A 54806-nucleotide genomic window follows, 5' to 3' on the forward strand; every position below is an offset into this window, starting at 1 on the left:
TCTTTGGCGCACTGCATCTGCACGCCCGCGTGGGTGTGGACGATTCCCTTGGGCTTGCCCGTGGTGCCCGACGAGTACAGCAGCATCGACTCCTGGTTCGAGGGGAGCGATTTGGTGTCGTACGCGTCGTCTTGCGTCTCGACGGCGTCGGCGAACCACTCGTCTCGGTCGCGCATCGAAATGTCGGCGTCGTCGCCGAGGCGGTCGTAGACGACCGTGTGTTCGACGTAGCCCGCTTCCTCAATGGCGTCGTCCGCACTCTCTTTGAGGGTGAGGGGCTTACCGCGGCGGTAGAAGCCATCTCCCGTAAAGAGGACCGAACACTCCGAATCCTCGATTCTCGTCGCCGTGGCGTCGACGCCGAAGCCCGAGAAGATGGGGACGGCGATGGCACCGACTTTGAAACAGCCGTAGAGGATGGAGATGACCTCGGGGACCATCGGCATGTAGAGGCCGACGGTGTCGCCGGTGTCGATGCCGACTGATTCGAGATAGTTGGCGACCTTGTTGGACTGGCGGGCGAGTTCGTGGTAGGTTATCTCTCTGATGTCGCCGGGTTCACCCTCCCAGATGCAGGCGACGGTGTTTCTCTTCTCGGCGTCGGCGGCGGCGTGGCGGTCGACGACGTTGTGTGCGAGGTTGAGTTCGCCACCAGGGTACCACTCGGAGAACTGCGGGCCGTCAGAGTCGTCGCGGACTCGGTCGTACTCGGTGTAAAAGTCGATGTCGAGGTAGTCGGGGAGGGTGTCCCAGAACCACTCGACGCCGGAGTCGTCGACGCCTTCGAGATTGGTGGTCGTGCGTTCGATGAGTTCGTCGTAGTCGGCGATTCCATACTCGCGCATGAACTCGGAGACGTTGGTGGAGTCGACGAACTCCGCGCTCGGTTCGTGGACGATGGTCTCTTGCTGTTGCTGGCCGGACATGGCGTATGCGGGAAGATGACGCGCAACTCACTAAGAGCTACCGAAAACCCGGCATGTCACCGAGTCACTCGAACCGCCCGGTCTCTTTGTACCCCCGACTGAGTTCGACGTAGTGTTCGTGGACGCGGTCGATTTCGTCGCGCTGGTCGTCGCTGAGGGGCTTCGTCTGTGCGGGTGCGCCGTAGGCGAGGTGGCCTTCGGGGACGGTCTGCCCCTGGAGGACGACCGCGCCGGCGGCGACGATACAGTTCGACTCGACGATTGCGTCGCGGAGGACACAGCTGTTCATACCGACGAGCGAGTGGTCCTCGACGGTGGCGTAGTCGACGACGACACTGTGGCCGACGGTGACGTCGTTCCCGATGTCCGCGCCGTGTAGCATCGAGAACTCCTGAACGTTCGTCTCGTCGCCGACGATGACGCCCCCGCTCCCGCCGTCACCACGGAGACAGGTAAACGGCCAGAGGCTCGCGCGCTCGCCGACGGCGACCTCACCGACGAGATACGAGAGTCGCGAGACGAACGCCGAGTCGGCGACCACAGGAGTGTGTCCGAACAGCGATTCGCGCAGGGCGTCCTCGGAGTGAGACATACGCGTCCTGCTCACTGAAGGGCGATAAAACCGAAGGTCAGCTCAGGCCGGCCGGGCGAGTCGCCAGCGCGTCGTCGCGACCACGACGACCAGTCCGACCATCGCGGGGACGAGTAGCCGCATCCCGGTCACGATGTCGACGCGTTCGGCGACGACGCCGACGACGAGCGGTGCGGCGGTGATGCCCACGTAGTTCGCTCCGGTCGCGATGGCGTTGACCGGGCCGCTGTACTCCGCGGCGCTGTCGATGCCGAACGCCGACAGCGTGGGGAAGAAGCCGGCGACGACGAATCCGAGCGCGAGCGCCCCGGCCGCGAGGACGACCCACGAGCGAGCGGTGAACGCGAGGGCGGTGACGGGGACGCCGACGACGGCGAGGCCGAGGACGAGTGTCAGCGGTGCGAGGCGGTCACACAGGTGGCTGTAGAGCAGTCGGGCGGGGATGTACGTGACGAGGAACGCCGAGAGCAGGACGTTCGCCCGTGTCCGCGGGACGAACTCCCCGGCGTAGTAGGCGAACCACGCGAACATCGTCCCCTCGATGGAGCCACTGAGGACGAGCGCGGTGGCCATTCCCAGGACGGCGGGCCGCGAGAGGAGCTCGCGCACGGCAGCGAGCGAGATGTTCTGCTCGTTGCGCATCTCGCGCGGTGGTGTCGCCCGCCAGAGCAGGACCACGACGGGCAGCAACGGCAAAAGGAGGAACACGAACGTCATCCGCCAGTCGGTCACGGAGAGGACCCAGTTGACGAACAGGGGGCCGACGGTCGCGCCGACGGCCCACGTGAGCGCGTAGAGGTTGAACAGTCGACCGCGCGCGTCGGGGTAGAGGTGCCCGAGCAGCGGGCGGTCGAGCGCCCGGACGGCACCGATGCCGAGTCCCTGCAGGAGGAACGAACCGACGAGCACCCAGTACGACTGGACGAGTGCGAGCGACGCGAGCGAGCAGACCGTGAGACCGACCCCGACGAGGAGCGCGCGCCTGACCCTCACGCGTCCGGCGTTCATCCCGAGGAGGAGTACTGCGAGGAGTAATCCGACAGTCGCGGCGGGAGCGACCGCGCCGAGCAAGCTCTGTGAGACCCCGAACGACCGCTCGAAGCTCGCGAGGAGCGGCCCGCGCGTCTGCGAGACGACGCCGTGGCAAGCGACGAAGGAGAAGATGGCGACGGTCCACCGCGTGCGGGTCTTCATCGTCTGTCGCTCGTCCGGTGGGTGCTAAAATCGTTTGTTCGCTCCGCGACGGCGTGATTTATGTGCACACCTCCCCAAACGTGAGGCGTGTACCGAGTACTCCTTGCGGTCAGTGACGATGACGACCAAGCACGCGAACAGGCGGACTTCGTCGCCTCCCTGCCTGGAACTGACGAACTCGACGTCACGGTGACGCACGCGTACGACGAGTCGGGCGAACGCGACCCCCACGGGGACCCACTGCCTCCAGAGGAGAGCACGGGTGTCCAGGCCGCTCGAGCCCGGCTGGCAGAGGCAGGACTCACCGTCGAGACGCGCGAGACGTACCAGCCCGTCGCCGAGGGAATCGTCGACCTCGCGGCGGACATCGATGCCGACCTCGTGGTCGTCGGGGCACGGAAACGGACACCGATCGGCAAGGCGGTGTTCGGCAGCGTCACGCAGTCGGTTGTCTTAGACTCCCCAGTCCCGGTGACCGTGGTCGGTGTCGAGTGAGGCGTCGCCCCGCCAGCGGGCCCGGGAACCGCGGTAGCATGGGAGGAACTCCCTGACGCCGAGACGACACGGAACGTCCAGTCGAGGCGGTCGCCGACGCTTCGACTCACCCGCCGAACCCGATCCGACTCCCCGACGATTGGGGCTGGTCGTCCGCCTCGCCGAGGTGCGCAACGGTGTAGCCGTCCTCGGCGACGAACACCTCCCCGTCGTCGACCGCGACGTCGACGGTCGCGAGGTAGGCCCCTTCACACGGACCGAAGTTACAGTAGCCAGAGTCGGACTCGAACGTCGCAGCGTGTTTCTGACAGACGATTTCGTCGTTCCGCACGAGCGCACCCGACCCGTTGTCGAGCCGGACGTCGGTCCAATGTTGACAATAGTTCTTGTACGCAGCCACCTCGCCATCGAGCCGGGTGAGGATGACCTCTTCGAGGTCGTCGCCGCTCTCGTTCGCGTTCCGCACGGTGACCAGGAGCGTCCCGTCCGCGGGGACGTCCTCGAGCGACGCGACGTGCCGGTCGTCGTCCATACGCGGCCTTGGGAGGGGACGTAATCAATCGTTGCGGTCTCGCCGCGACGACTCAGTCGAGGAGGGCGTTCGTGTACAGCGCGTCGACGTCGATTTCGTCCGCAGAGAGCCGGTCACCGTCGAGCGTCTGGACGAGCGACTCGTCCGCCAGCCACTCGACGAACGCGGCCCACCGCTCGCGGCGCATCCGCCCCCACGTCCCGTCTTCGAGGTAGGCGTCGGCGATACGCCGCTGGCTCTCTCTGAGGAACGTCTCGTCGTCCAGTCCGGGACCCTCGGCGGTGTCACCGAGTATCGCCGCAGCCCCGTCTGGGTCGGCCGCCGCGAACTCGTACCCTCGACGGGTCGCGTCGAGGAACCGTTCGAGGTCGTCGCCCCTGTCGTCGATGCGGTCGGGGTGGGCGAGCATCACGGGGGTGTAGCCGTAGGGGACGCCGTAGTCGTCGAGCGCGAACGCGTTCAGGTCGACGCCGTCGCGCTCGGCTTGAACGCCCTCCCACGGCATGAACACCCAGGTGGCGTCCGCGTCGCCCTCGACGAGGGTGTTCGGGATACCCAGCTTCGGCGGGGTGAGTATCTCCAACTCGCCCCGTCCCCCGTCGTTGCGAATCAGCTGCCGTACGATGTCGTCCTCGAAGCGTGCGTCGTACGATGCGTAGGTCGAATTATCCAACTTTTTCGGTCGGTCGATTCCGCTCGATGCGAGTGTGACGATGGCGCTGGTGTCGCGCTGACAGACCGCGGCGATGGCTGTCAGCGAGGGGTAGTCGGGGTGAGTGTGGTAGCTGATAGCACTCTCGGAGGGCGCGATGGCGACAGTCGCATCGCCCCGCGCGACGCGCTTTGCGGGGGTCGTCTCGTAGTCGTCGTCGGCCGGCGAGTGAATCGCGAGGTCGACGCTGACCTCGTCGTAGTACCCCTTCGCCTGGGCGACGTAGATTCCCGTGTGGTTCGTGTTCGGCGTCCAGTCGAGCGCGAGTTTCATCGGTGGTACTACTCGGTGTAGCCGCGGTAAAAAGTGCTGGTGCGTCGGCCGGGTTCGCGTCCGGGCCTCAGTTCCCCCGCCCGACGTCCCAGCGACTGTCGACGCCGTCGGCGTGTTCGTCCCGTTCGTCGCGTCCCTCCGTCTCGGGACTCGTCCCGTAACACTCGCGTTCGACGCGCTCGTCGAACAGCCGCGAGAGCAGCGTCGTCACCGGGCCGCCGCCGCACTCGATACCGTCGACGGTTGCGACGGGTCGTAGTTCCCACGTCGTGTTCGTCACGAACACCTCGGCGGCGTTGCGGACGTCGTCGGGGGTGAACTGTCCCTCGCGGACGGGGATGTCCTCCTCGCGGGCGAGGTCGACGACGACGTCGCGGGTGACCCCGGGGAGGACCGGGCCGTCGAGCGACGGCGTACACAGCGCCTGGTCGGAGACGAAGAAGACGTTGCTCGTCGCGCCCTCGGCGACGTAGCCGTCGGTGTCGAGCACGAGCGCCTCGTCCGCTCCAGTCACGCGGAGTTCCAGCCGCGCGAGGATGCCGTTGAGGTAGTTGTGTGTCTTCGCCTTCGCGGGGATGGCGCGGTCCGGCACGCGACGCGTCTTCACCGTCTGGACCGTCGCGGGGTAGTCCCAGACCGGCGTGTGCTCGCGGCCGCCACGCGGGAGTTCCTTCACGATGACTACGACGGTCGGGTCCACGTCGGGCTTCGGGGTGAGCGTTCCGGGCTGGACGCCTCTGGTAATCGAGAGCCGGACGTACGCGTCCGCGAGGTCGTTGGCCGCCAGCGTCTCCTCGACGCGGCCGTAGAGGTCGTCGTCCGAGAGGCCGTGGTCGAGCTGGAGCACCTCGCAGGTCCCCTCGAGCCGACGGGCGTGTGCGTCCCACGCGAACACGTCACCGCCGTACGCCCGGAGCGTCTCGAACGCCGCGTCGCCGTACATGAACCCCCTGTCGCGGACCGAGACGGTCGCCTCGCTGGCCGGCACGAGGTCGCCGCCGACGTGATACAGGTATTCGTCGTCCGTCTCCGTCGCGGGCTCGGGGTCCTCCCTCATCGACACGAGTCGACGAACGCCGCCACCATCGTCTTTCCGGCGTCGGTGAGGATGCTCTCGGGGTGGAACTGGACGCCGACGTGCGGCCGCTCGGTGTGACTGACCGCCATCACGATTCGCCGTTCGTCGTCGGTCCACGCCGTCTCCACCACCGAGTCGGGCAGGTCGGCGCGCTCGACCGCGAGCGAGTGATACCGGCCCACCTCGACCGGTGAGGGGACGTCCGCGAAGAGTCCTGTCCCGTCGTGGCGCACGCGCGAGGGCTTCCCGTGGACCACCTCCGGAGCGTGACCCACTGGCGACCCGTTGGCCGCACAGAGCGCCTGGTGGCCCAGACACACCCCGAGCGTCGGGTACGAGAGGTCCCGAAAGACCGGGACCGAGACGCCCGCTTCCGCCGGCGTGCCGGGTCCCGGCGAGACGACGATACCGTCGGGGTCGAGGTCGCCGATGTCCGCGACGTCGACCGCGTCGTTTCGCCGCACGACGACGTCGGCGAACTCGCCCACGTACTGGACGAGGTTGTACGCGAAGGAGTCGTAGTTGTCGATGACGAGGACCGTGGTCATCGCGTTCCCTCCGGGCGACCGCCGTCGGCTGACACGCGCATCGTCGTCTCCGAGAGCGCCTCGTCGAGCGCGTCCACCAGCGCCTTGCCCTTCGCGAGCGTCTCCTCCCACTCCCGGTCGGGGACCGAGTCGTGGACGATGCCCGCGCCGACCCGGAGGTGATACCGCTCGCCCGTCCGGACGAGCGTGCGGATGACGATGTTCAGCGTCGCCCGGTCGTCGAAGCCGAACACGGCCATCGACCCGGTGTAGGGTCCTCGGCGCGTCGCCTCGACCTCGTCGATGATCTCCATCGTCCGCGGCTTGGGCGCGCCGGTGATGGTCCCGCCCGGGAACGTCGCGGCGACGGCGTCGACGAGCGACGTCTCCGCTCTCCGCGTCCCTTCGACGAGCGAGACGAGGTGCATCACCTCGGCGTAGCGGTCCACTCGCCGGTACTCCGACACCTCGACCGAGCCGTACTCGCACACCTTTCCGAGGTCGTTGCGTTCGAGGTCGACGAGCATCGCGTGCTCGGCGCGTTCTTTCTCGTCGGCCGTGAGGTCGCGCGCCAGCGCCGCGTCCGCCTCGGGAGTGCCCCCACGCGTCCGCGTGCCTGCGATGGGTTCCGTCTCGAGGTGAGAGCCCTCCACGCGGAGCAGGAGTTCGGGGCTCGCCGAGACGAGGTCGACGCCCGGGAACTCCAGCAGCCCCGAGTACGGCGCGGGGTTCACCCGGCGGAGCGCCGCGTACGCCGCGACGGGGTGGACGGCCGCCGGGGCGGACAGCCGCTGGGAGACGTTCGCCTGGAACGTGTCGCCGTCGCGGACGTACTCCTTGACCCGCCGGACCCGCGCTTCGAACGCCGTCTGCCCGCAGTCGCTCTCGAACTGCACCGCGTCGGCTCGCGCCGGTGCCCGCTCGTCGCCGCCGGCTCCCTCGCGTGCGCGTTCGGCGAGGTCACGGGCGCGTGCGGACGCCCGGTCGTACACCGCGTCGAGGTCGGCGGCCGATTCGACGCGCGGACACGCCGTGATGCGGAGCGTCGTCTCCCCGTCCCGGGGTTCCTCCCAGGCAGCGACGCAGTCGTACAGCCCCGCCTGCAACTGCGGCAGGTCCCTGTCGTCGTCGGTCGTCTCGGGCAGCGACTCCAGTTCGCGAGCCACGTCGTACGACAGCCAGCCGAACCACCCACAGGGGAAGGGGACGTCACAGTCCCCTCGGGCGAGCGTCTCCTGGGACAAGAGGCCCGCGAGCGTCGAGAGCGTCGGCGAGCGGGCCGCCGCGGTGGCGACGTCGTCGCGACCGCCGTCCTCGGCAGCGCCGGTCGTGCGTTCTTTGACCACCGCGTCGGCCCCGACGCGCAGTCGCTGTTCGGGTTCGGTCGCGAAGTAGCCCCAGCCCGCCTGCCCACCGGTCGTCTCGAGGAAGACGCCGCCCGGTCCGGTCCGCGCCCGGCGGTACGCCTCGAAGGGGTCGTCGACCGCGACGCGAACCTCGACGGGGACGCGCGCGCCAGACGGCGCGGCCTCGGCCGTCTCGCGGAACGCCTCCCGTCCGGTCACCGATTCCATATCAGTGTGGAACTGGCCGACCTAAGTAACGGTTTCGTGACGCGGTCCGACGCAGACGTCCGCGCCGCCGCGGGCGGGTTAGTACTCTTTGGCCCGGTCGATCCACCGCGAGACGCGCTTCGGGGAGACGTCTATCTCCTCGGCCACCTCGTCGGCGTCCGCGGCGGCCAGCGCCGCGACGGTGTCGATTCCGACGTCGTCGAGTCGGCGGGCATACGCCGGGCCGATTCCTTTCAGCACCTCGGGCGACTCCTGTGCCTCCGCCGTCGGGGCGTCGGACGCGTCGTCCGCCGCCTCCTCGACGGTCTCCCCCTCGTCGGTCGCGACCGCTTCCGCGGGCTCGGCTGCGGTGTCGACGTCGTCGGTCGCGTCGACCGCACCCGTCTCGTCTTCGTCGTCGGCTTCGTCGGCTTCGCCGTCGTCCGCTTCCGGCTCCGCCTCCGCGTCTGCATCTCCCTCGTCGTGCGTCGCTTCCGCGTCCTCGATCTCGTCCATCGCCTCGACGGCGGCGTCGACGGCCTCGGCGGGTTCGGTCGCCTCGTCGGCGGTGTGTTCGTCGACCATCGACCCGGTCGAAGCGCTCGCGTCCGTCCCGGCGGCGACGGCCTCCTCGGTCTCGGGAGGCTCGGTGTCGACGTCGCTGTCGCCGTCCGAGTCGCCGCCGACGGCGACGGCTTCGGCGGGCTCTGCGGCACCCTCGTCGGCGTCGGTGTCGACCATCGACCCGGTCGAGGCACTTGCGTCCGTCCCGGCGGCGACGGCGTCGTCTTCGGCCGTCTCGTCCGCGTCGACGGCTTCGTCCGCGGGCGCTTTCACCGCCTCTTCTGACGCTGTCTCCGGTTCCGGTTCCGGTTCCGGTTCCGCTGCGTCGCGCGTGTCGCGCTCGACGGTCACGCCGACGTCGTCGTCGCCGCGGTGGTTGCCGTCGCCCAGCCCGAGGAGCGACTTGATGCTGTCGAGCAGGCCCATTACCGACCCGCCCCCGTCGTGTCACGTTCCGCGTGTTCCTTCCAGGCCCGTGTCATGCTTCGCCCTACGCCCGCCCGTATTTAAAACCCTTCGTCGGATTCGTACCTTCCGTCGCGCGGTTCGGCGCGCCGTCGCTCACGAGAGTCGCGCGCGCAGCGCTCCGTTCATCGCGTCGACTGGTGCGTCCTCTCCGGTCCACCGCTCGAAGGCCTCAACCCCCTGGAACAACAGCATCCACGCCCCGTCGATGGTGGTCGCGCCGGCCTCGGCCGCCTCGCGCAGGAGCCGCGTTTCGACGGGGCTGTACACCGCGTCCAGGACGGCGAGGGCCGGATGGAGCACCTCGCGCGGGACGGGCGACTCGTCGGACTCCATGCCGACGCTCGTCGCGTTGACGAGCACGTCCGCGTCCCGCACGCGGTCGAGCGTGTCGAGCCCACCCGCCGAGACCCCACCCACGGCGTCGGCGAGTTCTGCGGCCGTTTCGGCGGTCCGGTTGGCGATGTGGACGTCACACCCCGAGTCCGCGAGGGCGAACGCGACCGCTCGCCCCGCGCCGCCAGCGCCGACCACGACGGCGTCGCGTCCGTCGAGGGGAACGTCGTGGTGGGCGAACGAGCGGGTCACCCCCGCCGCGTCCGTGTTGTACCCCCGCGGCCGCTCGCCGGTGAAGTCGACAGTGTTGACCGCGCCGATACGCGCCGCGAGGGGGTCGGGGTCGACGAGGTCGAGGACGCGCTGTTTGAACGGGATGGTGACGTTCAGCCCGGTGACACCGAGCGCGTCGGCACCGTCGATGGCCCGACCGATGTCGTCGACGGCCGGTTCGAACGTGACGTACCGTGCGTCGATGCCGAGCGCGTCGTACGCGGCCTCGTGCATCGGCGGCGACAGCGAGTGACCGACGGGGTTGCCGACGAGTCCGAACACCTGCATACTCATGCGTCGGCGGTGTCGGCCCCGGGATAAAAACGGTGTGTTCCCCGCTGTCAGGCGAGGTTTTCTACACCGACGTGATAGAGAGGGTATGCTCTCTGACCAGGTGGGCCACGCCGTGCTCGTTCTCGCCGGCGTCGCCGGCCTCTATCTCGGCGCCGAGGCGCTCGTTCGCGGGGCCGTCCGACTCGCGCTCGGTATCGGCCTCCGTGCGGCCGTCGTCGGCGTCACCGTCGTCGCCTTCGCCACGACCACTCCCGAACTGTTCGTCGCGGTGCTCGCGGGTGCGGGCTACTCTCCCGCCCTCGGCCTCGGGGCCGTCGTCGGCTCGAACATCGCCAACGTCGGCCTCGTCCTCGGCGTCGCCGCGCTCGTCCGTCCCTTCGCGGTCGACGCCGAGGTACTCCGCCGGCACGTCCCGTTCATGCTCGGTGCGACCGCCCTCCTGGTGGTGCTCGCGGCCGACGGTCGCATCACTGCCGTCGACGGCGCGGTTCTCGTCGCGGCGCTCGCGGCGTTCACCCTCTCGCTCCTGCTCCGGTCGCACGGCCGCGGGCTCTCCGCCCGCTCGGCAGCCCCGCGGGACGTCCTCCTCGTGGTGGTCGGCCTCGTCTTCCTCTTGCTGGGCGCACGCGCGCTCATCGAGGGCGGGACGGGCCTCCTCGCCGGCTTCGGCATCGCCCCGCGAATCGTCGGCCTGACCGTCCTCGCGCTCGGCACCTCCCTGCCCGAACTGGCCACGTCGGTGGTGAGCGCCCGCCGCGACGAGGGGACCGTCAGTGTCGCGAACGTCGTCGGGTCGAACATCTACAACGTGCTCGCGGTGCTCGGCGTGCTCGCGCTGTTCGTCCCGGTCGAGGTCCCCGCGTCGGTCGTGACCGTCGACCTCCCCGTCCTCGTCGCGTTCACCCTCGGCGGGGTCGCACTCATGGTTCACCGCCGCGACGTCTCCCGGCTCGACGGGACGCTGCTGCTCGGTGGCTACGTCGCCTTCGTCGCCTTCTTGTTCTGAGCGCCGCGGACGGCCGTCACCGTGCCGTCCTGGGCCGATGCGAAAGGTGTAACCTTCCCGCTCGTCCTTGTCCGCACGATGACGTCGCGACTCCGCCACCCTCTCACGGCTGTCGGGTTCGCCGCCCTGCTCACGCTCCCGTGGCTCGGGTTGCACACCCTTCTTGGCTCTCCGCTCACGACCGTGCAGACCGTCTCGCTCAGCGGCCTGAGCGTGCTCGGTGCCTCGTTCCTCCTCGCGTGGGGCGCTGAGACCGCCGAGGAGGACGTCCCCCGAGCGTTCGCCCTCGCCATCCTCGCGGTCCTCGCTGTCGCCCCGGAGTACGCCGTCGACGCCCTCTACGCGTGGGAAGCAGGCGTCGACCCCGGCTCGCCTGCCTCCCAGGAGGCCGCCAGCCTCGCTGTCGCGAACATGACCGGCGCCAACCGTATCCTCATCGGTATCGGCTGGTCCGCCATCGCCGTGTTCACCATCCTCCGCGTCAAGAAGACGCGCGACCAGGCCGTCGAGACGCGAAACGGCCTCCTCGCCGACCGTGTCCGCCTCGACAGGTCGGTCTCGCTCGAGATATTCTTCCTCTTCGCCGCGACGCTCTTCGCCTTCCTCGTCCCGCTGGGCCCCGGTATCGGTGTCGTCGACATGTTCGTCCTCGTGGGGCTGTACGTGGTCTACATCTTCGTGGCGCTCAACTCCCCGCACGAGGAGACCGAACAGGTCGGCGTCCCCGCGTACCTCCAGGACCAGACGAAATCCCGACGGGTCGCGACCGCCGTGGGGCTGTTCGTCTTCTCGGGTGCGACCATCCTCCTCGCCGTCGAGCCGTTCGCACACGGCCTCGAAGCGCTCGGGACGCAGGTCGGCATCCCCCCCTTCTTGATGATCCAGTGGGTCGCACCGCTCGCCTCCGAATCGCCCGAACTCATCGTCGTCGCCGTCCTCGTCAACAAGGCGCGCTCCACCGCGGGGTTCAACGCGCTCATCTCCTCGAAGCTCAACCAGTGGACACTCCTCATCGGGACGCTCGTGGTCGTCTACAGCGTCTCGCTCGGCTTCTACGGCGCGCTCCCGCTCGACACCCACCAGGCGGCCGAGATCTGGCTCACGGCGGCGCAGTCGCTGTTCGCACTCGCCATCCTCATCACGTTCACCATCTCCCTCCGCGAGGCGGTCGCACTGCTCGGGCTGTTCCTGGCCCAGTTGGTCTACTCCGTCGCCGGCGTCGCGCCGACGCTCACGCTCCCCGTCGTGGGGCGGGTCGTCGCAGACAACCTGTTCGCCCTCCACGCGTTCACCGTCGTCTACGTCGTCCTCGCCGCGGTCCTCGTCGTCACCCGCTGGCAGCACGTCGTGTTCCTCGTCCGCAGCGCCCGTCGCCGCGTCGAACCCGACCAGCCTGGCGGCGTCGCCCCGGGCTACCCCGAGGACTGACGACCAGCGCCGGGCGGTAGTCGGCCGGAACCCGACGCGCTTTTGCCGGTCTCGTTCCTCGCCCCGACCGTGATTGGGCTCGTCGTCAGCCGCGCCGACCGCGCCTCCGAACACGTCGGTGAGCACCTCCTCGACCTCGTCCCCTGGGACGAACGCGAGGACGACTCGCGCGACGCGGAAGCGGGCGGCGGGACGTACTACACCCGCCCCGGGTTCGAGTTGCGCACCTTCGATGCACTCCACCTCCACCTCGACGGGGTCGCCAGCGCCTTTGCCGACCCCTCGCTCGTCTGTTTCCTCTCGCGACACTCCGGGGAGACCGGCCCCCTGCTCTCGGCGCACTTCACGGGGAACTTCGGCCCCGCGGAGTACGGTGGGGGCGACGGCGAGTTGGCGCGGGCGTGTCCGGCCGCGCAGCAGGCCGTCGTCGCGGCGCTCGCGGACCACGCGCCCGACGGGTACGGGGTCGGCATCGAGTGCACCCACCACGGTCCCTCCGACGTCGGCGCGCCGTCGATGTTCGTCGAACTCGGGTCGAGCGACGCGGAGTGGGACGACCCCGCCGGGGCCCGCGCCGTCGCGCGGGCGGTGCTCGACCTCGACGGGGCCGCGGCCGACCACGTCGACGGGGCGCGGACCCGACACGTCGTCGGCTTCGGCGGTGGCCACTACGCCCCGCGGTTCGCACGCGTCGTCCGCGAGACCGACTGGGCCGTCGGCCACGTCGGCGCGGACTGGCCGCTCGAGGCGATGGGGCCCGTCGGCGACAACCACGACGTGCTCCGGGCGGCCTTCGAGGAGAGCGCCGCGGACCTCGCGCTCGTCGACGGGGACCGCCCGCGACTCGTCGACGCCGTCGAATCCCTCGGCTACCGGGTCGTGAGCGAGACGTACCTCCGCGCTACGGACGGGGTCCCGCGGTCGCTCGCCGACCGCGTCGAGGACGGACTGGGGCCCGTCGACGAGGGGGTACGCTTTGGGGCGCACGCCCGGGTCGGTGCCGGGAATCGGACGTCGGACGCGTCCGAGCGGCCAGCCGTCGCCTTCGACGTCGCCGACCTCTCGCGGGAATTCGTCGACGCGGCCCTCGGTGTCGACGCCGCCGCGGCGCGGGCGGCCGTCGCAGACCACACTGTCGCCTTCCACACCGAGGAGAACGGGCGGCGACCGACCGGACGCGTGGCGCTTCCGACCGCCGCCGACGCCGACGGGGTCTCGGCGTCGTTCGACCGCCTCGTCGACGCCATCTGTAACCTCCTCCGGACGCGCTACGACGAGGTGTCCCGGGAGGACGAGGCCGTCGTCGCTCGCGAGCGCGCGTTCGACGCGGCGGCCGCTGCCGACCTCGGCGTTCCCGAGGGCCCGGCGTTCGGCCGACTCGCCGGCGGGGAACCCGTCGAGGTCGACGGCCGGGAGGTCACACCCGAAGACGTCCATCGCGACAGAACGGTTCGGTTCTCGGTATAATCGGCGAAATCGCCCCAGATGCCGTCAGACGGGCGTATGACGCAGGGGGAAAGGTAATGAGGCTCCGTCGGGAAGGGGTCCTCATACGTATGGACTCCATCGTCGACAGCGCGATCGAGGAGGCCGAGAAGATGGAGGATGGGACGACAAACGGTGTCGACGATCCATCGTCTTCGACTGGGCCAACGGGAACGATGACTGACGAACAACTCCAGGACGTCCTCAAGGACCTCCAGACCAACATCACCGTCGTCGGCTGCGGCGGGGCCGGTGGGAACACGGTCAATCGGATGGCGGAGGAGGGAATCAAGGGGGCGAAACTCGTCGCGGCCAACACGGACGTACAGCACCTCGTGAACGTGCAGGCCGACACGAAGATCCTCATCGGCGAGCAGAAGACGCAGGGGCGCGGTGCCGGGTCGCTCCCGCAGGTCGGCGAGGAGGCGGCCCTTGAGTCCCAGGAGGACATCCACGACTCCATCCAGGGCTCGGACATGGTGTTCGTCACGGCGGGTCTCGGTGGCGGGACGGGCACGGGCTCGGCCCCCGTGGTCGCGAAGGCCGCACGCGAGGCCGGCGCGCTCACCATCGCCATCGTCACGACCCCCTTCACCGCCGAGGGCGAGGTTCGGCGGACGAACGCCGAAGCGGGGCTGGAGCGGCTCCGCGACGTGGCCGACACCGTCATCGTCGTCCCGAACGACCGGCTGCTGGACGCGGTGGGGAAACTCCCCGTCAAGCAGGCGTTCAAAGTCAGTGACGAGGTGCTGATGCGTTCGGTCAAGGGCATCACGGAGCTCATCACGAAGCCCGGCCTCGTCAACCTCGACTTCGCCGACGTCAAGACGGTCATGGAGCGCGGCGGCGTCGCCATGATCGGCCTCGGCGAGTCCGACTCCGAGCAGAAGGCACAGGACTCGGTCAAGAGCGCGCTCCGCTCTCCCCTCCTGGACGTGGACATCTCCGGCGCGAACTCCGCGCTGGTGAACGTCACGGGCGGGTCGGACATGAGCATCGAGGAGGCCGAGGGCGTCGTCGAGGAGATCTACGAGCGCATCGACCCCGAGGCGCGCATCATCTGGGGGACCTCTATCGACGAGGAGCTCGACGGCTCGATGCGGACGATGATCGTCGTCACCGGCGTCGACTCGCCGCAGATCTACGGCCGGACCGACGTCCAGCCGCAGGCCGGCACCGCCGACGACATCGACTTCGTCGAGTAACCGGGGCGCTCGCACGCGCTTTTTGCGGGGGATTCACCGGCCAGCGACGGGCAGCGTCCGGACACGCTCGCGTCGGCGGACGCGAAGTCATCAATAGATAGAAAAAGCCCGACACCCTAGCGCCGGCAACAACCATGGACGTCAAATACGATCTCACCAGCTACGTTCGCGTGCTGAAGCTCGCGTCGACGCCGTCGTGGGAGGAGTTCTCCCAGATCTCGAAGATTGCGGGTGCAGGCATCTTCCTCGTCGGCTTCCTCGGCTTCGTCATCTTCGCGGTCATGAGCTTCCTCCCCGGGGGCGTGTAGCGATGCCCATCTTCGCCGTCAAGACCACCGCGAGCCAGGAGCGAACCGTCGCCGACATGATTGCGAACCGTGAGGAGCCGGAGATTCACGCCGTCCTCGCCCCCGACTCGCTGACCTCGTACGTGATGGTCGAGGCCGACAACAACGCGGTCATCGAGCGCGTGCTGGAGGAGATTCCGCACGCCCGCGGGCTCGTCGGCTCCGGTGGGGCTGCCGGCCAGTCGTCGATGGCCGAGGTGGAGCACTTCCTCTCGCCGACGCCCGACGTCGAGGGTATCGCCGAGGGCGACATCGTCGAACTCGTCTCCGGGCCGTTCAAAGGCGAGAAGGCCCGCGTTCAGCGAATCGACGAGGGCAAAGACCAGGTCACCGTCGAACTGTACGAGGCGACCGTGCCGATTCCCGTCACCGTCCGCGGCGACCAGATTCGCGTGCTCGACAGCGAGGAGCGGTAGCTCCTCGGGCCGTACGAACGGCGCGTCGCGCCGTGAGTAGATTCCCAAGAACGCGTCAGCGTTCTTCGACGTCCGTTTCACGTCGTTCACGAGGCCCAGCGACCGCTCTCGACGACCGGCCCCGTGTGCCGTCTCCCGGCCCCACAGCACGGCCACCGGGTGTCCGTTCTCGGGCCGGTCGCCCGTCAGAGCCGTCCATTGGCTTCGAGCCTGTCGGCCACCGTCGAGACGTCGACCGTCGCCTCGACCGCCGCCCGGATCGTCTCGCGCTCGCGGATGTCGTCCGGACCCGCGTCGTACGCCCGGACGTACTCCGCACGACTGTGTTCTTCGAGCGCGTGACGGATGGCGAAGTAGCCCTCGGGGACCTCCGCCGAACAGATCTCACAGACGTGCGGGTCGTGCTCTGTGGCCTGGTGGACGAGCACGTCTTCGGCGTCGGCGAAGTGCGTACCGCACCCGCGGATGGCACACTGCCAGGGGGACATGCACCCACGGTCGCGGGCGGGCGACAAAACGGTTTCGTGGCGTGCGGCGCACGGCCGGGCTCGCGACGGGACGTGGGCGAACTCGTTCCTCCCTCGAGACCCGGCTACGTGCTCCCGCCGTGACGCGATTCACCACGAATAGCAACCACTAACTTTCGACTCCCCATCGCATTGGGTGTGACGCGCGAGGCCCCGCCCGCCGAGGAGGAGACCCGGGTCGACATGCACGTGAAGATACTCGACGACCGCGTCGCCGCGCGGGCGAAAGCCCGCGGTATCGACGTCCTCGTCTACGCGCCACACTTCACCCGCCTCCCCGACATCCGTGCCCGCGCCAGCGAGTACACCGACGACGAACTGCTCGTCGTCCCCGCCCGCGAGGTGTTCACCGGGTCGTGGCGCGAGCGCAGACACGTCCTCGCCGTGGGACTCACCGACCCGATTCCCGACTTCATCACCCTCGACGCCGCCCTGGCCGAGTGTGACAGACAGGACGCGGCCGTCCTCGTCCCCCACCCCGACCTCCTGAACGTGAGCCTCGGCCTCGAGGACGTCCGGCGCTATCGCGACCGGGTCGACGGCGTCGAGCGGTACAACGCGAAGTGTCTCCCGTGGCAGAACGCGGCGATGGGGCGCGTCGCTCGGGAGGCGGGCGTGCCCGTGTTCGGGTCGTCGTACGCGCACCTCCGGCGCACGGTCGGCGAGGTGTGGACGACGTTTCGGACGCGTCTCGACGACGAGACGGACCTCGTGAGCGCCCTCCGGGACGAGGTTCCCCGGACGGTGATGCGCCGGTCGGGGGTCGGACACAGAGTCCGCGGGGCCGTCGAGTTCTCCCACCTCGGCTACGAGAACAGCTGGCAGAAGATCGATAGACTCCTCCTCTCGGGGATGGAGCCGACCCACCCCGACCACATCGCCTATCGCGGGCGATTCGACGACGTCTCGGTGTACTGAACCGTCGGTTCGGAGCGAGTAGTCGGTGCCGGGTACTCAGACGACGAGCGCGAGCCACGCGAACGACGCCATCGACGCCGTCACGAGTTCCTGCACGCCCGCGACGCCCGCGTCGAGCGGAACGGCGAGGAAGTGCACGGCACCGAGGACGGCCAGTTCGAGGGCGGTGATGACCACCGTCACCGCGTCGGCGTGTCTGTGGCTCGTCGTCACGCCCGTCGGGAAGCCGTACTCGGTCTTCGAGAAGGGGTAAAACAACGCGATGCCGCGACGGCTCCCGACGATGTCGAGGAGGTAGTGAGTCCCGACGCCGATCCAGACGAACTGGAGGTTCCCGAAGACGAAGGGGAACGCGAGAAACAGCCCCAGCACGGGGAGGTTGTGGAGGGTCTTGCGGTGCTTGCCGAAGGCCGTGTCGACGTCGGGAAAGAGCGCGCCGAGCGTCACGGGGACCGAGAGTTCGACGATGCGCGTGAGTCCCTCGACGGCGAGGGCAGTCGTCGGCTCCGTGGTCGGGTCGACGGTGAGGATGAGCCCCAGGCCGACCCCGAGGAGCACCGCGTTCAGGACGTGTCCCTTCTTGTTCACGACTCCCGGTGCAGCCGCGGGGGACTCAAGCGTTTCGCCCTCACGTGGTCGATTGATACTCACGTCCAGGACGAAAACGCCAACACCCTCCTGTGCCATCGAGGGGTATGGACTACGACGAGCCGCTGTTCTTCCACGTCATCCAGTACGCGACCAACGCGGACAGGGACGTCGTCGACATGGTGAGCGGTAACCCCGACTGGGACCCGCCCGCCGCCCTCCGGGAGGGGCTGCACGAGTACGCCGACGCGCCAACCGCGGCGTTTCAGTACCCGCCGAGTGACGGGCTCAGGGAGTTGAGAGAGGAAATCGCCGAGCGCCGGAACGTCGACGTCTCCCGCGTCATCGTCTCCATCGGCGGTGGCGAGGCGAACTACCTCGCGATGGCCCGCGCCATGGAGCGCGACACGGGCGACGAGTTCGTCCTCACCGACCCCGTCTACCCGTACTATCCGGGCAAGGCGCAGATGCTCGGCGGCCGGACGACGATGGTCCCGGTCCACGAGGACGGCCAGCTCGACATGCCCGCGATGCGCGAGGCGATCTCCGACGAGACGGCCTGTATCGTCGTGAACACGCCGAACAACCCCACCGGGGCGGTGTACCCGCGCGAGGTCATCGAGGAACTCGCCGACCTCGCGGCGGCCCACGACGCGCTCCTCGTGGTGGACGAGGTGTACGACCACTTCGACTTCTCCGGCGAGTTCGAGTCGGCGCTCACCGTCGACTCCGACCACACCGTCGTCACCTCGTCGTACTCGAAGACGTTCGCCATCACGGGCTTCCGCGTCGGCTACGCGGTGTTCCCCGAGGCGCTCGTCGAGCAGGCGCGGACCAGACACATGCTCGTCAACGTCACCGGCGCGCGCCCCTCTCAGGCGGCCGTGCTCGCGGCGCTACGGAGCGCCGGCCCCGAGTACTACGAGGGCGTCCGCGACTCGCTCCGGACCAGAATCGACGCCTTCTGTGACGCGCTCGACGCGGCCGGGGCGGACTACACCCGACCCGAGGGGGCGTTCTACGTCCTTGCGCGCTTCGACGGCTTCCCGGGCACGATGGAGAACGTGAAGCGGCTCATCGACGAGGCGGGCGTGGCCGGGATGCCAGGCGAGGCGTTCGGCGAGGCACGCGACGAGTGGATCCGCTTCGCGCTGTGTACCCCGCGGGCACAGGAAGCGGCCGAGCGACTGGCCGAGTACTTCGCCTGACCCCGTGTCGCTCCCGAGACCGACGGGTACACAAGGCTCGGCGGTCGAGAGCGAGACATGACGAACATCGACGTCGAGGCGGTCGACTCCGTGGACGAGGAGGGGGACGACGACCACGTTCACGACGCCACGGACGGGGCGACCGGCGCGGCCGACGGCGACGCCATCGAGGTGGAGATCGGTCCCATCGAGGACAGCGACACCGACCTGCCCGTCGGCGTCGACGCCCCCGAGTACGTCCTCTACGGGGGGAAAGGCGGCGTCGGCAAGACGACGATGGCGGCGGCGACGGCGCTCGCCTCCGCGGCCGACGGGACGGCCACGCTCGTCGTCTCGACCGACCCGGCGCACTCGTTATCCGATACGCTCGAGGTCGACGTCCCGCCGCGGCCGACTCAGGTTCGCGACGACGTGCCGCTTTACGCCGCCGAAATCGACCCCGAGGCGGTCGCACAGGGACCATTCGCCGGCGGGGAGTTCGACCCCGGTTTCGGCGCGGCCGACGCCGATGGTGGCCCCACGGGGGCGGCCGCCGGCCCGGGCGGAGTTTCCGGGAGCGACGAGAACCCATTCACCGGCGGCGCGGGCGACGACCCGATGGGGATGGGTGGGCTCGGCGACCTCTTCGGCGGTGAGTCCCCGCTGAGCGGACCGATGCCCGGTGCGGACGAGGCGGCGGCGATGCAGCAACTCATCGAGTACCTCGACGACCCACGCTTCGAGCGCGTCGTCGTCGACACCGCGCCGACGGGCCACACGCTCCGCCTCCTGGAACTCCCCGAGGTGATGGACTCGATGGCCGGCCGCCTCCTGAAGATGCGCGAGCAGTTCTCCGGGCTGATGGACGGCCTCAAGGGGATGTTCGGCGGTGGCTCCGAGCCGGAGAGACCGATGGCCCAACTGGAAGAACTCGCAGAGCGCGTCGAGCGCCTCCGGACGGTCCTTCGGGACCCGACGAAGACGGACTTCCGGGTGGTGATGGTTCCCGAGAAGATGAGCGTCCTCGAATCGGGGCGTCTCATCCGGCGGCTGGACGAGTTCGGGATCCCGGTCCAGACCGTCGTCGTGAACCAGGTGATGGAGAACCTGACGGAGGTCACGACCGAGGTCGACCCCGAGTGGGTCGTCTCGCCGGACCTCGACGGCTGCGAGTTCTGTCAACGGCGCTGGAAGGTCCAGCAGGGCGCGCTCTCGGAGGCGATGGAGATCTTCCGCGGACACGACGTCAAGCGCGTGCCGCTGCTGGCCGACGAGGTGCAGGGCGAGGCCGCGCTCCGGGTCGTGGCGGCCTGTCTGCAGTGAGCGGTCGAGGTCAGGAGAGTTTCCGCAACAGGCCGAACGCGCTGTCGCGCAGCGAGTCGGGGACGAACCGACCCAGGACGGCGACGGCGGCGACGGTTCCGACCGGGTAGCGCGCGGCGGGTTTCGTCGCCGACGCCGCGTTGACGATGTCGTCAGCGACCCGTTCCGGTGATTCCTCCCAGAACCCGCCCCCACCGACGGCCTGCATGTCGTCGAACGCCTTGTAGAACGAGTCGTACGCCTCCGAGCGGTCGAGTTCTTCCGCGGTGACCTCGTCGGCCGCCCGCTGGTCGAACTGCGTGTCGACCGGGCCGGGTTCGACGAGGACGACGTCGATGTCGTACTCGTCGACCTCGACGCGGAGCGCGTCGCTCATGGCCTCGAGCGCGAACTTCGAGGCGCAGTAGACGCCGCCGCCGGGAAACGAGAGCCGCCCGGCCACGCTGGAGACGTTGACGATGGTCCCCGACTCCTGCTCGCGCATGTGCGGCAGGACGGCGCGTGTGAGCCGGTGTGGGCCGTAGACGTTGACGTCGAACTGGTCGTGGACCTTCTCGGTGGGGACGTCCTCGACGGGGCCGAACTGCGCGTAGCCGGCGTTGTTGACCAAGCAGTCGATACGGCCGTGTTCGTCGACGATGCGGGAGACGACGCGGTCGACGTCCTCGGGGTCGGTGACGTCGAGCGTCGAGATGTCACAGCCACGGTCGCCCAGCGTCTCGATGTCGGCGGGGTTGCGAGCGGTGGCGTACACCTCCCACTCCTCGTCGAGGAAGGCGAGCGCCGTCGCGCGGCCGATTCCTGACGAACAACCGGTGATGAGGACCGTCTTGGGATGCACGGCGGTACGTCGGAACGCGGACAGTTAAGTGCCACCGATTGCGGAGGTTCGGTCGCGTTCTCCTGCCGTCACGCGTCTTCGAGGTACTCGGCTTTCACTTCGTCCGCGTACGCGTCCGCGAGTCGCGTCGGCTCCGGCAGTTTGTACCCGTCACAGCAGCGGACGACGAGGTCGGCCGCGGTCCCCGCGGAGACGCGGTGGCCGGGACTGACGTACAGGGGATTGATCTTTCGACTCGACGCGTACTGTCTCGACTGGACGGCGTAGCCGATGACGCGGCCGTCGGGGGCGTCGACGTCGCTGTCCGCGAGAATTGGCGTCCGCCACCCCTCGGGCCGGCCGTCGACGGACTCGCGGGGGCGACCACAGAGGAGCGACTTCGCGATGCCGACGCTCGGGCGGTCGAAGACGACGCCCATGTGCGTCGCGAGCCCGGCCTGTCGGTAGTGGATGCGGCCGCTCCCGTCGAAGAAGAGGAGGTCCGGGTCGGTCTCCAGTTCGGCGAGGGCGTCGACGATGGGGCCCCCCTCGCGGAACGAGAGCAGACCGGGGACGTACGGAATCGAGAGCGGGGAGACGGCGTGTGCGCGCTCGACCACTTCCCCACCCTGGAGACAGACCACGGCGCTGACGGCCGCGTCGTCGAGGAACGCCTGGTCGATACCGGCGACGACGGGCGCGTCCGGCCCGGTTCGGTCCCGGCCGCCGGGCCCGAGTGTCGACTGCGGTCCGTCGACACCGCTCCCGATGCGTGTGGGGTCGAAAGTGAACTCGTCGGCGAACGAGGCGGCCTCGGCGACCCGTCGCTGGAGCGTTTTCATCTCCTCGCGCGTCGCCGAGGCGTCGGGCAGGTACTGGGGGAAGTGCGGCTCCATCTCAGAACCGACCGCGACCCGGGCCGCCCGCGCCGCCGCCCCCACCGAACTGGAGCGACTTCGGCACGCCGACTTTCCCCTTCACACGGCCGCCGTACGCGAGTCCGACGACGAGGCCGACGAGGTGGGCGAAGTGGGCGACGTTGCCGCCGAGGGCCCCGACGCCGTTCGCGGCACCGAAGCCGGCGACGAGGCTGAACGCGGCGAAGCCGAAGGTGAGCACCCACAGTGGCATGGGGATGATGAAGTAGAGGTACACCTTCAGGTTCGGGTTCAACACGGTGAGCACGCCGAGGACGCCCATAATCGCGCCGGAGGCACCGACGACGCCGGGACCGAACGGGCCCGTCGTGACCAGCGTCGTCCCCACCTGCGCGAGCCCTGCGAGGATGCCCGCGCCGAAAAAGAGCGCCGTGAACCGCTTCGTGTTGAGGTAGCGCTCGACGACGGGGCCGAAGAAGTACAGCGCGATGCTGTTGAACGCGATGTGGGTGAAGCCGCCGTGGGCGAACACCGAGGTGACCCACGTCCACACGTACTCGATGCTCCCGGGGTTGAGGACGAACACGGCCTGCCACACGCCCGAGCGGGGCCCGAACCCGAGGACGAACGGGAAGAGGAAGTACTGCAGGGCGAACGTGATCCACATCAGCCCCAAAAAGAGGTAGCTCATGTTCCCGCGGAAGTAGCCGAGCGGGCCGCCCGTCGACGTCACCCGGTCGAGGACGCCCTTCGAGCGACCGCCCCGATTCTCGACCGAGTCGTCGAAGTCGCTCTCGAAGACGCCGGCGGGGTCGTTCCAGTCGTTCAGCCCGGGACAGTTGTGGTTCTCCGGGAGGCGATGCTCCCCGCAGAACGTCTGCCCACAGCGCCGACACTGGTACGGCAAGTTCTCCTCCTTGCCGCACGCGTCACACTTCGCCATTACGCAGGGTTAACGGCGTGGTGCTAAAAGGGATTGCCCTCCTGGGCACGCGTAGAACACACGACTCACGCGTCGTCTGGCTCGGTGTCGGCCGTCGACCGGGCGTCTTCGTCCGCTGCTGCCGGGGCCGGTGCGGGGACGACGGTCCGGTGGTCGATGCCGACGCGGGGACGGGTGGAACTCATCTCGGCTTCGACTACGTCGTTCGGCCACAAAAGATTACCCATGCGCATAATTCATCGTGCGGTTCCGCGGGAATAACCGAGACACATGACTCTCGAGGTCGGTCGTCCGACCGATGGGTCGGGCGTCGGCTCCCGCAGCCCCGACTCGCGGTGAGAAGATCCGGGTGTCGGGCTTACGCGAAGTTCTCCTCGTAGAGGTCCATCGCGTGCTCGATGGCGTCCTTGGCGGCCTGGGCGTCCTCCCAGCCGAGCGTCTCGACCTCTTTGCCCTCCTCGAGGTTCTTGTACGTCTCGAAGAACTCCGCGATCTCGGCTCTCGTCTGCGCGGTGAGGTCGTCGACGTCGGTGATGTGGTCGTAGCGGGGGTCCTCGGTGGGGACGGCGATGACCTTGTCGTCCTGTTCGCCGTCGTCGTCCATCCCCATCAGGGCGACGGGACGGGCCTCGATGATGCACCCGGGGAAGGTCTGGTCCTCGACGAGGACGAGCACGTCGAACGGGTCGCCGTCGTCGTAGTAGGTCTGCGGCATGAAGCCGTAGTCGGAGGGGTAGTGGACGTTCGAGTGGAGGACGCGGTCGAGGACGACACCGGGGACGTCCTTGTCGTACTCGTACTTGTTTCGCTCTCCCTTCAAACACTCCACGACGGCGTAGACGACGTCCGGGGCGTCCGGTCCGGTCTCCATGTCTTCCCAGAGATTGACCATACGTCTCCGTCCGCTGAGTAGCGCAAAAATCCGTCGGTATCGGTAGACGACCGGTTGACGGGCCGAGCGCGTCCGTTTATAACAGTCGGCGACCTGTCTTATTCATGACTACAAACATCACTCGTGACCGAACCGGTCACTATCTGCCGAAAACGCTGGAACACGGGCGTATACTGGATAAATTCTACTCACACACGTACTGTTTTAGCACTGAAAATACCGAAATAAATAATGGTACAAGAAGTGTTAAGTAGTCCGATGACATGTCCAGATATATGTCAGAGGCACAAACCCTGGGCACAGAGTCTGGCATGGCGCGGGACCTCACCGCGTTCCAACAGAACATCCTCGTCATTCTCGCCGAGGAGCCGATGTATGGACTTGCAATCAAGCGACACCTCGAAGATTACTACGGTACCGAGGTCAACCACGGGCGACTGTACCCGAACCTCGACGACCTCGTCGAGATGGGGCTCGTGAACAAGAGCGAACTCGACAAGCGGACGAACCAGTACGAACTCACCGACGACGGTCACCAGACCGTCCTCGACCGGTTCAACTGGATGCTGTCGAAGTTCGTCACGAGCGAGGAGCGCGCGGACGAGGTCCGCGAGCTCGTCGACGGTCACCTGTAGCTGGGTCGGTCACACCCAGCGGCGTCGAACAGGAGTCTCAACGACTCCTCTATCACCGCCTTTTGCTCCGCAGTCGGCCACGCGTTGCGCGGATAGTACTCCTCGAGGAACTCCTTCACCTCGCGGCCGGAGGCCGCTTCGATACGCCGCGTGTAGTGGTTCCCCATGAAGTCGGCGAACGCCCGGGCGTTCGCCGCGTGGACGACCCCGTGTTCCTCGCCGAGCCGTTCGACGAGGTCGGCGTTGTCGGCTTCGACAGCCTGCCACTCGTCGTCCGCGCCCGCGCCGGAGAGCGAACGTTCGACCGCACGCGAGAGGTCGTCCATCCGCTCGGTGCGTGCGACTCCGTCCTCGAACCAGTCAGACGGGTTCAACACGAGCGTGTCGTCGTCCTCACGGTAGCGGGCCGTGTAGCCGTGTTCGGCCAGGAGTTCGTCGCGACGGTCGCGGTGAGCCGCCGCCTCCTCGGGGTTCGGCACGTCACGTGCGAGTCGGGTCAGCCGTTCGGCCTCGTCGAGCAGTTCGTCTGGAAGGTCGTCAGCCATCGTCGAGCGCCTCGTTCGCTAGGGAGTCGGCGCGGTCGTTTATCTCCCGCGGAACGTGTTCGAGCGACCAGCGGTCGAACCCCGAGAGCAGTTCGAGTGCGGTGACGCGCCGCTCGCGCAGGTCGGGGTCGTTCGTGTTCCACTCGCCGCGGACCTGCTTGACGATGAGTTCGGCGTCGCCGCGGACGTCCACTTCGTCGAAGCCGTGGTCGCGGGCGACCTCCAGCGCGCGAATCAACGCCTCGTACTCCGCGCGGTTGTTGGTCGACTCGCCGATGCGCTCGCTCCCTTCGGCGACGACTCCGTCGGCCGTGACGATGGCGTACCCCACCGACGCCGGGCCGGGATTACCGCGACACGCCCCGTCGAAGTAGACGTGCGCACGACCGCCACTCTCGCGGAGGTGTCCGAGGAGGTCGACGGGTGTCGCCCCCTGCACGACCACCTTGTCGTCGTAAGCGACGGCGACGGCCCCCCCGTGCGACGCTCGCCACCGTTCGTACTCGGTGTTGCCGGGTTCGACGTCGACGCCGGCGGCTTCGAGCCGTCGGCGAGCCTTCTCTGGGTCACACGCAACGCTTGGCATCGTCCCCGCTTCGGGAACCACGTATTAAGTGCGTTCGTCCTCGCCGACACCGTGTGCCGCGTTCGCACGCCGGCCCCCACGCTTAAGTGTCAGTGGAGGTGGTAGTGAAAAATGTGATGACACGGCCCACCCGCCAACGGGAGCGCGACGGTGACCGTCGCCGATGGACCGCGGATGCGGACGAGGAGGAGGCGGACTCTGACGAGATCGACCTCGACGAGGTAGACTCGGACGAGATCATCCGCACGGGGGACGGCGAACTCATTCACGAACCGACGGGGCTCATCATCGAGGAGGAACAGATCGACCCGGGACCGGAGTGGCGGGCGTTCAACCACTCAGAGCGACAGCAGAAGTCCCGGGTCGGCGCGCCGACGACCCAGACGATGCACGACAAGGGGTTGACGACGACCATCGACTGGAAGGACAAAGACGCCTACGGCCGCTCCATCTCCTCGAAGAAACGCTCGCAGATGCACCGCCTGCGGAAGTGGCAAGAGCGCATCCGGACGAAGGACGCGGGCGAGCGTAACCTCCAGTTCGCGCTGAGCGAGATCGACCGGATGGCGAGTGCGCTCGGCGTGCCGCGGTCGGTGCGCGAGGTCGCGTCGGTCATCTACCGCCGCGCGCTCTCTGAGGACCTCATCCGTGGGCGAAGTATCGAGGGTGTCGCCACCAGCGCGCTCTACGCCGCCTGTCGCAAGGAGGGCATCCCGCGGTCGCTCGAGGAGATCGCCGAGGTCTCCCGCGTCGAGCGCAAGGAGATCGGTCGTACCTACCGGTACATCTCCCAGGAACTCGGCCTCGAGATGAAACCCGTCGACCCGAAGCGGTACGTCCCACGCTTCTGTTCGGAACTCGACCTCTCGAAGGAGGTCCAGTCGAAAGCCGAAGAGATCATCGAGACCACCGCCGAGAAGGGCCTGCTCTCGGGGAAGTCGCCCACCGGCTTCGCAGCCGCGGCCATCTACGCGGCCTCGCTCCTCTGTAACGAGAAGAAGACCCAGCGTGAGGTCGCCGACGTCGCGCAGGTGACCGAGGTCACCATCCGCAACCGGTATCAAGAACAGATTGAAGCGATGGGCATCCACAACTGAGTGGTCTCTCCTCTGTTCCCGTCGGCGAACCTTCTTGTGTGAGGACGGGCCCACCCCGGTCCATGCTGTGACCGTCCACCCGGACCGGCCCGCGGAGCGTGGTGCACCGGTTCACGGGCTACGATTCGCGCCACCGGCTCGCCAACGAGAGCGTTCGCCACCCGCGGACGAGTAAGGCTCAAGCCTCCGCTCGCACTACCTTCGCTGATGCGTCTCGACGAGTATCTCGACATCGAGGAGAACGAGCGTGCCGAGCGCCGTCGCCTCGTCGAGGAGAAGTCCTACGCCATCCTCGACCACCTCGAGACCTTTCAGGACCGATTCGACGAGGTGGTCCAGGGTGACTCGCTGTACGGCGGCGTCTCCCCCTCGATATTCGTCGGCCGTTCGAACTACCCCCGGGTCTCGACGGGCATCCTCTCGCCCGTCGGCCACGACGAGGACGCCGCGACGTTCGAGACCTCGGCGGGGTGGTACGACGAGGGGGTCTCCATCTCCGACGTGTTCGCGAGACGGACCTCGCTGCTCAACTCGAACCAGTCCACCACGGTCGATTCGGTCCACGACACGTGGGACGGCTTCCTCGGCGTCCAGCGTGAGGTCGCCATCTCGGACCGCCCCGTCACCGTCGAAATCGGACTGGACGGGAGACCCGACGTGGACCTCGACCCTGGTCGCGACGATATCGCCACGCCAACCGGTCCGCGTGCGCGGGCTCGGTCCGCACAGTTGGGTGAGAACCCCCACGTCCCCCGTCCGGTCGAGAAGACGCTGGAGGACGACGACTGGAACGCACAGGGGGCGATGACGTACCTGTACAGACGCGGCTTCGACGTCTACGACGTCAACACTATCCTCTCGGCGGGGGCGCTCGGACGGGGGGAGAACCGACGCCTGGTCCCGACGCGGTGGTCGATTACGGCCGTCGACGACACCGTGGGGCAGTATCTCCGTGGCCGCATCCGTGACGCTCCCTCCGTCGACACCGTAGAGGTGTACCGCAACGAGTTCCTCGGCAACGCCTTCTGGGTCGTTCTCCTCCCCGGCACGTGGGAGTTCGAACTCGTCGAACTGAAGGCGCCGGGCAGCGTCTGGAACCCCGACCCCGAAGCGGGCGTCTGGCTCGCCGCCGACCACGAGGGCCACGAGGGCCGAACCGGTTACGTCGAGGAGACGGCCGGCGCGTACCACGCCTCCCGCCTCGGCGTCCTCGAACATCTCGAGTCGCGGGGCCGGCAGGCGAAGGCGCTCGTCCTCAGACACGTCTCCGACGACTACTGGGGGCCGTGTGGGGTGTGGCAGGTCAGAGAGAGCGTCCGCAACGCCTTCGACGAGGGGGGGACGGCGGAGACGCTCGGCGAGGCAGTGCGCTCTGTCGCGCCGTACCTGCCGGTCTCGCTCGACCGTCTCCGGCGCACGTCGACGATGGTGTCGGGTGTCCAGGCGACGCTGGGAGACTTCTCCACCGAGTGAGTCGGCCGCCGCGGGCTCAAAGCCTATGTCGACGGCGACTCGTACCCTCCCTCATGGTCCCACTGTTCCCCGGTGTTCCGGGCGGGCCGGAACTCCTCGTCGTTCTCTTGCTCGCTGTCGCGCTGTTCGGCGTGCCGGTCGTCGTCGCGGTGCTCGGCTGGCGACACCTCCGTGGCTCCGGTCGCGTCGACGAACTCGAGGCACGGGTCCGTGAGCTGGAGTCGGAACTCGAAGACGTCGACGACGAACGAACCGAACACGGTCGTCCCGACGACGGCGGGGGACGGGGCACCGACGACGAGCCACCGCGCTGAGCCGTCGGCGTCAGTCGTCGGCTTCGGTCTCGACCGCCGTGTCGAGGTTCCCCCACGCCTCCTCGACCATCTCGCCCGTCGTGGCGACGATGTCGGCCATCTCGTCGTCGTCGGGTGCCATCCCGACCAGGCGAGCGATGCGCATGATGCTCACGTGGTAGACCTCCTGGACGCCGGGTTCGGTCTGCCAGACGACGACGTTACACGGCATCAGGCCGCCGAGCGTGTTGTCGCTGGCGTCGAGGGCGCGGTCCGCGACCGCGGGACTGCACGCACCGAGCACGTAGTAGGGGTCGCGGTCGGCCCCGATTTTCTCGTTGAGGAGGTCCGAGACGGAGAACTCGACGGCCGTCCCGAAGCCCGCCTGCGCGAACGCCTCGCGGACGTGCTCGATCGCCTCCTCGTGTTCCATCTGGAGTGTCGTCCGGTGCTCACCGATGTCCTCACCCGTGAGGACGGACGGATCGATTGGGAGCGTCATCGCCCGTCTCTTGGACAGCGACCGACGAAAAGGTATGGTAGTGTACCGTTCGTGCACGTATCTTCGGCTGAGTCGGCGCGACGCCGAACCGACCGTCACTCACAGCGGAATCGGCAGGAACGAGAACCACTCGATGACTCGCTCGGGGGGGAGAATCGGCGGGTGGAGGACGAGCCAGTCGAGGAGCACGAGGCCGAGCCCGTGGGCGACGATGGACGGAAGGATGGAGTTGGCGTCGTAGTCGACCGCACCGAAGAGGACGTCTGTCGGCCCCGACAGGAGCAGTTCGATGGGCGGCTTGCCGACGTGGTGGAGGGCGTACACGACCGGCGAGATGAAGACGCTCTTGAATCCGAGTTCGTCCCGGACGCCGACACAGAGGAGGCCGCGGTAGTACGTCTCGGCGGCGACCACGACCACGAACTGCTGGAGTGCGTGCGGGAGAAACGCCGAGAGCGCCGTCGACGTCTCCCACATCGGGTAGTACGCGCGGATGCTCGGGAGCGACGAGCCGACCAGATAGAAGGGGAGGACGAACAGCGCGATGAGCACGGCGTTTCGGAGCGCACGGCGGTCGACGCGCCATCCGAGATGCCGCCCGTGCGTGATGGCGAGCGCGGCCGGGAGGGCGATGAAGACCACCGTGTCACGCAGGGCGCGCATCGTGAGGTTTCCCCGGGGGACCTGCCACGCGCTCCAGAGGACCGAGAGGACGAGTCCGACGAGGAGCGTCCGCTGGACCCACGAGAGTTCCTCGAGTCGAGCGAGAGAGAACCGTTCGAGTCGCGGCACGCCCCTACTCGGTCTGGATGGGCGCGTCTCCGACCGCCTCGGTGACGGCCGCCACGAAGGACTGCCGCGTGTCGAAGTACGTGACGTCGACGTCTCCGAGGACGTCCGCGAGCGACTGGGGACCGGCGGGCGTGCGGATGACGCTGTCGCCTTCCTTCTCGATGACGCGGCTCTTCTCGTGTGGCCAGGTCAGTCGAGCGGCGACGCGCGCGAGTGGCTGCCCCTCGACCGCCTCGCCCTCGCCGAGTTCGACGACAGGCTCCTCCGCTGCTTCTTCGTCGTCTGCCATGCGCGTCGCTTGGCCATCACCGACAGTAAACTCTTCCCTTCCGTCCCGATTGGGGTGGTCTCGCTCGCGTCCCTGCCGTCGGCTCTCGGGGGCCACACACCCGCCGAGGGGAGACGTCGCCAACGTCTTGCGGACGTCTGACGTATCGTTTTGTGTCCGGGCAGTGTACTCGCGCCCATGACCAGTCTCTCGGAGGTGTACACAGGGGAGGGACGGTCGGGCGAACACCGCCCGGACCTCCGGCGGCTGTACGCAGGCGTCAGCCTCTTCCTCGTCGGCGCGCTCCTCGTACTGAGCGGGATTCTCGTCGCGGCGACGGACCTTCTCTACACGACGGCGACGCTCGAAGGCATCACGAACAGCCGCCACGTCGGCGGCGTCCTCGGCGGCCTCGGCGTCCCTGCGGTCTTCCTCGGTGTGTTGACGATTCTCCCCTCGGCGAAACGGACGCGGCTGGCCGCGCTCGTCGGGGCCGCTATCGCCGTCCTCGGTGTCGGTATGTTCTGGCACGCCTACCCGTGTCAGTGGTCCGGGTCGAACTGTGGAGCCGGGCTGATGGACCTCACGCTCCCCACCGTCGGTGTCTACTTCTTCGGCGTCATCACGACGTTCTGGTGGCTCTTCGTCGGCATCGCCAACTTCAAGACGCGGAACGCGCCCGGCGGCACCGTCCGGATGGAGGTCACCCGCCAGGGCGAGACGAAGGTCGTCGAGGTGCCACAGCCCGGTCCGGGCAGCGTCGGCCTCTTCGGCTCCCAGCCCGACGGCGGCGTCGAGACCCAGACGGGCTCCGAGGGGACCGGCGACGGCGCCTCGTGGAGTTCGGCGATGTTCTCCCCGACGGCCGACTCGTCGTCCGCTTCGACTGCTGCCTCGCGCTCGCAACCGGCGCCGTCGCGCTCGCCGACCTCCCCGGCGTCAGACGGCGGCGCGACCACCACCGACATCCGCTCGCCGCTCGACGGGAGCGGGGACGACGGCACCGAGTTCGTCCCCAACCCAGGAGACGAGCCCACCCCCCGGCAGGTCGGCGACCGCTACTGCGGGAGCTGTCAGCACTTCGATTACGTCCGGACCGGACAGGGCATCCAGCCGTACTGCGGCCTCCACGACGACCTGATGGACGACATGGACGCCTGCGACGAGTGGACGGCCCGCTGACGGCCCCGGTTCTGTTCGCCCCTCCGACTCACTCCGTCTCGTCTTTCACCCGCCTCAGCCGTGCCCGGACGTCGTCCCAGTGGCTCCCCTTCCAGAACACCTGCCCGCAGTCACGACACCGGTGACACGGCGTCTCCGTGGGGTCCGGCGCGTACGCGGGGACCGTTTCGTCCTCACCGACCGGGGCGACCCGACCGTTACACCGTCCACACCGTGCCGGCTCGTCCGCGAGCGAGAGGTCGAAGCCGTCCGCCAGCAGTTCACGGAGCTGGTCGTCTATCTCCCGGGCGTCGATGCGGACGCCGGCGGGCGCTCTGTCGGCTAGCTGTCTGTCTCTCGTCAGGAGCTGTCGCCCTTCGTCGCGAGCCACGGCGAGCAGGTCCTCGTCGGCCTCGAGCCCGCGGTCGAGCGCGTACGCCGCGTCGTACCCGCACATCCGAAGGTAGCGCGCCAGCTTGCCGAGCATCGCGTCGACGAGGAGTCGTCGGGCCATCAGCCGTCGAGGAACGCCCGAACCTCGTCGACGTTCCAGGTGTTGAGCACGTCGGCGGCCTCGGCCCAGCCTCGGCGCGCCGTGTGGACGCCGTAGCGGACGTTGTCGAACTCGCTCGGCGCGTGTGCGTCGGTGTTCACGACGACGACCGCGCCGGCGTCGACGGCTGCCCGGACGCCCGAGCCGTCGAGGTCGAGCCGGTGCGGGTTGGCGTTCACCTCCAGCGCCGTGCCCGCCTCCGCCGCGGCCGCCGCGATTCGCTCGTCGTCGAGTTCCATCCCCTTCCGGCGGTTCAACAGTCGGCCAGTCGGGTGGCCGAGCACGTCCACCGCGGGGTGTTCGATGGCGGCGACGAGTCGTTCGGTCGCCTCCTCGCGGCCTTGGTCGAGCGCGGCGTGCGGCGAGGCGACCACGATGTCCAGGTCGTCGAGGAGGGCGTCGTCCACCGAGAGGCCGCCGTCGGCGTCGATGTTCGCTTCGACGCCGTGGAACACTTCGATGTCGAACGCGTCGGCCGCCTCGGCGACGACCGATGCCTGCTCTCTCAGCTCCGCGTCCGAGAGGCCCACGCCGCCGACCATCCCCGCACCCGTCGCGTGGTCGGTGACCGCGTGGTAGTCGTAGCCCCGTTCTTCGGCCCCCGCGAGCATCGCTTCGAGCGTGGCGCGCCCGTCCGACCAGTCCGTGTGGGTGTGGAGGTCGCCGCGGACCTCGTCCGTGGTGACGAGGTCCGGGAGGTCGCCGGCGGCCGCCGCGTCGACCTCGCCGGTGTCCTCGCGCATCTCGGGTTCGATCCACGCGAGCTCCAACGCCGCGTACATCTCCTCTTCGGTGCGCCCCGCGACCCGTTCGCCGACGCGCTGGCCGGCGTCGGGGTCATCTACGTCGGAGACGTCGAACACGCCGTACTCGTTCATCTTCAGCCCGCGGGCGATGGCGCGGTTGCGAAGGGTGACGTTGTGCTCTTTGCTCCCGGTGAAGTATTGCAGGGCCGCCCCGTACTCGTCGGGGACGACGACACGGAGGTCGACCCGCTCGCCGTTGGCGCGGACGGCCGCCTTCTTCGTCCCCGATTCGATGACGCCCGTCGCGCCGTCCCAGTCGGCGAAGGCGGCGACGACACGGTTCGGCTCGTCGGACGCGACCAGCACGTCGATGTCACCGACCGTCTCGCGCCACCGCCGGATGGACCCGGCGACGTCGGCCTCGGCGACGGCGTCGTTGCCGCGCAGGTACGCGAGGAGGTCGTCCGCGACAGGGCGGGCCTCCCCCAGGAGCGCCCGTTCGCGCGACTGCCGGGCGAAGGGGATGTTCTCGAGGATGTTTTCCTCGGTCTTCTTCCCGAACCCCTTCACCTCCCGAATCCGGCCGTCCTCGGCGGCGGCTTCGAGGTCGTCGAGCGTCTCGACACCGAGTGCCTCGTACAGCTTCCCGACGGTCTTCGGTCCCACGCCCTCGACGCGCGTCAGTCCGGCCATGTCGACCGGGAGGTCCGCGCGGGCCTCCTCGAGTTCCTCGATTTCCCCGGTCTCGAAGTACTCGAGTATCTTCGCGGAGATGGCCTCGCCGACACCGTCGATGTCCTCCAACGCGTCGGCTCCCTCGGCGGCGACGTCCTCGATTGGTCGGGGGTCCTCCCGGATGTTCTCGGCCGCCCTGCGGTACGAGTTGGGCTTGTACGAGACGTCCTGTGCCTCGAGTAAGTCGGCGAACTCCTCGAACAGCGCCGACACCTCGTCGTTCCGGCTCATCGTCGGCTCGGTTTGTTGGCGTCTTCGCGTCCGAGCGCCTGCCGGAGGAACTTCATCCATCGCTTCTGGTCGGCTGCGTACTGGGCCTTCGCCTCGTTCTCGAGGTCGGCGGGTCGGAGCTGTTCGAGGGCGTTCAGCGCCCGGTCGATGCCGATGACGCTCTCGACGAGTGCTTCACCCTCTTCGTAGCTCACCTCGTTTCGCTCGATCTGCTGGACGCGCTGGAGGCGCTCGCGGCGGAGGTTCTTCTTCGCCTGCTCGACCCGGTCGCGCTCGCCGGGTGGGATGGTGTCCCGGCGTTTGATCTCGAAGACGAACTCTCGGAGGTTCACCTCCTCCCCCTGGACGACGATGCGGTCGGGGATGTCCGCGCCGACCGTCGCGCCCTCCCGGTTGACGCGTTCCAACAGCTGTTTCTGCTGGTACTCTTTCACACCTGTTCTACTGACGGGTCGGACTTTGCTCCTTCGCCGCCAGACGGGTGCAACGACGGTCGCGCCGGCACTGGTTCCGCGAGTCGTACCGAAGGGACGGACAGCAACGACCGACCGCACGAACACCGCACGCGACCGACCGCACGAACACCGCACGCGACCGACCGCACGAACACCGCACGCGACCGACCGCACGGCGCACGGACGCGGTGAAGCCACATCCTCCCCAGCCGACTGCGCTCCTCGCCGCGCACGTCCGTTCGCGGCTCCGGTGCTCGTCCCTCGCGCGGGTCGCGGACCGACGTCCGCGACGCCACGCGCTGGCACGCTCCCGGAGCGGTCGGCGCGCGACGAACGAGCGAACGCCAGTGAGCGAGTGAGCGTGCGAGGGTCTCGGCCGGGCTCCGTCCCGGCCGGACCGGCTGGGGAGGAAGAGGCTGCGGTCCATCACGCCCGTGTGTCGTGCGGTCCTCATGTTGTTCGAAGACACCCGCCCCCGTCGGCGTGGGACCACTTCGACCCGACGCGCCGCCGACTCTCGGTCAGTAATCGACGCTTCACCCACCAGGTCTCCGAGGCCGCCGCAAGAACGTCACTGGAAAAGAAGCTTCTTGGGGCCCCCCTCGGTATGGTCGGGTATGGGATTGTTCGACCGACTGCGCGGAACCGACCACCCGCGCGTCGCCTTCATCGGAATCGACGGGGTTCCATTCACGCTCCTCTCGGAGCACCCCGACGAGTTCCCCAACGTCGCCTCGCTCATCGAGGAGGGGAGCGCCGGCCCCATCGACAGTATCGTGCCCCCCGAGTCCAGCGCCTGCTGGCCCGCGCTCACCACCGGCGTGAACCCGGGCGAGACCGGCGTCTACGGCTTCCAGGACCGCGAGGTCGGCTCGTACGACACGTACGTCCCGATGGGCCGTGACGTCCAGGCGACCCGGCTGTGGGACCGTGTCAGCCAGGACGGCCGCGACGCCACCGTGCTCAACGTCCCGGTCACGTTCCCCCCTCAGCGGAACGTCCAGCGGATGGTGTCGGGCTTCCTCTCACCCTCCGTCGACAAGGCGGCGTACCCCGACGAACTCGCCGACTACCTCCAGTCCATCGACTACGCCATCGACGTCAACGCCAAACTCGGCCACAAAGAGGACAAGGGAGAGTTCATGGACGACGCCCACCGCACCCTCGACACGCGGTTCGAGGCGTTCAGCCACTACCTCTCCGCGGACGACTGGGACCTCTTCTTCGGCGTCTTCATGACCACCGACCGGGTCAACCACTTCCTGTTCAAGGACTACGAGCGCCTCGCGCCCGGTGCGTCCGGCGACACCGAGGGGCTGAAACAGGAGAACCGCGAGCTGTTCTTGGAGTTCTACCGCAAGGTCGACGAGTACCTGGGGAAGATCCGTTCGATGCTCCCCGACGACGTGACGCTCGTCGTCGCCTCCGACCACGGCTTCACCTCGCTGGACCACGAGGTCAACTGCAACGCCTGGCTCGAAGAGAACGGGTGGCTCTCGTACGCCACGGACGACCACGACGGACTCGACGACATCTCCGACGACACCCGGGCGTACTCGCTCATTCCCGGGCGCTTCTACGTCAACCTCGAGGACCGCGAGCCGCGCGGGTCGGTCCCGCAAGCGGAGTACGAGGCGGTTCGGAACGAACTCAAAGCCGAACTGGAAGCGTGGGAAGGCCCCGACGGGAAGAAGGTCGCCGCGCAGGTCGTCGAGAAGGAGGAGGCGTTCCGTGGCGAACACGACGCCATCGCCCCGGACCTCGTGGTCGTGCCGAACCACGGCTTCGACCTCAAGTCGGGGTTCAAAGACAAGGAGTCGGTGTTCGCACAGGGGCCCCGCAACGGCATGCACTCGTTCGACAACGCGACGCTCCTCGTCGACGACCCCGACGTCGCCATCGAGGACGCGGACCTCTACGACATCGCGCCGACCATCCTCGACCTGATGGAACTCGACTTCACGCGGACGGATTTCGACGGCGCGAGTCTCGTCCGGCAGTAACTGTCCGCACCCGCGCTGTGCGGTCAGGTGAGGTCGTCGAGTTCGTCGACGGCCCACCCGTTCGCCCCGCTCGAACCCGTCGTGTCGCGGCCGTCGTCGTCGGCTGCCGTGCCTGCACGACTCGCTTCTCTCGCCCGCTCGAAGAACGTCTCGACGCGCGGCGTCCGCTCGATTCCGCTCAACAGCACGAGCGACGCGATCTTCTCTGAACGCAGCGGGAAGTCACCGCCGCGGACCTGCATACACCCGGTCTCGTCTTCGACCCACCGACGGGCGCGCTCGACGCCCTTCCGCGGGATGGCCGCCGGGCGGCCCGCGACCACCACGAGCGCCGCCTCGGCACTGTCGGCCTCGATGCTTGTTCCGGTCAAGAGCGCTTGGCGGGTCGTGCTCGTCACGACGTTGACGTTCTCCCCGGCGTCGCGCGCGGCCGACGCGTCCGCGTAGCCGACGGTCGCGAGCGTGCCGTTCCGGAGGGTGTTGATGAGCTCCGACGCGTCGACGACGCTCTCGGCGACTTCACTCCCGGCGTCGACCTCTCCCGCCGCGAGCAGGAGCCCCAGCCGACGGGCGATGGCCTCGTTGACCCGTTCGTAGCCCGATTCGAGACTGTCGCCAGTCCTTCGAAACGCGTCGTTGTCGACGAGGAGCACCGCGTCAGCCTCGCGCGCGAGTGTCTTCAACGACCGGCCCGCGTTCACCTGGTACAACGCCCCCTCGTCTCGGCCGGGGAGCACGCCGATGGCGTAGACGGGCCTGTCGTAGACGCGGTTCAGTTCCTGGACGAGGACGGGCGCACCGCCCGACCCCGTGCCGCCGCCGAGGCCGGCGACGACGAAGACGGCCTCCGCGGCCGCCTCGACGACGACCGCGTCGAGCACCGCTTCGATGTCCTCGCGCATCACCTGCGCGCCGAGTTCGTTGTCGCCGCCGACGCCGTGGCCGGAGACGCGTGACTGGCCGATGAGAAGCGACTGTACCGTGTCGGGGAGGGCGCGGAGGTCGGCCGTCGCGGTGTTGACCGCGACTGCGCGGCGGACGGCATCGTGACGCTCGCCAGCATCGAACGCCTGGAGGGCGCTGACGAGTTTCCCGCCCGCCTGACCGACGCCGATCAGGACGGACTGCATGACCGTGTCGAACACCTGTCCGTCAATGATGTTTTCGATGTTTCACCTCGCGGCGAGCGTTTTTATCCGAGGAGGCGGCCACCGCCCCGCATGACGGACGACCTTCGGACCCGGCTCGAAGCGGTCGAACGGGCCGTCGCCGGCGGCGAGACCGACCTCGCTCACGTCGCCGACGCGGCCGCCCTGGAAGCACGTCTCACGACGGTCGAAGAACGGCTCGACGCTCTCGAGACACGACTCGACGACCTCGATGCGACGACGCAGGCGGTTCGCGGCTATCTCGGCGGCGTCGACGACGTCACCGCGGACGTCGAACGACAGGCGTCGCTGGCGCTTGCGAAGGCCGAGCGCGTCGAGTCCCGCGTGTCCGACACCGACGAGGGCCTCTCGGTCGAGCGGCTTCCGGCGGCGTCGACCGACCGGCAGGTCGCCGACGGCGCGCACGACACCCGTTCGGATGCGCGTCCGGGCCGGCCGGAGCGTGTTTCGGCGACGCCCGATGGCGCTGGTCGGCCAGCCCCGCCAGACGCCGCCGACGGGAGCCGTGGAACCGACCACGGGCCCGAGGAGTCACTCGTCGCGCGGCTCCGGGACGCGCTGTGACGGCGGTTCGAACGCTCCTCACCGTGGTCGTCGCGACCGCGTTGCTCGGTGCGTCGCTGCCAGCCCTCGACGACGCTCGCGTCGACCGGACCGAGCGTCGCCTCGACGCGAGTGCGACTCGGCTGACAGACGTCGCCGCCGGCCTCGTCGCCACCGACGACCCGGTCCCCGTGGGCGCGCGCGGCGCGAGTCGGACCGTCGTCGTCACCCTTCCGTCGGCCGGCGTCGCAGACGCCCGCGCGGCGTCTCTCTCCGTCGGCGGCCTCCCGAACGCGTCGCACCCGTCCACGGTCGGCTACCGCGTCGCCGGACAGCCGCCGCGACGGCTCGACACCGGCGTCCGGTTCGTCACTGGTGAACGCCCGCTCGTCCTCTCTCCGGGGCGGCACACGCTCCGACTGACGCTCGTCCGAGTCGAGGGACGCGTGGGCGTCCACGTTCGCGTCGCCGAGTCGACCTCGCTCCGCTGACCGTGGACTCGTCTCGGACGAACGTTCAAATACCGGTACGAGGCCAGAGCGGCCCATGACGCTCCTCACCACACTCGTCGACCGCTCACGGGCGCTCTTCGGAACGGACGACGACGACGCGGCCTGTGCCTGTGGGCTCTCCTTCGAGACCCCGGCCGGCACCCACGCCGAGTGCGGCACCGAACTCCGCGTCGCCGCGGACGACTGTCCGGGGAACGGTGACCTCGCCGCGTCGGCCGACTGTCGGGCGACGGTGACCGGGGCACTGACCGAACGCGACGCGGACCTCGTTCGCAGCCGCGCCGGCGGCGTCGACCGACTGTACACCGACGACGCCTGTGCGCTCCTCGTCGCCGCCGGACGGTTCGCCGAGCGCGCCGCCCACCACGATGCCCGTCTCGCTGCGCGCGCGCTGTGTGACCCGCTGGGTGCCGCTCACGAGGCGACGGGACGCGCCGGCCCCGTCGCCCGAATCGCGGCCGAGACGGGGCTCGAGATGGGCGCCCAGCGTGCCGACGGCGACGGGTACGAGACGGTGCTCCGGGCGCTCACCGCACCGACCGTCGCCCGCTGTCGTGTCGGCGTCGACCCTCCCGTCGGCGCGACGCTCGTCGACGCGTGGGAACTCGACACCGGTGCACGCGTCAGGCTGTACGACGTCGACGAACGACACTCGTCATGCCGGCAGGCGGCGGCCGACGACAGCGACGGCCGGCAGTGGTACCACCTCGTCCCGGCGTGGCAGCGTCTCGACGAGTCGGCACTCGAGACGCTCGCCGCCGCGCGGCGACTTCTCGCCACCGGGGGCGTCACGGGAGGCCCGCGCGCACCATACCGGGCGGTTCGACGAAGCGCCGACGACAGCGACCCGGTCGAACGGCTCGGCGCGCTCTTGGCCAAGCACACGCGGGGCCACGGTGTCTTGGACGACGTCTTCGCCGACGAGCGTGTGACCGACGTCTTCGTCACGAGCCCCGTCGACGAGAACCCCGTCCGCGTCGTCGTCGACGGCCGACGGCTCGAGACGAACGTCCACCTGTCGCACGCGGGTGCGGCGGCGCTTGCCTCACGGCTCAGGCGGGCATCGGGCCGCGCCTTCTCGCGGTCGACGCCGACGCTCGACGCGACGGTCGACACGTCGACGGACCGCCGGATTCGGCTCGCTGGCGTCGCACCCCCCGCCAGCGACGGCCTCGGCTTCGCGTTCCGGGCACACGACGAGACCGTCTGGACGCTCTCCCGACTCGTCGCCCTGGGGACTCTCCCGGCCGCCGCGGCCGGCCTCCTCTCTTTCGCTGTCGAGCGTGGAGCGGCGACACTCGTCGCCGGGCCGCGCGGCGCGGGGAAGACGACCACCCTCGGCGCGCTCCTCTGGGAACTCCCCACGACGACGCGGGCCGTCGTCGTCGAGGACACGCCCGAACTCCCCGTCTCGGCGTTACAACGGCACGGCCGCGACGTCCAGTCGATCTACACGGGGCTCGACGACGGTGCCGCGCTCTCGCCCACCGATGCCCTGCGCGCGGCACTTCGACTCGGCGACGGCGCTCTCGCAATCGGCGAAGTCCGCGGCGAGGAGGCTCGGGCGCTCTACGAGGCGATGCGAGTGGGAGCGGCCGACGGTGCGGTCCTGGGGACGGTCCACGGGGTCGGCGGCGACGGGGTAAAAGCGCGGATGGTGACGGACCTCGCGGTCTCCGAGCAAGCGTTCGGCGCGACAGACCTGGTGGTGACGCTCACCGCCGAGGCCGGGCGCCGGGTGACGCGTATCGAGGAGGTCCGGTCGACGAGCGAGAGTGTGCACTTCACCGCGCTGTTCGAGATGAGCGACGACTCCGACCGGCTCGAGCCCACCGGTGTGATCGACCGCGGCGAGAGTGCCATCCTCCCGACGCTCGCCCTCCCCGGGGAGTCGTACGCCGACGTTCGAACCACGCTCTCGGAGCGCACCGCAGCCATCGACCGACGCGCCGCGGCGGGCCTCACGGCTCCCGACGCGCGGGGGGACTGAGATGTCGTCGGCGCTCACGAGGCTGCTCACCGCGCTCGCTCAGCCCTGGCCGGGTGCGGTCGCGACTGACGAGACGCTCGCCCGCCAGTTGTCCTTTCTCGGTTCGTCGGTGTCGGCGGACGTGGTCGTTCGGGGCGGCTACACGGCTGGCGTTCTCGGTGCCGTCCTCGTCGGTTTCGGTGGGTTCGCGCTCGGAATCGACGCCGGGGCTGCCGCGCTCGTCGCCGCGACTGTCGGCACCGTCGTCGTCCACGTCGTCCACCGGGCACCGGCGGCGTTCGCCGCCGTCGAGCGGACGCGCGCGCTGTGTGCGGCGAGCGACCTCGTCGGTCGCCTCGTGCTTCACGCGCGGTTCACACCCGCCGTCGAACCGGCGGTCGTCTTCGCCGCCCGGACGGGGACGGGTCCGCTCGCGCGGAGTCTCGACGACCACGTCCGCCGGGCGGCCGGGACGCCCGCGACGGGGCTCGACAGCTTCGTCGCGGCGTGGCGACCGTGGTTTCCGGCGCTCGAACGCGCCGCGGACCTGGTCGCGACGGCCGTCGACGCGCCTCCGTCGGAGCGGTCGACGCTGCTCGACCACGCGCGGTCGACCGTCGTCGAGGCGACCCAGGAGCGGATGGCGTCGTTCGCGGCCGACGTCCGCGGCCCGGCGACGGCGGTGTACGCGTTCGGCGTCCTGTTGCCGCTGGCGCTCGTCGGAATCCTCCCGGCGGCGGGCGTCGCCGGGGCGTCGATATCGCTCACCGCGCTCGCGCTCGGGTACGACGTCCTGCTTCCGCTCGCGCTGTTCGGTGCGTCGGGGTGGCTCCTCGCTCGTCGTCCGGTCACCTTCGCGACGCCATCGGTGTCGCGCAGCCACCCCGATGCACAGGTCCCGTGGTGGCGACCCGCGCTCGCCGGCCTCGTGACCGCCGGGACGTTCTGGGTCGTCGCGACCGTCGTCGTCGGGGACTGGGCCGCTCCGGTGGTCGTCGTCGGGACGGGCGTCGGTTCGGTGTTCGTGGTCCGGTTCCATCCGGCCGTCACCGTCCGGCGGCGTGCGCGCGCCGTCGAAGACGGCTTGCCAGAGGCGCTCTCGCTCGTCGGCCGGCACGTCCGCGACGGGACGGCCGTCGAGGCCGCTGTCGAACGCGTCGGCACGGAACTGTCGAGCGAGACCGGTACGCTGTTCGCGGCGGCCGCGGGCGTCCAGCGACGGCTCGGTGTCACTCTCGACGAGGCGTTCCTGGGTGAGTTCGGCGTGCTCGCCGACCTGCCGAGCCCGCGCACTCGCGCGGCCGCGACGCTGCTCTCGGTGGCCGCTGTCGAGGGACGGCCCGCGGGCGAGACCGTCGTGGCGATGGCCGAGCAACTGCGCGACCTCGAACGCGCCGAACGGGCCGGACGGCGAGAGCTCGCGGCGGTGAGCGGGACGCTCGCCAACACTGCGGCCGTCTTCGGACCACTCGTCGGCGGCGCGACGGTCGCGCTCGCGGCGCGCATCGCCAGTGTCGACGCGGGCGCGGCTGTCGGGCCCGCCTTCTCCGTCTCTGGGCTCGGGACCGTCCTCGGCGGCTACGTCTTCCTCATGGCGGCGACGTTGACCGCGCTGGCGACCGGGCTCGAATCCGGGCTCGACCCGACGCGCGTCGGCTACCGGGTCGGTATCGCACTCGTGCTGGCCGGCGTGTCGTTCCTCGTCGGGGTCGTCGCCGCCGGCCTGCTACTCTGAACGCGTCTCGCCGAGCGTTTTTATCCGAAGACGCGGCCAGACCGCCCATGTTCGACACCCCGATAGACACGTGGTACGCGTGGCTCGGCCTCGCGGCGGCGACGCTCGTCGTCTTCGGCGTCGTGTCGTCGCTCCCGACGACCCCCGCGCCGGACGCTCCGGCCGTTGCCGAGACGGTCGACGCCGTCGCGACGAGCGAGTACGAGACGACGGCGACCCGCGCGCTCGACGCGCGGGCCGTTCGCATCGGCCCGCGGCGCATCGGTCTGCGAACCGACGCCGGGACGGCACACGCGACGCTCGGCTACCGCGTCGTCCCGGTCGAGCCGGGCACGACACTCGCCCGCGTGCTCCGCGGGCAGCCGCCGGCGGCCGTCTTCACCTCCCGGGCGACGTTCGAGCGCGCCGTCGACACCGCCCGTGACCGCGCTCGCGACCCCGCGTGGCGGCCCGCCGGTCGACACCTCGTCGTCCGCCGCCTCTCGTGGGACGGCGTCGACGTCACGCTCGTCGGGACGCTCGATTCGAGACCGGGGGGTGTCTGAGCGTGTCTCGCCTCCGCGGACAGGTCGAGCCGCTCGCGGCGCTCGCGGCTCTGTTCGCCGTCTGCGTCGGGCTCTCGACGTACGCGGTCGTCCTCGTCGACACCGGTGGCCCAACCGACCGTGACCTCGCCGAGCCGACGCTCGCGGCCGTCCACGACGACGTCACGGTTCGGGGGGTCGTCCATCCCGCGCGCCTCGACCGCACACCCGGCGACGGGCCGGCCGGCGCACGGCTCAACGTCTCGCTCGCGACGGGCGAGCGGCGGTGGGCAGTCGGACCCGTGGTTTCGGCGCACGGTGACCGTGCGTCCCGGCCCGTGAGTGTCCGACTCGGCCCGGGACGCGTGCGTGCGGGGAATCTCCGGGTGGTGGTGTGGCGATGACACGGCGGAACGAACGGGGAATCAGTACCGTCGTCGACGTGTCCGTCTTCCTCCTCCTCGTCGGGGCGGCCGTGTTCTCCGTCGCGACTGCCGCGGATGCGAGCGCCGACGACACCGTCTCGATCACTGCCGACCGTGACGAGGCGACCGTCGAGACGCTCGCGACGACGACCGCGACGGTCCAGTACGACCTCGGCGTCGACGACCGGACCGGTGAACCCATCGAGCGGGCTCGCCACGGGACGCTGGCCGAACTGCTCGCGGACGCCGCCGTGGCGAACGCCACTGTCGACGGCGCACCCCTGTCACCGTACGCGGTCGGTTTCGTCGACGCCGTCGAGACCACCGTCTCACCCCTGCTCGACGGGCGGACGCAGGTCGCCGCCACGTGGCGTCCGATTCCGGGAAGCACCCTCGCCGGCCAGGTCCGACTCGGTCCCGACCCCCCGACCGATTCGACCGTTCACGCCGCGACGTTGACCGTCGACAGCGGGATTCCGCCGACCAGTGACCGCGCGCGTTCCGCCTCCGTCGGCGGGTACGGCCACGTCGCGGACGTCGTCGCCCGCGGGACCGTCGACGGGCTGTTCCCGCCGCGCCGAACGCGGGTCGCGCTGGACGGCGACGGGGCCGACGCCGTCGTCGCCCGGGAGCAGTTCGCCTCGATGCGGTCGGCGTACGACTCCGAGACGACGTTCGAAGCGGGCGTCGAGCCCGCGCGGGCCGACCTCACCGCGGCCGTCTCGAACCGCACCACACGAACGCTCGCATCGCAGTTCGAGACGCCGCGCGCGGCGGCCGCGGCAGTCCGGACCGGCAGCGTGCACATCGTCGTCAGGACGTGGTCGTGATGCGGCTGGCAGACGACACCCGTGGACGGGTCCCGTTCGCGCTCATCTACTCCTCCTCGGGAGCACGACCTACGCGAGCACGCTCGCGACCGACGAACTGCGCGTCGACCGCGACGTCGAGGCGGCGATGGACCGGGCGACGGCCGCCTCGGAGACGGCGCTTCGGACCGCGGTGTCTCGCGCCGCCCGAGACGCCGCGCGGACCCCGGTCGTCGAGCCGGCGTCGAGCAACTGGGGTGACGTACTGGACGAGGACCGTCCGTTCCGCGACAGCCTCCGGGTTCGGATCTACGTCGCGGCGCGCGAGAGCTTCGAGCGCGCCGCGTACAGCCGCGGCGACGTCACGGCCGCCGCCTCGCTCCCGGCGACGCCGACGCCGGCAGCCCTCGAACGCAGGCTCGACCGCATCAGCGTTCGGGGCGTCGAGAACGGAACCGCCCTCGAGGTGCGGCTTCGGAACGTCTCCGTCGTCGCCCGACAGGACGGTGACGTCGTCGCCCGCGAGACGGCGAACTGGACCGTCACCGTCGCGACGCCCGTGCTCGCGCTCCACGACCGGACGGTCCGGTTCGAACAGTCGCTCGCGCGTGGTCCGCTCAAGGGGCCGGGGCTCGGTCGGCGACTTACAGCCCGCCTCTACCCGGTCGCCTGGGCGCGCGGCTACGGCCAGTGGGGCGGGTTACCCGTCAGTAACGTCGTCGGCACCCGGCACGTCGGCGTGGCGACCAACGGCGCTGTCCTCGACCTCCAGCGGGCGGCGTTCGGGCGCGCCGACCCGACTGGTCGAACGGCCCAAACGCGGGCGCTAGGGCGACTGCTCCTGGACGACTCCCGCGCGGGGCTGAGCACGCCCGAAACGAGCCTGCTCGCGAGCGTCGCACCGCTTCCGACGCCCGACCCCGACGACGCCGAACAGCGGATTCCGCGGCTCGCTCGCCCCGACGCGCCGACCCCGGACAAGCGGGTCGAGCTCGGTGTCGACGACACGGCCGACCGGGCGTTTGTCGCGTTCCACGCGGGCGAGAGAGGCCCGTCGCTCGACGCGGTACTCGAACGCGCGTACCGGGTGAATCTCACCCTGCGAACGCACGCGAGGCTCGTCGAGTCGGAGCCGTGGCCCCAACCGCGAGCACCCAGCGCCGGCGCCGCCCTGGTGAACGAGACAGTGACGGCCAGCGCCACGGTCGACGGCGGCTCGGCGTCGCTTCCACCACACCCCGCCACCGCGACTCGGTTCCGAACCGCGACCCGACACGTCACGGTCCGTCATCGAGTCGAACGAACCTGGCGACGTGGAAACACGACGTTCGAGACGACAGCGACGACGACCGAGCGGTACGCCGTCGGCATCGCCGTCGACGGATCGCTGGCGTCGCTGGCGGGCACGCCGACGCGCCCCGTCGTCCCCGTCTTCGAACCGGGTGGTGCGCTCGACGGTCCGAACCTCGCGGACGTCCCCCCGATGGCGGACACGTTCCTCACCCGTCGCGGCGGTGTCGAACACGTCGCCGCGCAGCGGGTCCTCGAGGGTCCCGAAGCACTCGACCGGAACGGGAGCGTCACCGGAGCACAACCGCCGGACCTCCGCGAGTGGGTCGAAGCGGACGTCCTCGACCTCCACCGTACGGTGCGGAACACCTCGACACCGGTTCGGATGGGTGACGCCGCCACGGGACGAGCGAACCCGTCGGCGCAGCTCCGAGAACGACTCGACACCGGACGGGACGCACTCGTCGACGCGCCGTCCCAGTACGACGGCGCGGCCGACCGTGCCCGGGTCGCCGTCCGGGCTGCGTACCTTGCACGGGTCGAGGCACGACTCTCGGACCGTTCGAACGCGACCGTGCGAGCGAACGACCGACTCGCCGACGCGCTCCGGAAGCGTCACATCGACCTCGACGGCCGGGCGACGGACATCATGTCGGTTCGGCGTCCGACGCCCCCTAGCCACCGACCCGTCGGCGGCCCACTCGGCGGCGAGGACGTGTTCGTCCCGCAGGGTGGCCCACCGTATCTCGACGTAGCGGGCGTCGACCGCGCCGACAGGGCCTGGAGCGACCGGTACGGGACGGCGTACCCCCTGCGGACCCGGAACGTCAACGTGTTCACCGCGCCCTACGGCGACGCCGTCGACGCCGTCTTCGGGGCGAACGAGGAGAACACGGTCAGGCTCCACACCGCTGCCACCACGCTCCGCGCGCTCGAGACCGCCGGCTCGGACACACCCGACCTGGCGGCCCGGCGTGACGCGCTTCGGACCGGGGTTGCGACATCGCTCGCCCACGTCCGTACCCGAACGACGGACGTCCTCGCCGACGAGACCACGCTCTCGGAACCGGAGCGTGAACGGGCCGTCACCGATGCTTTCTCGACGTGGAACCGGACGTCGGCGAAGGCGCTCGCCGTCACGAACGGCTCGTTCGTCCCCCGTGTCGTCCGCGCGGCCGGCCTCGAAGGCGACGAGGCCGCCCGGGTGAGCGCCCACCTGCGGGTCGCCGTCGCCGAGGCGCGAAACAGTGAGACGACGCGCGTCGACCTCGAGGTGGTCGACCGTGGGGCTGACGCGGTCCGTCAGCTCTCCAAGACGGCGGCCACCGAGGCGCTCGGGACGGTCGTCGCCAACGGTACCGACCGGCTCGCCAGTCGAACGAAGGGAAAGGCGGTCGTGCTTCCGGCGGGGCTCCCGCTCCTTCCGACACCGACCAACTGGTACGCCACGGTGAACGTCTGGGACGTCCACGTCCAGGGGTACTATCCGCGGTTCGCCGTTCGGACCCGACGGGGCCTCCCCGGGGAGACGGTGACGTACGTCCGTGACGGCGGTGACGCGGCCGTCGACATCGACGGCGACGGCGTCGACGAGCCGCTCGGTCGCGCGTCGCGCATCCGGTTCTCGGTTCAGACCGTCGTCTTGGTCGCGGTCCCGCCCGGCAAGACGGGTGTCGGCGACACTGATGGCCAGGGCGTCGAGGACTCACCCGGCTGGGGTGAGCCGATCCCTCAGCCACGATCCCGTGTGGCGGGCTGAGACACTCGACTCGTGAGCAGTGGCGACGCGACTCGACCCGGGCCCGCTGCGAAAGTGACAACCGTTTTCATCCCCCCAGAACCACACTCCGGTATGTTCTACGACGTTGTCGACGACCCAGCATCGCACGGCGCAGGAGAACTCCGCGCCGCGTACGAGCGAGCGCTCGCGGACGTCATCGACGCTCACGGCGCCGAGACCGTCGCCGCCGAGTCGGGCGTCGACGCCGACCGCCTCGAGACGCTCGCCGCGGGCGAGTCGGCCGAACTCAGCGTCGAGGAGGCGATGGCCGTCCTCGCCGTCGACGCCGACCTCGACGCCGAGACCATGGCGCTCGAACTCCGCGACCGCCTCCTCATGGGGATGACGACCGGTGTCCTGGACGTCGACACGCTCGCCGCCGAGACCGACCTCGACATCTCGGGGCAGGAGGTCCAACAGTCGCTCGAAGGCCGCCGCCGGACGACGCTCGCCGAACTCGCGGCGATTCACCGCGTCATCGCCGTCCGGAACGACCGCTGAGGGGACGACGAAGATGAAGGTAGTCGTCCTCGGCTGTGGGTACGTGGGGCTCGAACTCGGCCGCCAGCTCACCGCAGCGGGACACGACGTCGTCGGAGTCCGTCGGTCCGATTCGGGACTGGAGGCCGTCGCCGACGCGGGACTCGACCCCGTCCGTGCGGACGTCACGGAGTCGGAGACGCTCGCCGACGTCCCCGACGCGGACTGGGTGGTCTTCGCGGCCAGTTCGGGCGGCCGCGGTGCCGACGCCGCCCGACGGGTGTTCGTCGACGGCCTCCAGAACGCCGTCGACGCGTTCGCGGCTCGCGAGTCGCCACCGGAGCGACTCGTGTACACCTCCTCGACGGGGGTCTATGGCGACCACGACGGCGACTGGGTGGACGAGGCCACCTCGCTCGACCCGACGACGGACAAGACACGCGTCCTCGCACGAGCGGAGGAGGTCGCGCTCTCGGCACCCTTCTCCTCGACGGTCACGCGCTTTGCCGGTCTCTACGGTCCCGACAGATACCGGCTCGAACGCTACCTCGAGGGGCCGGTGACGGAGGGGTATCTCAACATGGTCCATCGCGACGACGCCGCCGGTGCCGTGCGGTTCGCCCTCGAGCGGGACGTCGACGACGTCCTCCTGGTCGTCGACGACGAACCCGTCTCGAAGTGGGAGTTCGCGGATTGGCTCGCCGACGCGTGCGGGGTCGCCCGTCCGGAGAAGCGTACGAAAGCGGAACGGCTCGCTGCGGGCGACCTCTCGGAGGCCGCGCGGCGGCGCATCCTGACGAGCAAGCGCTGTTCCAACGAGCGGCTTCGAACCCTGGGGTACGAGTTCGTCTATCCGACGTTTCGCGCGGGCTACCGGGCCGCAATCGACGCGTATCGGCGTGACGTGTGACTGATTTGTGTCCCCGCAGCGGAGACCGAATGTGGGAATCTTCATGACCCACCGCACAGACTGGGTGGGTATGTCCGCGAGAAGCGAGCGCCTCGTGCTCCTGCAGGACACCGGGTCGGTTCTCGACGGGGCCGAGTCGTTCGTGCGGACGTATCCAGAACTCGCGGTAGCGGTGGCGTTCGCCGCCGTCTCACTCGTCGGCGGAGCGTACGCCCTCCTGCGGTTCAAACGGCCCCTGGGGACGCGATTTCTGGAGGCGCTCGCGAGCCGTGACGAGATCGTGGTGCTGATGCACCCCAACCCGGACCCGGACGCGATGGCCGCGGCCATCGGTGTCGCTTGCCTCGCGCGCCAGGTCGACACCGCGGCGACCCTCCAGTACACCGGGCAGATTCGCCACCAGGAGAACCGCGCGTTCCGCACGGTGCTCGACCTCGACATGGACCCCATCGAACACGTCTCCGAACTCGCGGCGGAGGCCGTCGTCCTCGTCGACCACAACGAACCGCGGGGGTTCGCGGGCGCGGAGGGCGTCCTCCCGTTCGCCGTCGTCGACCATCACCCCGGCAACGGGACGGGCGAGGCGTTCACCGACGTCCGGACCGGGTACGGCTCGTGTTCGAGCATCGTCGCGGAGTACTTCCGCGACGTCGGCGCGACGCCCGTCCCGCCCGAGATGCACGCCTCGGAGGTCGGCGCGGAGTACACCCTCCCCTCGGAGGTGTCGACCGGCCTGCTGTACGGCATCCTCACCGACACCAGTCGGCTCACCGCCGGCTGTTCGGCCGCGGACTTCTCGGCCGCCGGTTATCTGTACCCCGGCATCGACGAGGACCGCCTCAACCGTATCGCCAACCCGGAGGTGTCGAAGGAGGTCCTCGAAGCGAAAGCGCGCGCCATCGCCGGCCGGCAGGTCCAGGGGCCGTTCCTCGTCAGCGACGTCGGCGCGCTGTCGAACCTCGACGCCATCCCGCAGGCGGCGGACGAACTCATCAAGATGGAGGGCGTGACCGCCACCGTCGTCGTCGGCGAGAAGAACGGCAACATCTACCTCTCGGGGCGCTCGCGCGACGACCGCGTCCACATGGGTCGCACGCTGAAGTCGGCGCTGGCCGACCTTCCCGGGTCGTCGGCTGGCGGGCACGCGCGCATGGGCGGCGCACAGATCACCCGCAGCGACGGCATCGTCGACACGGACGGCGGCCTGCGTATCGAGCGCGAGGCGCTCGTCGAGCGGCTGTTCGAGTCGATGTCCGGCGAGACGTAAGGGAGCGCTCGGAGTCGGCTGGTTCGAGCGACCCGACGGACTCCGTGGCGTGACAGTCCGTCGTCGTGCGGTCGGTCACGGTGTGGACACGAAATGCTCCTTCGCGACGTCCGCACCGGTTTCGGCGATGACCGCGCGGGACACGGCCACGATGTGACCGCAACCTCACCCCCCCAGCCGCCTCGCACGAGTCCTGTTTCGCACACGCCTGCCGTCAGGGCGTCGGGGCGTTCCTGCTCGTCACCCGCCGTCCTCCCGTACTCGGAACACGAACCCCTATCCATCCCCACACCCTCTCACCTCACATGGCCACCCGTGAGGGCACCTGGCGCTACCGGAACCGGTTCGGTGAGAGCTTCGGACGCACCTACTTCCGGCGGTTTCCTCCCGGCGTCGTCTCCTCGCTCGGGCTCGGAACCTACCTCGGCGACGCCACCGACGCCGTCGACGCCCGCTACCACGACGCGCTCGTGGCGGCGTTCGAGAGCGGCGTCAACCTCGTCGATACGGCGGTCAACTACCGCTGTCAGCGCGCCGAGCGGGTCGTCGGTCGGGCGCTCGCCGACGCCGACGTCGACCGCGACGAGGTCGTGGTCACGACCAAGGGCGGGTTCGTCCCGTTCGACGGGACGCCGCCCGAGGACCCCTCGGCGTACGTCCGCCGGGAGTTCCTCCAGACGGGCCTGCTCGCCGCCGGCGAGTTGGCGCGCGGCAGCCACGCGCTCTCCCCCGCATACCTGGACGCGATGCTCGACCGTTCCCTGTCGAACCTCGACCTCGACCGCGTCGACTGCTACTACGTCCACAACCCCGAGACGCAACTCCACGCCCGCTCGCGGGCGGCGGTGTACGACCTCCTCGAAGCCGCGTTCGAACGGCTCGAACGCCGCCGGGCAGACGGGGATGTCGGTGCCTATGGCGTCGCCACCTGGAGCGCCTTTCGGGTGCCGCCGGACCACGACCAGTACCTCTCGCTCGCGGAGGTCGTCGCCCGCGCGGCGGCGGCGGCCGACGCCGTCGGCGCGGACGAATCCGGACTAGCGGCCATCCAGTTGCCGTTCAACGTGGCGATGGCCGACGCGTTCACCCGTGCGGCCCACGGTCCCGACCACGGACAGAGCGCGCTCGAGTACGCCCACGAGCAGGGATTACACGTCTTTACCTCCGCGAGTCTCGGCCAGGGCGATCTCGCCCGGTCGCTCCCTCGAGCGGTCGACGCCGAACTCGCGGGCGACACCCCCGCACAGCGCGCGCTCAACTTCGCTCGTTCGGCACCCGGCGTGACCGCGTCGCTCGTCGGTACGTCGACGCAGCAACACGTCGCCGAGAACGTCGCGGCGGGGACGTTCGACCCGCTCGGTGCGCGGGCGTTCGACGCGGTCTTCGAGTGACTATCTGAGCTCTTTCCACTGCCGCCCACACTCGGGGCAGGTCCGGACCGAAAACACCTCGTCGGGGTCGTTCTTCTTCTTCAGCGTCTTCTCACACTCGCTGCAGTTGAGACGCTCGTAGTTGTCCTTGTAGAGTTCACCCTCACGAAGACCCTTCCGCGTCGATTTCATACGCGGCCGTTCGAGACGGCGGGGGAAAAAGACCCCACCCCGCGTCTGACAGCCGGCCGACGCGGGCCGTGTCCGGCAGTTATCGGCCGACTGCCACGATGGCCGGTGCCGGCCGACAGCACGACGCTCGACTGCTGTCACCGTGGCGCACTCACACCGCGGAGTCGGAACGTTTGTCGTCTTCTCGCGACAACCGCGACTGTGAGCAGACGTCCCCTCTTCGGCACCCTCTGTGCGATGGTGTTCCTCGTGAACCTCGCACGCGTCATCTTCGCCCCGCTCGTCGGCGAGTTCATCACCGTCTTCGACGTCGGCGAGGCCACCGCCGGCGCCATCGCGACGGCGGTCTGGTTCGGTAGCGCCCTCCCTCGCCTCCCGGCCGGGTGGCTCCTCACGCGGGTCCCGCGACACCGGGTCATCCTCGGGACGGGCCTCGTCCTCACGGGCGCGTCGGCGTTCACCGCGACGGCCGACACCGTCCTCACGCTCGCCGCTGGCGCGCTGTTGATGGGGCTATCCTCCGGCGTCTACTTCGTCGCCGCCAACCCGCTCGTGAGCGAACTCTACCCCCAGGGCGTCGGGCGTGCGATGGGCATCCACGGGATGGCCTCGCAGGTCGCTGCGGTCATCGCCGCCCCGCTGGTGACGCTCGCACTCGTGTACTCGTGGCGCGTCGCGTTCGTCTGTATCGGCGTCGCCGCCTTCGTGGTCACCGTCGCCCTGTTCGTGACCGCCCGGCGGACGGACCTCCCCACGGCCGGCGTGGACGACCGTGACCTCCTCGCGGGTATCAAGCGCGAGTGGCGGCTCGTCGTCGTCGGCGTCGTCATCCTCGGAACGACCGGCTTCGTCTGGCAGGGGCTGTTCAACTTCTACGAACTGTACATGCGCACGAAGGGGCTCTCGCCCGCGATGGCGAAGAACACCCTCACCGTGGTGTTCGCCGCGGGCGTCCCCGCCTTCTTCGTCTCCGGACGCCTCGCCGACCGCCTCCCCCACGTCCCGTACCTCCTGGGAATCGTGGCCACGTTCGCGGCCTGTGTGTTCCTCCTGACGACGACGACGGGCTTTCTCGCGCTCTTCGTCGTCACGGCCGCCATCGGCTACGTCATCCACAGCCTCTTCCCGGCGATGGACACCTTCCTGCTCGACACTATGCCCGACGAGACGCGCGGGAGCGCCTACGCCGCGTACTCGACGGGGATGATGTTCTCGCAGGCCGGCGGCTCCGGGACCGTCGGGACGCTCGTCGAGCGCGGCATCGCGTACGACACGGTGTTCGCTGGCTTCGCGCTCTGTCTCGTCGGCATCGTCGCCGTCCTCGGCGCGCTCCGACTCCTCGGTCGACTCCCAGGGACGGCGGGCGGGTCGGTCGTCGCCGACCGACTCGGCGAGCGGGAGAGCGACTGTGACTGACTGGCCCCTCGAACGCACCCGGTCGCGGGACTTTTGCCGCTCGGTTCCCTGAAGCAGGTGATGGAGTACGTCCAAGAGCGCATCACGACGCTCCACGACCTCGGGGACGCCACACCGGCGGCACCGGTCGACCGGGCCGCCGTGGTCGTGCCGATGACGGAGCGCGAGTACGCCGGACTCGCGGCCGAGCGCGTGCTCTCGGCGCTCGAACGCGTCGCCCCCGCCCGCGTCGTCGTGCCCCTCCGCGCCTCGGCCGAACGGGCCGGCGCTTTCACCGAGTGGCTCGCCGAGTACGACCTCCCGCTCACCGTGGTCTGGTGCGATGGCCCACGGATCGAGTCACTGCTGACGGAACACGGCCTCGACGGTCCCCGCGGCAAGGGTCGCGACGTGTGGCTCGCGCTCGGCGCTGCGCTCTCCGAGGAGTTCGTCGTGTTCCACGACGCCGACACGAAGACGTACGACGCCACGTACGTCCCCCGGCTCCTGTTCCCGCTCGCGCACGGTCACGCGTTCTCGAAGGGCTACTACGCCCGCGTGGAGGACCGGCGGCTCTACGGGCGGCTCTTCCGCCTCTTCTACGCGCCGCTGGTCCGCGCGCTCGGCGAGGCGCACGACCACGACGTCCTCGACTATCTCGCCGCCTTCCGCTACGCGCTCGCCGGGGAGTTCGCCGCGACGAGCGACCTCGCCGCGAGCCTCCGCGTGGAGCGCTCTTGGGGGCTCGAGGTCGGGACGCTCGGTGACGCGTTCGCCCACGCTGGGTTCGACGGCAGCGCGCAGGTCGACCTCGGCGCGTACGAACACGACCACCGTTCGGTCTCCGGCCCCACCGGGCTCTCGGACATGTCCCGTGGCGTCGGTCGGGCGCTCTTTACGGCCGTCGAAGCACACGGTGTCACCCCCGAGTACGCCACGCTCCCCGACCGCTACCGCGAGACGGCGCGCCGGTTCGTCCGCGCGTACGGCCTCGATGCGGCCTTCAACGGCTTCGAACACCCCTCCGACGAGGAGCGCTCACAGGTGGACCGCTACGCCGAGGCGGTCGTCTCGCCCACCGGTGACGACCGCCTCCCGGCGTGGGCGGACGCCCCCATCACGCCGCGTGACGTGCGCGAGTGCGCCGACGCGGACCTCCGGGAGGTCCGAGAGTGAGCACGTCCACTCCGTTCGACACCGGTGCGCTGCCCGTCGCCGACGCCGACGAACTCGCGGGCGTCGTCGACTTGTTCGGCGCGCTCACGTCCACGCAGGTGGTCGCCGCGCTCGTCGAACTCGCCTACCGCCAGCGCGGGAGCGTCGACGAGGCGGCTGTCCAGGCGGCGGCCGACCGCGCGGTCGGATGGGCCGTCGAGCGATACTACCTGGTCGAGTACGCGTCGAGTGATGCCACAGCGCGCGCTGACGACGGCGACGGCAGCGGCGACGTCGACCCGCTCCTCACCGTCGGGCCGGTCGCGTTCCCGACGCTCCCCGAGGCGGCCGAGGACCTCCCGCACATCCTCGACGTCGAGACGCGCTCGGTGTCGCGGGAGTCGCTGGCGCGGGCCGTCGAGACGCGACTGCGGGGCGACGCGGCCCGGGCGGTCGTCGCCGAGGACGAGGCGCGCATCCAGCACCTGTTCGACGTCACCTACGACCTGGAGGCGTGGGCACCCGTCGACGTAAGCGAAGTCCGCGAGCGACTCGAGGACGCGCTGGCGTCCGCCGGCGACTCGTCGCCGTAATCGCCGTCGCCGCCACAGTCGCTGTCGTCGTCATCGTGACGGTCGTCGCGGGACCGCGGGCGTCGAGTGTTGCCCGATGCATACAGGGTTAAGACGTTCGGCCCGCTGTGTCGTGTATGGACCTCTCCGGCGTCGGCCGTCACACGCCCGCCTCGCTCGAGGGGATGTCGCGGCAGGCGGCGGTCGTCGCCCCCGTCGTCGCCCGCGACGGTGAAGACCACCTCCTGTTCACCAAGCGCGCGGACCACCTCGGCGAACACGCCGGGCAGATGAGCTTCCCGGGTGGCGGCCGCGAGCCGAGCGACGAGTCGCTCGAGGCGACGGCGCTCCGGGAGGCGAACGAGGAGATCGGACTCCGACCCGAAGAGACCGAACTGTACGGCCGCCTCGACGACATCGAGACGGTCACCGACTACTCGGTTCGCCCGTTCGTCGGCCGCATCCCCGACCGCGAGTACACCCCCGACGAGCGCGAGGTCGCCGAGATAACCGTCCTCCCGGTCGCGGCGCTCGCCGACGACGCCAACTACGAGTCCGAACTCCGCGACCACCCCCACTACGGCGAGATACGCATCCACTTCTTCCACGTCGACGGCTACACCGTCTGGGGCGCGACGGGACGGATGCTCGTCCAACTGCTGGAACTCACGACCGACTGGCGGATGCCGCCGGAGGTCGACCGCGTGGTCGGCCCCGACGCGGACCTGCCGGTCTGAGGCGTGTGCGGACGGAAAAACGAGCACCGGCTCGGATGTCGGTCACCCGAGCAGGTACTTCAGTGCCGGCCGTTCCTTCACGAGCGTGGTCGCCTCGAAGACCCGGTCGAGACCGATGAT

General features: G+C 69.5%; 58 protein-coding genes and 1 pseudogene (1 of these 59 running past the window's edge). 32 read left to right on the plus strand and 27 right to left on the minus strand.

Annotated features, from left to right (window positions below):
- The 3 genes from E6N53_RS00005 to E6N53_RS00015 form a co-directional block, all read right to left on the minus strand.
- Window positions 1–926: AMP-binding protein (locus E6N53_RS00005; protein WP_142855901.1), on the minus strand; the 926-nt coding region annotated here is incomplete at its 3' end.
- 64 nt (window positions 927–990) lie between these two features.
- Complete coding sequence (locus E6N53_RS00010) at window positions 991–1518, minus strand: gamma carbonic anhydrase family protein (RefSeq protein WP_201741047.1); 528 nt, start codon at window positions 1516–1518, stop codon at window positions 991–993.
- Between the two features lie 42 nt (window positions 1519–1560).
- The gene (locus E6N53_RS00015) at window positions 1561–2712 is read right to left on the minus strand and encodes an MFS transporter (RefSeq protein WP_142855903.1); all 1152 of its coding nucleotides are present in this window, start codon (window positions 2710–2712) and stop codon (window positions 1561–1563) included.
- Window positions 2713–2799: 87 nt separating this feature from the next.
- On the opposite strand from E6N53_RS00015, the gene E6N53_RS00020 reads away from it, so the two are divergent.
- A complete protein-coding gene (locus E6N53_RS00020; protein WP_136588421.1) occupies window positions 2800–3207 on the plus strand; it encodes a universal stress protein in 408 nt (135 codons plus the stop codon).
- A gap of 106 nt (window positions 3208–3313) precedes the next feature.
- On the opposite strand, the gene E6N53_RS00025 is transcribed toward E6N53_RS00020, so the two are convergent.
- The 7 genes from E6N53_RS00025 to E6N53_RS00055 form a co-directional block, all read right to left on the minus strand.
- Window positions 3314–3739 carry a Rieske (2Fe-2S) protein gene (locus tag E6N53_RS00025; RefSeq protein ID WP_136588422.1) on the minus strand — a complete coding sequence of 142 codons (426 nt, stop codon included), beginning with the start codon at window positions 3737–3739 and terminating at the stop codon, window positions 3314–3316.
- 52 nt (window positions 3740–3791) lie between these two features.
- Window positions 3792–4724, minus strand: coding sequence for an ABC transporter substrate-binding protein (locus tag E6N53_RS00030; RefSeq protein WP_142855905.1), 933 nt, complete (start codon window positions 4722–4724; stop codon window positions 3792–3794).
- Between the two features lie 67 nt (window positions 4725–4791).
- Complete coding sequence (locus E6N53_RS00035) at window positions 4792–5781, minus strand: aminotransferase class IV (RefSeq protein WP_142855908.1); 990 nt, start codon at window positions 5779–5781, stop codon at window positions 4792–4794.
- The gene (locus tag E6N53_RS00040) at window positions 5778–6350 is read right to left on the minus strand and encodes an anthranilate synthase component II (protein ID WP_136588425.1); all 573 of its coding nucleotides are present in this window, start codon (window positions 6348–6350) and stop codon (window positions 5778–5780) included. The genes E6N53_RS00035 and E6N53_RS00040 overlap by 4 nt, the downstream gene beginning before the upstream one ends.
- Window positions 6347–7903, minus strand: a complete 1557-nt coding sequence (gene pabB / locus E6N53_RS00045) for an aminodeoxychorismate synthase, component I (RefSeq protein ID WP_142855911.1) — start codon at window positions 7901–7903, stop codon at window positions 6347–6349. The genes E6N53_RS00040 and pabB overlap by 4 nt, the downstream gene beginning before the upstream one ends.
- A gap of 78 nt (window positions 7904–7981) precedes the next feature.
- Window positions 7982–8872 carry a helix-hairpin-helix domain-containing protein gene (locus E6N53_RS00050; RefSeq protein WP_142855914.1) on the minus strand — a complete coding sequence of 297 codons (891 nt, stop codon included), beginning with the start codon at window positions 8870–8872 and terminating at the stop codon, window positions 7982–7984.
- 135 nt (window positions 8873–9007) lie between these two features.
- Window positions 9008–9808, minus strand: coding sequence for a shikimate dehydrogenase (locus tag E6N53_RS00055; protein WP_142857200.1), 801 nt, complete (start codon window positions 9806–9808; stop codon window positions 9008–9010).
- Between the two features lie 91 nt (window positions 9809–9899).
- On the opposite strand from E6N53_RS00055, the gene E6N53_RS00060 reads away from it, so the two are divergent.
- From E6N53_RS00060 to E6N53_RS00085, 6 genes are all read left to right on the plus strand, one after another.
- Complete coding sequence (locus E6N53_RS00060; RefSeq protein WP_142855917.1) at window positions 9900–10820, plus strand: calcium/sodium antiporter; 921 nt, start codon at window positions 9900–9902, stop codon at window positions 10818–10820.
- 78 nt (window positions 10821–10898) lie between these two features.
- The gene (locus tag E6N53_RS00065) at window positions 10899–12248 is read left to right on the plus strand and encodes a sodium:calcium antiporter (protein WP_142855919.1); all 1350 of its coding nucleotides are present in this window, start codon (window positions 10899–10901) and stop codon (window positions 12246–12248) included.
- A gap of 69 nt (window positions 12249–12317) precedes the next feature.
- Window positions 12318–13715 (plus strand): D-aminoacyl-tRNA deacylase, encoded by a 1398-nt coding sequence (locus E6N53_RS00070; protein ID WP_142855922.1) that lies wholly within the window; start codon window positions 12318–12320, stop codon window positions 13713–13715.
- Window positions 13716–13804: 89 nt separating this feature from the next.
- Window positions 13805–14938, plus strand: a complete 1134-nt coding sequence (ftsZ, locus tag E6N53_RS00075) for a cell division protein FtsZ (RefSeq protein WP_136588431.1) — start codon at window positions 13805–13807, stop codon at window positions 14936–14938.
- A 134-nt stretch (window positions 14939–15072) separates the two neighbouring features.
- Window positions 15073–15246 carry a protein translocase SEC61 complex subunit gamma gene (locus E6N53_RS00080; RefSeq protein WP_103424677.1) on the plus strand — a complete coding sequence of 58 codons (174 nt, stop codon included), beginning with the start codon at window positions 15073–15075 and terminating at the stop codon, window positions 15244–15246.
- 2 nt (window positions 15247–15248) lie between these two features.
- Window positions 15249–15701, plus strand: a complete 453-nt coding sequence (locus E6N53_RS00085) for a transcription elongation factor Spt5 (protein WP_136602030.1) — start codon at window positions 15249–15251, stop codon at window positions 15699–15701.
- A gap of 185 nt (window positions 15702–15886) precedes the next feature.
- Here E6N53_RS00085 and E6N53_RS00090 read toward each other — a convergent pair whose 3' ends face one another.
- Window positions 15887–16189, minus strand: a complete 303-nt coding sequence (locus E6N53_RS00090; RefSeq protein ID WP_136588433.1) for a DUF7565 family protein — start codon at window positions 16187–16189, stop codon at window positions 15887–15889.
- A 222-nt stretch (window positions 16190–16411) separates the two neighbouring features.
- Between E6N53_RS00090 and E6N53_RS00095 the strand changes: the two genes are divergently transcribed.
- A complete protein-coding gene (locus E6N53_RS00095; protein WP_142857202.1) occupies window positions 16412–17146 on the plus strand; it encodes a PHP-associated domain-containing protein in 735 nt (244 codons plus the stop codon).
- 36 nt (window positions 17147–17182) lie between these two features.
- On the opposite strand, the gene E6N53_RS00100 is transcribed toward E6N53_RS00095, so the two are convergent.
- Window positions 17183–17734 (minus strand): metal-dependent hydrolase, encoded by a 552-nt coding sequence (locus E6N53_RS00100; RefSeq protein WP_136588434.1) that lies wholly within the window; start codon window positions 17732–17734, stop codon window positions 17183–17185.
- Between the two features lie 107 nt (window positions 17735–17841).
- Between E6N53_RS00100 and E6N53_RS00105 the strand changes: the two genes are divergently transcribed.
- Window positions 17842–18942, plus strand: a complete 1101-nt coding sequence (locus tag E6N53_RS00105) for a pyridoxal phosphate-dependent aminotransferase (RefSeq protein ID WP_142855924.1) — start codon at window positions 17842–17844, stop codon at window positions 18940–18942.
- A gap of 57 nt (window positions 18943–18999) precedes the next feature.
- Window positions 19000–20244: an ArsA family ATPase gene (locus tag E6N53_RS00110; protein WP_142855926.1), complete on the plus strand. Its 1245-nt coding sequence runs from the start codon at window positions 19000–19002 to the stop codon at window positions 20242–20244.
- Between the two features lie 10 nt (window positions 20245–20254).
- Here the strand turns inward: E6N53_RS00110 and E6N53_RS00115 are convergent, their stop codons facing one another.
- The 4 genes from E6N53_RS00115 to E6N53_RS00130 all read right to left on the minus strand — a co-directional run bounded on the left by E6N53_RS00115 (window position 20255) and on the right by E6N53_RS00130 (window position 23777).
- Window positions 20255–21085 carry an SDR family oxidoreductase gene (locus E6N53_RS00115; protein ID WP_142855928.1) on the minus strand — a complete coding sequence of 277 codons (831 nt, stop codon included), beginning with the start codon at window positions 21083–21085 and terminating at the stop codon, window positions 20255–20257.
- Between the two features lie 68 nt (window positions 21086–21153).
- The gene (locus tag E6N53_RS00120; protein WP_142855930.1) at window positions 21154–21960 is read right to left on the minus strand and encodes an endonuclease V; all 807 of its coding nucleotides are present in this window, start codon (window positions 21958–21960) and stop codon (window positions 21154–21156) included.
- Window position 21961: 1 nt separating this feature from the next.
- A complete protein-coding gene (locus E6N53_RS00125; protein WP_142855932.1) occupies window positions 21962–22885 on the minus strand; it encodes a rhomboid family intramembrane serine protease in 924 nt (307 codons plus the stop codon).
- Window positions 22886–23243: 358 nt separating this feature from the next.
- Window positions 23244–23777, minus strand: a complete 534-nt coding sequence (locus E6N53_RS00130; RefSeq protein ID WP_136602035.1) for an inorganic diphosphatase — start codon at window positions 23775–23777, stop codon at window positions 23244–23246.
- A 275-nt stretch (window positions 23778–24052) separates the two neighbouring features.
- Here E6N53_RS00130 and E6N53_RS00135 point away from each other — a divergent pair, with 275 nt between their 5' ends.
- The gene (locus tag E6N53_RS00135) at window positions 24053–24412 is read left to right on the plus strand and encodes a PadR family transcriptional regulator (protein WP_136588441.1); all 360 of its coding nucleotides are present in this window, start codon (window positions 24053–24055) and stop codon (window positions 24410–24412) included.
- Here E6N53_RS00135 and E6N53_RS00140 read toward each other — a convergent pair.
- Window positions 24403–24957, minus strand: coding sequence for a DUF7108 family protein (locus tag E6N53_RS00140; protein ID WP_142855934.1), 555 nt, complete (start codon window positions 24955–24957; stop codon window positions 24403–24405). The genes E6N53_RS00135 and E6N53_RS00140 overlap by 10 nt on opposite strands.
- The gene (gene rnhA, locus E6N53_RS00145) at window positions 24950–25543 is read right to left on the minus strand and encodes a ribonuclease HI (protein WP_142855937.1); all 594 of its coding nucleotides are present in this window, start codon (window positions 25541–25543) and stop codon (window positions 24950–24952) included. Before rnhA ends, E6N53_RS00140 begins: the two co-directional genes overlap by 8 nt.
- Window positions 25544–25659: 116 nt before the next feature.
- Between rnhA and E6N53_RS00150 the strand changes: the two genes are divergently transcribed.
- The 3 genes from E6N53_RS00150 to E6N53_RS21515 all read left to right on the plus strand — a co-directional run bounded on the left by E6N53_RS00150 (window position 25660) and on the right by E6N53_RS21515 (window position 28427).
- Window positions 25660–26640, plus strand: a complete 981-nt coding sequence (locus E6N53_RS00150) for a transcription initiation factor IIB (RefSeq protein ID WP_136588444.1) — start codon at window positions 25660–25662, stop codon at window positions 26638–26640.
- A 207-nt stretch (window positions 26641–26847) separates the two neighbouring features.
- Window positions 26848–28113: a DNA repair protein NreA gene (nreA, locus tag E6N53_RS00155; RefSeq protein ID WP_142855939.1), complete on the plus strand. Its 1266-nt coding sequence runs from the start codon at window positions 26848–26850 to the stop codon at window positions 28111–28113.
- Between the two features lie 53 nt (window positions 28114–28166).
- Complete coding sequence (locus E6N53_RS21515; RefSeq protein ID WP_142855941.1) at window positions 28167–28427, plus strand: preprotein translocase subunit TatA; 261 nt, start codon at window positions 28167–28169, stop codon at window positions 28425–28427.
- Between the two features lie 10 nt (window positions 28428–28437).
- Here the strand turns inward: E6N53_RS21515 and E6N53_RS00165 are convergent, their stop codons facing one another.
- The 3 genes from E6N53_RS00165 to E6N53_RS00175 all read right to left on the minus strand — a co-directional run bounded on the left by E6N53_RS00165 (window position 28438) and on the right by E6N53_RS00175 (window position 29989).
- Window positions 28438–28908 (minus strand): DUF302 domain-containing protein, encoded by a 471-nt coding sequence (locus tag E6N53_RS00165; RefSeq protein WP_136588447.1) that lies wholly within the window; start codon window positions 28906–28908, stop codon window positions 28438–28440.
- 99 nt (window positions 28909–29007) lie between these two features.
- Complete coding sequence (locus E6N53_RS00170; protein WP_236639691.1) at window positions 29008–29571, minus strand: CPBP family glutamic-type intramembrane protease; 564 nt, start codon at window positions 29569–29571, stop codon at window positions 29008–29010.
- 133 nt (window positions 29572–29704) lie between these two features.
- Entirely contained in the window at window positions 29705–29989 is a 285-nt protein-coding gene (locus tag E6N53_RS00175; RefSeq protein ID WP_142855943.1) for a DUF5789 family protein, read from the minus strand.
- Window positions 29990–30166: 177 nt separating this feature from the next.
- Here E6N53_RS00175 and E6N53_RS00180 point away from each other — a divergent pair, with 177 nt between their 5' ends.
- On the plus strand, window positions 30167–31150 hold the full coding sequence (locus tag E6N53_RS00180) for a cell division protein CdpA domain-containing protein (RefSeq protein ID WP_142855945.1): 984 nt from the start codon (window positions 30167–30169) through the stop codon (window positions 31148–31150).
- Between the two features lie 28 nt (window positions 31151–31178).
- Here E6N53_RS00180 and E6N53_RS00185 read toward each other — a convergent pair whose 3' ends face one another.
- From E6N53_RS00185 to E6N53_RS00195, 3 genes are read right to left on the minus strand one after another with little or no spacing between them, the layout of a single operon-like run.
- Window positions 31179–31643, minus strand: a complete 465-nt coding sequence (locus tag E6N53_RS00185) for a Mut7-C RNAse domain-containing protein (RefSeq protein WP_142855947.1) — start codon at window positions 31641–31643, stop codon at window positions 31179–31181.
- Complete coding sequence (gene polX / locus E6N53_RS00190) at window positions 31643–33394, minus strand: DNA polymerase/3'-5' exonuclease PolX (RefSeq protein ID WP_142855949.1); 1752 nt, start codon at window positions 33392–33394, stop codon at window positions 31643–31645. The genes E6N53_RS00185 and polX overlap by 1 nt, the downstream gene beginning before the upstream one ends.
- Window positions 33391–33828, minus strand: a complete 438-nt coding sequence (locus tag E6N53_RS00195; protein WP_136588453.1) for a DUF5788 family protein — start codon at window positions 33826–33828, stop codon at window positions 33391–33393. The genes polX and E6N53_RS00195 overlap by 4 nt, the downstream gene beginning before the upstream one ends.
- A gap of 638 nt (window positions 33829–34466) precedes the next feature.
- On the opposite strand from E6N53_RS00195, the gene E6N53_RS00200 reads away from it, so the two are divergent.
- On the plus strand, window positions 34467–35852 hold the full coding sequence (locus E6N53_RS00200) for an alkaline phosphatase family protein (protein ID WP_136588454.1): 1386 nt from the start codon (window positions 34467–34469) through the stop codon (window positions 35850–35852).
- Window positions 35853–35875: 23 nt separating this feature from the next.
- On the opposite strand, the gene E6N53_RS00205 is transcribed toward E6N53_RS00200, so the two are convergent.
- Window positions 35876–36982, minus strand: a complete 1107-nt coding sequence (locus tag E6N53_RS00205) for a tubulin/FtsZ family protein (protein ID WP_142855951.1) — start codon at window positions 36980–36982, stop codon at window positions 35876–35878.
- Between the two features lie 90 nt (window positions 36983–37072).
- Here E6N53_RS00205 and E6N53_RS00210 point away from each other — a divergent pair, with 90 nt between their 5' ends.
- The 12 genes and pseudogenes from E6N53_RS00210 to E6N53_RS00265 all read left to right on the plus strand — a co-directional run bounded on the left by E6N53_RS00210 (window position 37073) and on the right by E6N53_RS00265 (window position 50656).
- A complete protein-coding gene (locus E6N53_RS00210; RefSeq protein WP_142855953.1) occupies window positions 37073–37585 on the plus strand; it encodes a DUF7310 family coiled-coil domain-containing protein in 513 nt (170 codons plus the stop codon).
- Complete coding sequence (locus tag E6N53_RS00215; RefSeq protein WP_142855955.1) at window positions 37582–38055, plus strand: DUF7311 family protein; 474 nt, start codon at window positions 37582–37584, stop codon at window positions 38053–38055. Before E6N53_RS00210 ends, E6N53_RS00215 begins: the two co-directional genes overlap by 4 nt.
- A gap of 55 nt (window positions 38056–38110) precedes the next feature.
- Window positions 38111–40066, plus strand: a complete 1956-nt coding sequence (locus E6N53_RS00220; protein WP_142855957.1) for an ATPase, T2SS/T4P/T4SS family — start codon at window positions 38111–38113, stop codon at window positions 40064–40066.
- A 1-nt stretch (window position 40067) separates the two neighbouring features.
- Window positions 40068–41780: a type II secretion system F family protein gene (locus E6N53_RS00225; RefSeq protein ID WP_142855960.1), complete on the plus strand. Its 1713-nt coding sequence runs from the start codon at window positions 40068–40070 to the stop codon at window positions 41778–41780.
- A gap of 47 nt (window positions 41781–41827) precedes the next feature.
- Entirely contained in the window at window positions 41828–42325 is a 498-nt protein-coding gene (locus E6N53_RS00230; RefSeq protein WP_142855962.1) for a DUF7283 family protein, read from the plus strand.
- 2 nt (window positions 42326–42327) lie between these two features.
- Window positions 42328–42708 carry a DUF7285 family protein gene (locus tag E6N53_RS00235; protein ID WP_236642285.1) on the plus strand — a complete coding sequence of 127 codons (381 nt, stop codon included), beginning with the start codon at window positions 42328–42330 and terminating at the stop codon, window positions 42706–42708.
- Window positions 42705–43559 carry a DUF7284 family protein gene (locus E6N53_RS00240; protein WP_142855964.1) on the plus strand — a complete coding sequence of 285 codons (855 nt, stop codon included), beginning with the start codon at window positions 42705–42707 and terminating at the stop codon, window positions 43557–43559. Before E6N53_RS00235 ends, E6N53_RS00240 begins: the two co-directional genes overlap by 4 nt.
- Window positions 43560–43617: 58 nt before the next feature.
- Window positions 43618–46587, plus strand: a pseudogene (locus E6N53_RS00245) (DUF7286 family protein); the annotation flags it as partial.
- Between the two features lie 93 nt (window positions 46588–46680).
- Window positions 46681–47109, plus strand: a complete 429-nt coding sequence (locus E6N53_RS00250; protein WP_142855969.1) for a DUF5791 family protein — start codon at window positions 46681–46683, stop codon at window positions 47107–47109.
- Between the two features lie 13 nt (window positions 47110–47122).
- A complete protein-coding gene (locus E6N53_RS00255) occupies window positions 47123–47998 on the plus strand; it encodes an SDR family oxidoreductase (protein ID WP_142855971.1) in 876 nt (291 codons plus the stop codon).
- Between the two features lie 70 nt (window positions 47999–48068).
- Window positions 48069–49265 (plus strand): DHH family phosphoesterase, encoded by a 1197-nt coding sequence (locus tag E6N53_RS00260; RefSeq protein WP_236639781.1) that lies wholly within the window; start codon window positions 48069–48071, stop codon window positions 49263–49265.
- A gap of 305 nt (window positions 49266–49570) precedes the next feature.
- Window positions 49571–50656, plus strand: coding sequence for an aldo/keto reductase (locus E6N53_RS00265; protein WP_142855973.1), 1086 nt, complete (start codon window positions 49571–49573; stop codon window positions 50654–50656).
- On the opposite strand, the gene E6N53_RS20875 is transcribed toward E6N53_RS00265, so the two are convergent.
- Entirely contained in the window at window positions 50657–50827 is a 171-nt protein-coding gene (locus E6N53_RS20875) for an HVO_0758 family zinc finger protein (RefSeq protein ID WP_201740090.1), read from the minus strand.
- Between the two features lie 237 nt (window positions 50828–51064).
- On the opposite strand from E6N53_RS20875, the gene E6N53_RS00270 reads away from it, so the two are divergent.
- The 4 genes from E6N53_RS00270 (at window position 51065) to E6N53_RS00285 (ending at window position 54686) form a co-directional block, all read left to right on the plus strand.
- Entirely contained in the window at window positions 51065–52243 is a 1179-nt protein-coding gene (locus tag E6N53_RS00270; RefSeq protein WP_142857207.1) for an MFS transporter, read from the plus strand.
- A gap of 60 nt (window positions 52244–52303) precedes the next feature.
- Window positions 52304–53398 carry a glycosyltransferase family protein gene (locus tag E6N53_RS00275; protein WP_142855976.1) on the plus strand — a complete coding sequence of 365 codons (1095 nt, stop codon included), beginning with the start codon at window positions 52304–52306 and terminating at the stop codon, window positions 53396–53398.
- Window positions 53395–53970, plus strand: a complete 576-nt coding sequence (locus tag E6N53_RS00280; RefSeq protein WP_236642286.1) for a DUF7109 family protein — start codon at window positions 53395–53397, stop codon at window positions 53968–53970. Before E6N53_RS00275 ends, E6N53_RS00280 begins: the two co-directional genes overlap by 4 nt.
- A gap of 116 nt (window positions 53971–54086) precedes the next feature.
- Window positions 54087–54686 carry an NUDIX hydrolase gene (locus E6N53_RS00285; protein ID WP_136588468.1) on the plus strand — a complete coding sequence of 200 codons (600 nt, stop codon included), beginning with the start codon at window positions 54087–54089 and terminating at the stop codon, window positions 54684–54686.
- Between the two features lie 42 nt (window positions 54687–54728).
- On the opposite strand, the gene E6N53_RS00290 is transcribed toward E6N53_RS00285, so the two are convergent.
- Window positions 54729–54806: the 3' portion of a DoxX family protein gene (locus E6N53_RS00290; protein WP_142855978.1), read on the minus strand. Its footprint extends 456 nt past the window's final position; 78 of the gene's 534 nt are visible here — the last part of the coding sequence; the start codon falls outside the window, past its right edge — the gene reads right to left on this strand; its stop codon occupies window positions 54729–54731.

Origin of the sequence: Salinigranum halophilum, assembly GCF_007004735.1 — an archaeon.
GTDB classification, from domain to species: domain Archaea; phylum Halobacteriota; class Halobacteria; order Halobacteriales; family Haloferacaceae; genus Salinigranum; species Salinigranum halophilum.

Excerpts from the sequence above, each read along its gene's own strand:
- E6N53_RS00010 (WP_201741047.1), bottom strand. The coding sequence starts at position 1,518 with ATGTCTCACTCCGAGGACGCCCTGCGCGAATCGCTGTTCGGACACACT.
- E6N53_RS00015 (WP_142855903.1), bottom strand. The coding sequence starts at position 2,712 with ATGAAGACCCGCACGCGGTGGACCGTCGCCATCTTCTCCTTCGTCGCT.
- E6N53_RS00025 (WP_136588422.1), bottom strand. The coding sequence starts at position 3,739 with ATGGACGACGACCGGCACGTCGCGTCGCTCGAGGACGTCCCCGCGGAC.
- E6N53_RS00030 (WP_142855905.1), bottom strand. The coding sequence starts at position 4,724 with ATGAAACTCGCGCTCGACTGGACGCCGAACACGAACCACACGGGAATC.
- E6N53_RS00035 (WP_142855908.1), bottom strand. The coding sequence starts at position 5,781 with ATGAGGGAGGACCCCGAGCCCGCGACGGAGACGGACGACGAATACCTG.
- E6N53_RS00040 (WP_136588425.1), bottom strand. The coding sequence starts at position 6,350 with ATGACCACGGTCCTCGTCATCGACAACTACGACTCCTTCGCGTACAAC.
- pabB (WP_142855911.1), bottom strand. The coding sequence starts at position 7,903 with ATGGAATCGGTGACCGGACGGGAGGCGTTCCGCGAGACGGCCGAGGCC.
- E6N53_RS00050 (WP_142855914.1), bottom strand. The coding sequence starts at position 8,872 with ATGGGCCTGCTCGACAGCATCAAGTCGCTCCTCGGGCTGGGCGACGGC.
- E6N53_RS00055 (WP_142857200.1), bottom strand. The coding sequence starts at position 9,808 with ATGCAGGTGTTCGGACTCGTCGGCAACCCCGTCGGTCACTCGCTGTCG.
- E6N53_RS00060 (WP_142855917.1), top strand. The coding sequence starts at position 9,900 with ATGCTCTCTGACCAGGTGGGCCACGCCGTGCTCGTTCTCGCCGGCGTC.
- E6N53_RS00065 (WP_142855919.1), top strand. The coding sequence starts at position 10,899 with ATGACGTCGCGACTCCGCCACCCTCTCACGGCTGTCGGGTTCGCCGCC.
- ftsZ (WP_136588431.1), top strand. The coding sequence starts at position 13,805 with ATGGACTCCATCGTCGACAGCGCGATCGAGGAGGCCGAGAAGATGGAG.
- E6N53_RS00080 (WP_103424677.1), top strand. The coding sequence starts at position 15,073 with ATGGACGTCAAATACGATCTCACCAGCTACGTTCGCGTGCTGAAGCTC.
- E6N53_RS00085 (WP_136602030.1), top strand. The coding sequence starts at position 15,249 with ATGCCCATCTTCGCCGTCAAGACCACCGCGAGCCAGGAGCGAACCGTC.
- E6N53_RS00090 (WP_136588433.1), bottom strand. The coding sequence starts at position 16,189 with ATGTCCCCCTGGCAGTGTGCCATCCGCGGGTGCGGTACGCACTTCGCC.
- E6N53_RS00095 (WP_142857202.1), top strand. The coding sequence starts at position 16,412 with ATGCACGTGAAGATACTCGACGACCGCGTCGCCGCGCGGGCGAAAGCC.
- E6N53_RS00105 (WP_142855924.1), top strand. The coding sequence starts at position 17,842 with ATGGACTACGACGAGCCGCTGTTCTTCCACGTCATCCAGTACGCGACC.
- E6N53_RS00110 (WP_142855926.1), top strand. The coding sequence starts at position 19,000 with ATGACGAACATCGACGTCGAGGCGGTCGACTCCGTGGACGAGGAGGGG.
- E6N53_RS00120 (WP_142855930.1), bottom strand. The coding sequence starts at position 21,960 with ATGGAGCCGCACTTCCCCCAGTACCTGCCCGACGCCTCGGCGACGCGC.
- E6N53_RS00125 (WP_142855932.1), bottom strand. The coding sequence starts at position 22,885 with ATGGCGAAGTGTGACGCGTGCGGCAAGGAGGAGAACTTGCCGTACCAG.
- E6N53_RS00130 (WP_136602035.1), bottom strand. The coding sequence starts at position 23,777 with ATGGTCAATCTCTGGGAAGACATGGAGACCGGACCGGACGCCCCGGAC.
- E6N53_RS00135 (WP_136588441.1), top strand. The coding sequence starts at position 24,053 with ATGTCAGAGGCACAAACCCTGGGCACAGAGTCTGGCATGGCGCGGGAC.
- E6N53_RS00140 (WP_142855934.1), bottom strand. The coding sequence starts at position 24,957 with ATGGCTGACGACCTTCCAGACGAACTGCTCGACGAGGCCGAACGGCTG.
- rnhA (WP_142855937.1), bottom strand. The coding sequence starts at position 25,543 with ATGCCAAGCGTTGCGTGTGACCCAGAGAAGGCTCGCCGACGGCTCGAA.
- E6N53_RS00150 (WP_136588444.1), top strand. The coding sequence starts at position 25,660 with ATGACACGGCCCACCCGCCAACGGGAGCGCGACGGTGACCGTCGCCGA.
- nreA (WP_142855939.1), top strand. The coding sequence starts at position 26,848 with ATGCGTCTCGACGAGTATCTCGACATCGAGGAGAACGAGCGTGCCGAG.
- E6N53_RS21515 (WP_142855941.1), top strand. The coding sequence starts at position 28,167 with ATGGTCCCACTGTTCCCCGGTGTTCCGGGCGGGCCGGAACTCCTCGTC.
- E6N53_RS00165 (WP_136588447.1), bottom strand. The coding sequence starts at position 28,908 with ATGACGCTCCCAATCGATCCGTCCGTCCTCACGGGTGAGGACATCGGT.
- E6N53_RS00170 (WP_236639691.1), bottom strand. The coding sequence starts at position 29,571 with ATGCGCGCCCTGCGTGACACGGTGGTCTTCATCGCCCTCCCGGCCGCG.
- E6N53_RS00175 (WP_142855943.1), bottom strand. The coding sequence starts at position 29,989 with ATGGCAGACGACGAAGAAGCAGCGGAGGAGCCTGTCGTCGAACTCGGC.
- E6N53_RS00180 (WP_142855945.1), top strand. The coding sequence starts at position 30,167 with ATGACCAGTCTCTCGGAGGTGTACACAGGGGAGGGACGGTCGGGCGAA.
- E6N53_RS00185 (WP_142855947.1), bottom strand. The coding sequence starts at position 31,643 with ATGGCCCGACGACTCCTCGTCGACGCGATGCTCGGCAAGCTGGCGCGC.
- polX (WP_142855949.1), bottom strand. The coding sequence starts at position 33,394 with ATGAGCCGGAACGACGAGGTGTCGGCGCTGTTCGAGGAGTTCGCCGAC.
- E6N53_RS00200 (WP_136588454.1), top strand. The coding sequence starts at position 34,467 with ATGGGATTGTTCGACCGACTGCGCGGAACCGACCACCCGCGCGTCGCC.
- E6N53_RS00205 (WP_142855951.1), bottom strand. The coding sequence starts at position 36,982 with ATGCAGTCCGTCCTGATCGGCGTCGGTCAGGCGGGCGGGAAACTCGTC.
- E6N53_RS00210 (WP_142855953.1), top strand. The coding sequence starts at position 37,073 with ATGACGGACGACCTTCGGACCCGGCTCGAAGCGGTCGAACGGGCCGTC.
- E6N53_RS00220 (WP_142855957.1), top strand. The coding sequence starts at position 38,111 with ATGACGCTCCTCACCACACTCGTCGACCGCTCACGGGCGCTCTTCGGA.
- E6N53_RS00225 (WP_142855960.1), top strand. The coding sequence starts at position 40,068 with ATGTCGTCGGCGCTCACGAGGCTGCTCACCGCGCTCGCTCAGCCCTGG.
- E6N53_RS00230 (WP_142855962.1), top strand. The coding sequence starts at position 41,828 with ATGTTCGACACCCCGATAGACACGTGGTACGCGTGGCTCGGCCTCGCG.
- E6N53_RS00240 (WP_142855964.1), top strand. The coding sequence starts at position 42,705 with ATGACACGGCGGAACGAACGGGGAATCAGTACCGTCGTCGACGTGTCC.
- E6N53_RS00250 (WP_142855969.1), top strand. The coding sequence starts at position 46,681 with ATGTTCTACGACGTTGTCGACGACCCAGCATCGCACGGCGCAGGAGAA.
- E6N53_RS00255 (WP_142855971.1), top strand. The coding sequence starts at position 47,123 with ATGAAGGTAGTCGTCCTCGGCTGTGGGTACGTGGGGCTCGAACTCGGC.
- E6N53_RS00260 (WP_236639781.1), top strand. The coding sequence starts at position 48,069 with ATGTCCGCGAGAAGCGAGCGCCTCGTGCTCCTGCAGGACACCGGGTCG.
- E6N53_RS00265 (WP_142855973.1), top strand. The coding sequence starts at position 49,571 with ATGGCCACCCGTGAGGGCACCTGGCGCTACCGGAACCGGTTCGGTGAG.
- E6N53_RS20875 (WP_201740090.1), bottom strand. The coding sequence starts at position 50,827 with ATGAAATCGACGCGGAAGGGTCTTCGTGAGGGTGAACTCTACAAGGAC.
- E6N53_RS00270 (WP_142857207.1), top strand. The coding sequence starts at position 51,065 with ATGGTGTTCCTCGTGAACCTCGCACGCGTCATCTTCGCCCCGCTCGTC.
- E6N53_RS00275 (WP_142855976.1), top strand. The coding sequence starts at position 52,304 with ATGGAGTACGTCCAAGAGCGCATCACGACGCTCCACGACCTCGGGGAC.
- E6N53_RS00285 (WP_136588468.1), top strand. The coding sequence starts at position 54,087 with ATGGACCTCTCCGGCGTCGGCCGTCACACGCCCGCCTCGCTCGAGGGG.